Annotated in this window: 51 protein-coding genes (2 of these 51 only partly in view); 30 read left to right on the top strand and 21 right to left on the bottom strand. The window is 43.0% G+C overall.

What is annotated here, in order from left to right; genetic code table 11:
• From AK822_RS06210 to AK822_RS06180, 7 genes are all read left to right on the top strand, one after another.
• On the top strand, positions 1 to 42 hold the final stretch of the coding sequence (locus AK822_RS06210) for a nucleotide sugar dehydrogenase (protein ID WP_060490958.1). It extends 1,125 nt beyond the left edge of the window; the window shows 42 of its 1,167 coding nt (coding positions 1,126-1,167); its start codon lies off the left edge, out of view; its stop codon occupies positions 40 to 42.
• Positions 42 to 1,064, top strand: a complete 1,023-nt coding sequence (locus AK822_RS06205; RefSeq protein WP_060490957.1) for an NAD-dependent epimerase — start codon at positions 42 to 44, stop codon at positions 1,062 to 1,064. Before AK822_RS06210 ends, AK822_RS06205 begins: the two co-directional genes overlap by 1 nt.
• A gap of 45 nt (positions 1,065 to 1,109) precedes the next feature.
• A complete protein-coding gene (locus AK822_RS06200) occupies positions 1,110 to 1,874 on the top strand; it encodes a glycosyltransferase family 25 protein (RefSeq protein WP_060490956.1) in 765 nt (254 codons plus the stop codon).
• Positions 1,875 to 1,884: 10 nt separating this feature from the next.
• Positions 1,885 to 2,652 (top strand): glycosyltransferase family 25 protein, encoded by a 768-nt coding sequence (locus AK822_RS06195; RefSeq protein WP_060490955.1) that lies wholly within the window; start codon positions 1,885 to 1,887, stop codon positions 2,650 to 2,652.
• Positions 2,653 to 2,706: 54 nt separating this feature from the next.
• Positions 2,707 to 3,561, top strand: a complete 855-nt coding sequence (locus AK822_RS06190) for a glycosyltransferase family protein (RefSeq protein WP_060490954.1) — start codon at positions 2,707 to 2,709, stop codon at positions 3,559 to 3,561.
• Complete coding sequence (locus tag AK822_RS06185; protein WP_060490953.1) at positions 3,497 to 4,522, top strand: capsular polysaccharide synthesis protein; 1,026 nt, start codon at positions 3,497 to 3,499, stop codon at positions 4,520 to 4,522. Before AK822_RS06190 ends, AK822_RS06185 begins: the two co-directional genes overlap by 65 nt.
• A gap of 104 nt (positions 4,523 to 4,626) precedes the next feature.
• The gene (locus AK822_RS06180; RefSeq protein ID WP_087945577.1) at positions 4,627 to 5,259 is read left to right on the top strand and encodes a YrbL family protein; all 633 of its coding nucleotides are present in this window, start codon (positions 4,627 to 4,629) and stop codon (positions 5,257 to 5,259) included.
• 130 nt (positions 5,260 to 5,389) lie between these two features.
• Here AK822_RS06180 and AK822_RS06175 read toward each other — a convergent pair whose 3' ends face one another.
• Positions 5,390 to 6,319, bottom strand: a complete 930-nt coding sequence (locus AK822_RS06175; protein ID WP_055124135.1) for a branched-chain amino acid transaminase — start codon at positions 6,317 to 6,319, stop codon at positions 5,390 to 5,392.
• A gap of 283 nt (positions 6,320 to 6,602) precedes the next feature.
• On the bottom strand, positions 6,603 to 9,482 hold the full coding sequence (gene glnE / locus AK822_RS06170; protein WP_087945576.1) for a bifunctional [glutamate--ammonia ligase]-adenylyl-L-tyrosine phosphorylase/[glutamate--ammonia-ligase] adenylyltransferase: 2,880 nt from the start codon (positions 9,480 to 9,482) through the stop codon (positions 6,603 to 6,605).
• A gap of 216 nt (positions 9,483 to 9,698) precedes the next feature.
• Between glnE and tusD the strand changes: the two genes are divergently transcribed.
• The 4 genes from tusD (at position 9,699) to AK822_RS06150 (ending at position 11,382) form a co-directional block, all read left to right on the top strand.
• Complete coding sequence (gene tusD, locus AK822_RS06165) at positions 9,699 to 10,130, top strand: sulfurtransferase complex subunit TusD (protein WP_060490951.1); 432 nt, start codon at positions 9,699 to 9,701, stop codon at positions 10,128 to 10,130.
• Between the two features lie 71 nt (positions 10,131 to 10,201).
• Entirely contained in the window at positions 10,202 to 10,525 is a 324-nt protein-coding gene (locus tag AK822_RS06160; RefSeq protein ID WP_045454966.1) for a hypothetical protein, read from the top strand.
• Between the two features lie 114 nt (positions 10,526 to 10,639).
• Positions 10,640 to 11,029, top strand: a complete 390-nt coding sequence (locus tag AK822_RS06155) for a hypothetical protein (RefSeq protein WP_228139069.1) — start codon at positions 10,640 to 10,642, stop codon at positions 11,027 to 11,029.
• Positions 11,026 to 11,382 carry a TusE/DsrC/DsvC family sulfur relay protein gene (locus AK822_RS06150; protein WP_087945575.1) on the top strand — a complete coding sequence of 119 codons (357 nt, stop codon included), beginning with the start codon at positions 11,026 to 11,028 and terminating at the stop codon, positions 11,380 to 11,382. The genes AK822_RS06155 and AK822_RS06150 overlap by 4 nt, the downstream gene beginning before the upstream one ends.
• An 82-nt stretch (positions 11,383 to 11,464) precedes the next feature.
• Here the strand turns inward: AK822_RS06150 and AK822_RS06145 are convergent, their stop codons facing one another.
• A complete protein-coding gene (locus AK822_RS06145) occupies positions 11,465 to 12,037 on the bottom strand; it encodes a tRNA (cytidine(34)-2'-O)-methyltransferase (protein WP_060490950.1) in 573 nt (190 codons plus the stop codon).
• Between the two features lie 302 nt (positions 12,038 to 12,339).
• On the opposite strand from AK822_RS06145, the gene AK822_RS06140 reads away from it, so the two are divergent.
• Positions 12,340 to 12,480, top strand: a complete 141-nt coding sequence (locus AK822_RS06140) for an entericidin A/B family lipoprotein (RefSeq protein ID WP_045447789.1) — start codon at positions 12,340 to 12,342, stop codon at positions 12,478 to 12,480.
• A 115-nt stretch (positions 12,481 to 12,595) separates the two neighbouring features.
• Here the strand turns inward: AK822_RS06140 and hemW are convergent, their stop codons facing one another.
• A complete protein-coding gene (hemW, locus tag AK822_RS06135; RefSeq protein WP_087815242.1) occupies positions 12,596 to 13,894 on the bottom strand; it encodes a radical SAM family heme chaperone HemW in 1,299 nt (432 codons plus the stop codon).
• A gap of 261 nt (positions 13,895 to 14,155) precedes the next feature.
• On the opposite strand from hemW, the gene AK822_RS06130 reads away from it, so the two are divergent.
• The 5 genes from AK822_RS06130 (at position 14,156) to accC (ending at position 19,857) form a co-directional block, all read left to right on the top strand.
• Positions 14,156 to 14,650 (top strand): EVE domain-containing protein, encoded by a 495-nt coding sequence (locus AK822_RS06130; RefSeq protein ID WP_060490949.1) that lies wholly within the window; start codon positions 14,156 to 14,158, stop codon positions 14,648 to 14,650.
• Positions 14,651 to 14,798: 148 nt separating this feature from the next.
• Complete coding sequence (locus tag AK822_RS06125) at positions 14,799 to 15,839, top strand: hypothetical protein (protein ID WP_060490948.1); 1,041 nt, start codon at positions 14,799 to 14,801, stop codon at positions 15,837 to 15,839.
• Between the two features lie 455 nt (positions 15,840 to 16,294).
• Entirely contained in the window at positions 16,295 to 17,662 is a 1,368-nt protein-coding gene (locus AK822_RS06120; RefSeq protein ID WP_060490947.1) for an MATE family efflux transporter, read from the top strand.
• A gap of 250 nt (positions 17,663 to 17,912) precedes the next feature.
• Positions 17,913 to 18,341: an acetyl-CoA carboxylase biotin carboxyl carrier protein gene (gene accB / locus AK822_RS06115; protein ID WP_060490946.1), complete on the top strand. Its 429-nt coding sequence runs from the start codon at positions 17,913 to 17,915 to the stop codon at positions 18,339 to 18,341.
• A 154-nt stretch (positions 18,342 to 18,495) separates the two neighbouring features.
• Entirely contained in the window at positions 18,496 to 19,857 is a 1,362-nt protein-coding gene (gene accC, locus AK822_RS06110; RefSeq protein WP_060490945.1) for an acetyl-CoA carboxylase biotin carboxylase subunit, read from the top strand.
• Between the two features lie 115 nt (positions 19,858 to 19,972).
• Here accC and AK822_RS06105 read toward each other — a convergent pair whose 3' ends face one another.
• Entirely contained in the window at positions 19,973 to 20,593 is a 621-nt protein-coding gene (locus AK822_RS06105) for a hypothetical protein (protein ID WP_060490944.1), read from the bottom strand.
• A gap of 256 nt (positions 20,594 to 20,849) precedes the next feature.
• A complete protein-coding gene (gene leuA / locus AK822_RS06100; RefSeq protein ID WP_060490943.1) occupies positions 20,850 to 22,634 on the bottom strand; it encodes a 2-isopropylmalate synthase in 1,785 nt (594 codons plus the stop codon).
• Between the two features lie 218 nt (positions 22,635 to 22,852).
• Between leuA and AK822_RS06095 the strand changes: the two genes are divergently transcribed.
• Positions 22,853 to 23,341, top strand: a complete 489-nt coding sequence (locus AK822_RS06095) for an Lrp/AsnC family transcriptional regulator (protein ID WP_060490942.1) — start codon at positions 22,853 to 22,855, stop codon at positions 23,339 to 23,341.
• A 9-nt stretch (positions 23,342 to 23,350) separates the two neighbouring features.
• Here AK822_RS06095 and AK822_RS06090 read toward each other — a convergent pair whose 3' ends face one another.
• From AK822_RS06090 to AK822_RS06070, 5 genes are all read right to left on the bottom strand, one after another.
• The gene (locus AK822_RS06090; protein ID WP_060490941.1) at positions 23,351 to 24,607 is read right to left on the bottom strand and encodes a YbfB/YjiJ family MFS transporter; all 1,257 of its coding nucleotides are present in this window, start codon (positions 24,605 to 24,607) and stop codon (positions 23,351 to 23,353) included.
• A gap of 94 nt (positions 24,608 to 24,701) precedes the next feature.
• The gene (locus AK822_RS06085; protein ID WP_060490940.1) at positions 24,702 to 26,054 is read right to left on the bottom strand and encodes an ABC1 kinase family protein; all 1,353 of its coding nucleotides are present in this window, start codon (positions 26,052 to 26,054) and stop codon (positions 24,702 to 24,704) included.
• A gap of 86 nt (positions 26,055 to 26,140) precedes the next feature.
• On the bottom strand, positions 26,141 to 26,935 hold the full coding sequence (locus AK822_RS06080) for a HesA/MoeB/ThiF family protein (RefSeq protein WP_060490939.1): 795 nt from the start codon (positions 26,933 to 26,935) through the stop codon (positions 26,141 to 26,143).
• A gap of 35 nt (positions 26,936 to 26,970) precedes the next feature.
• On the bottom strand, positions 26,971 to 27,882 hold the full coding sequence (gene prmC / locus AK822_RS06075; protein ID WP_060490938.1) for a peptide chain release factor N(5)-glutamine methyltransferase: 912 nt from the start codon (positions 27,880 to 27,882) through the stop codon (positions 26,971 to 26,973).
• Between the two features lie 52 nt (positions 27,883 to 27,934).
• The gene (locus tag AK822_RS06070) at positions 27,935 to 29,836 is read right to left on the bottom strand and encodes an AmpG family muropeptide MFS transporter (protein WP_060490937.1); all 1,902 of its coding nucleotides are present in this window, start codon (positions 29,834 to 29,836) and stop codon (positions 27,935 to 27,937) included.
• A gap of 739 nt (positions 29,837 to 30,575) precedes the next feature.
• Here AK822_RS06070 and katG point away from each other — a divergent pair.
• The 5 genes from katG to AK822_RS14845 all read left to right on the top strand — a co-directional run bounded on the left by katG (position 30,576) and on the right by AK822_RS14845 (position 36,157).
• Positions 30,576 to 32,753 carry a catalase/peroxidase HPI gene (gene katG, locus AK822_RS06065; protein ID WP_060492189.1) on the top strand — a complete coding sequence of 726 codons (2,178 nt, stop codon included), beginning with the start codon at positions 30,576 to 30,578 and terminating at the stop codon, positions 32,751 to 32,753.
• Positions 32,754 to 32,893: 140 nt separating this feature from the next.
• Positions 32,894 to 33,478: an HAD family hydrolase gene (locus AK822_RS06060; RefSeq protein ID WP_060490936.1), complete on the top strand. Its 585-nt coding sequence runs from the start codon at positions 32,894 to 32,896 to the stop codon at positions 33,476 to 33,478.
• A gap of 182 nt (positions 33,479 to 33,660) precedes the next feature.
• Entirely contained in the window at positions 33,661 to 34,590 is a 930-nt protein-coding gene (locus tag AK822_RS06055; RefSeq protein WP_045446223.1) for a LysR substrate-binding domain-containing protein, read from the top strand.
• 346 nt (positions 34,591 to 34,936) lie between these two features.
• Positions 34,937 to 35,938 (top strand): LLM class flavin-dependent oxidoreductase, encoded by a 1,002-nt coding sequence (locus AK822_RS06050; protein WP_055124150.1) that lies wholly within the window; start codon positions 34,937 to 34,939, stop codon positions 35,936 to 35,938.
• A 48-nt stretch (positions 35,939 to 35,986) separates the two neighbouring features.
• On the top strand, positions 35,987 to 36,157 hold the full coding sequence (locus AK822_RS14845) for a hypothetical protein (RefSeq protein ID WP_157292364.1): 171 nt from the start codon (positions 35,987 to 35,989) through the stop codon (positions 36,155 to 36,157).
• 148 nt (positions 36,158 to 36,305) lie between these two features.
• On the opposite strand, the gene AK822_RS06045 is transcribed toward AK822_RS14845, so the two are convergent.
• From AK822_RS06045 to ispF, 6 genes are all read right to left on the bottom strand, one after another.
• Positions 36,306 to 37,337 carry an ornithine cyclodeaminase family protein gene (locus AK822_RS06045; RefSeq protein ID WP_087945573.1) on the bottom strand — a complete coding sequence of 344 codons (1,032 nt, stop codon included), beginning with the start codon at positions 37,335 to 37,337 and terminating at the stop codon, positions 36,306 to 36,308.
• Between the two features lie 60 nt (positions 37,338 to 37,397).
• A complete protein-coding gene (locus tag AK822_RS06040; protein WP_060490935.1) occupies positions 37,398 to 38,357 on the bottom strand; it encodes an AEC family transporter in 960 nt (319 codons plus the stop codon).
• Positions 38,358 to 38,573: 216 nt separating this feature from the next.
• Complete coding sequence (mnmG, locus tag AK822_RS06035; RefSeq protein ID WP_060490934.1) at positions 38,574 to 40,469, bottom strand: tRNA uridine-5-carboxymethylaminomethyl(34) synthesis enzyme MnmG; 1,896 nt, start codon at positions 40,467 to 40,469, stop codon at positions 38,574 to 38,576.
• A 264-nt stretch (positions 40,470 to 40,733) separates the two neighbouring features.
• Positions 40,734 to 41,264: a hypothetical protein gene (locus AK822_RS06030; RefSeq protein ID WP_060490933.1), complete on the bottom strand. Its 531-nt coding sequence runs from the start codon at positions 41,262 to 41,264 to the stop codon at positions 40,734 to 40,736.
• 217 nt (positions 41,265 to 41,481) lie between these two features.
• A complete protein-coding gene (gene grxD, locus AK822_RS06025) occupies positions 41,482 to 41,832 on the bottom strand; it encodes a Grx4 family monothiol glutaredoxin (RefSeq protein ID WP_045446215.1) in 351 nt (116 codons plus the stop codon).
• A gap of 199 nt (positions 41,833 to 42,031) precedes the next feature.
• Positions 42,032 to 42,535: a 2-C-methyl-D-erythritol 2,4-cyclodiphosphate synthase gene (gene ispF / locus AK822_RS06020; RefSeq protein WP_045446213.1), complete on the bottom strand. Its 504-nt coding sequence runs from the start codon at positions 42,533 to 42,535 to the stop codon at positions 42,032 to 42,034.
• A gap of 260 nt (positions 42,536 to 42,795) precedes the next feature.
• Here ispF and mnmA point away from each other — a divergent pair, with 260 nt between their 5' ends.
• The 3 genes from mnmA to purB all read left to right on the top strand — a co-directional run bounded on the left by mnmA (position 42,796) and on the right by purB (position 47,470).
• A complete protein-coding gene (gene mnmA / locus AK822_RS06015) occupies positions 42,796 to 44,022 on the top strand; it encodes a tRNA 2-thiouridine(34) synthase MnmA (RefSeq protein ID WP_060490932.1) in 1,227 nt (408 codons plus the stop codon).
• Between the two features lie 53 nt (positions 44,023 to 44,075).
• Positions 44,076 to 45,929 (top strand): hypothetical protein, encoded by a 1,854-nt coding sequence (locus AK822_RS06010; protein WP_060490931.1) that lies wholly within the window; start codon positions 44,076 to 44,078, stop codon positions 45,927 to 45,929.
• A gap of 149 nt (positions 45,930 to 46,078) precedes the next feature.
• Positions 46,079 to 47,470 (top strand): adenylosuccinate lyase, encoded by a 1,392-nt coding sequence (purB, locus tag AK822_RS06005; RefSeq protein WP_060490930.1) that lies wholly within the window; start codon positions 46,079 to 46,081, stop codon positions 47,468 to 47,470.
• 124 nt (positions 47,471 to 47,594) lie between these two features.
• Here the strand turns inward: purB and AK822_RS06000 are convergent, their stop codons facing one another.
• Positions 47,595 to 47,798: an NF038104 family lipoprotein gene (locus tag AK822_RS06000; RefSeq protein ID WP_060490929.1), complete on the bottom strand. Its 204-nt coding sequence runs from the start codon at positions 47,796 to 47,798 to the stop codon at positions 47,595 to 47,597.
• 156 nt (positions 47,799 to 47,954) lie between these two features.
• On the opposite strand from AK822_RS06000, the gene AK822_RS05995 reads away from it, so the two are divergent.
• Positions 47,955 to 49,127, top strand: coding sequence for a cupin domain-containing protein (locus tag AK822_RS05995; protein ID WP_060490928.1), 1,173 nt, complete (start codon positions 47,955 to 47,957; stop codon positions 49,125 to 49,127).
• 175 nt (positions 49,128 to 49,302) lie between these two features.
• Here the strand turns inward: AK822_RS05995 and AK822_RS05990 are convergent, their stop codons facing one another.
• The 3 genes from AK822_RS05990 to AK822_RS05980 all read right to left on the bottom strand — a co-directional run bounded on the left by AK822_RS05990 (position 49,303) and on the right by AK822_RS05980 (position 55,281).
• Positions 49,303 to 49,995 carry a 1-pyrroline-5-carboxylate dehydrogenase gene (locus AK822_RS05990; protein WP_045446201.1) on the bottom strand — a complete coding sequence of 231 codons (693 nt, stop codon included), beginning with the start codon at positions 49,993 to 49,995 and terminating at the stop codon, positions 49,303 to 49,305.
• Between the two features lie 11 nt (positions 49,996 to 50,006).
• Positions 50,007 to 53,261 carry a bifunctional proline dehydrogenase/L-glutamate gamma-semialdehyde dehydrogenase PutA gene (putA, locus tag AK822_RS05985; RefSeq protein ID WP_060490927.1) on the bottom strand — a complete coding sequence of 1,085 codons (3,255 nt, stop codon included), beginning with the start codon at positions 53,259 to 53,261 and terminating at the stop codon, positions 50,007 to 50,009.
• A gap of 724 nt (positions 53,262 to 53,985) precedes the next feature.
• Positions 53,986 to 55,281, bottom strand: a complete 1,296-nt coding sequence (locus AK822_RS05980; protein WP_055124161.1) for an NCS2 family permease — start codon at positions 55,279 to 55,281, stop codon at positions 53,986 to 53,988.
• Positions 55,282 to 55,726: 445 nt separating this feature from the next.
• Here AK822_RS05980 and tolQ point away from each other — a divergent pair, with 445 nt between their 5' ends.
• The 3 genes from tolQ to AK822_RS05965 all read left to right on the top strand — a co-directional run.
• Positions 55,727 to 56,467 (top strand): protein TolQ, encoded by a 741-nt coding sequence (gene tolQ, locus AK822_RS05975; RefSeq protein WP_060490926.1) that lies wholly within the window; start codon positions 55,727 to 55,729, stop codon positions 56,465 to 56,467.
• Positions 56,468 to 56,471: 4 nt separating this feature from the next.
• A complete protein-coding gene (gene tolR / locus AK822_RS05970; RefSeq protein ID WP_060490925.1) occupies positions 56,472 to 56,930 on the top strand; it encodes a protein TolR in 459 nt (152 codons plus the stop codon).
• 75 nt (positions 56,931 to 57,005) lie between these two features.
• Positions 57,006 to 57,671, top strand: the 5' portion of a protein-coding gene (locus AK822_RS05965; RefSeq protein WP_060490924.1) for a cell envelope integrity TolA family protein. 243 nt of this gene lie beyond the right edge of the window; only the first 666 of its 909 coding nucleotides appear in the window; it begins with the start codon at positions 57,006 to 57,008; the stop codon falls past the right edge of the window.

Below are 57,671 nucleotides of genomic sequence, written 5' to 3'. Positions count from 1 at the left end.
TCGCATAAAGTGTTTACTAGAGATTTATTTGGGAGCGATTAATGAAGATTTTAGTGACTGGTGCCGCAGGTTTTATTGGCTTTCATTTAATTAAAGCATTGCTGGGCAATGATTGCTTTATCGTTGGTATTGATAACCTAAACTCGTATTATGAGGTCGCGTTAAAAAAAGACCGTCTCAAAATTCTAAGCGAACAATCAAACGAAGATACTTTTAGATTTATCACCTTAGATCTGGCTGATCGTGAAGCCATGGCCAGTTTATTCGCTGAACATGGCTTTGATATCGTGATTAATCTCGGTGCACAAGCGGGCGTGCGCTATTCTATCGAAAAGCCACATGAATACATTGATTCCAATGTGGTTGGATTTCTGAACGTGCTTGAAGGTTGTCGACAGACTCAGGTAAAACATTTGGTATACGCCAGCTCTAGCTCTGTATACGGTATGAATATCAAGCAGCCTTTTAGCACTGGAGATCGTGTAGATTATCCCATTAGCTTATATGCTGCGACCAAAAAATCCAACGAATTAATGGCACATACTTATAGTCATTTATACAATATCCCCACGACAGGGTTACGCTTTTTTACGGTCTATGGCCCTTATGGTCGCCCTGATATGGCCTACTTTTCATTCACCAAAAAAATATTAGCAGGCGAGCAGATAGATGTCTATAACAATGGTGAGATGCAACGTGATTTCACCTACATTGATGATATTGTCGAAGGCATCACTCGTATTATTGATAAAATCCCAAAACCACAACAATCTTTTGCGACCACAGCGATAGCGCCTTACCAAATCTATAATATCGGTAATAACCAACCCGTAACGCTGCGCCGCTTTATTACCGCGATTGAAAGTGCATGTGGTAAAAAAGCCAAAGAAAACTTGTTGCCCATGCAGCCAGGTGACGTCCCAGCGACTTATGCCGACATAGACGAGCTAACAGCCGACATTGGCTTTAGACCCGAAACCAGTATCGAAGATGGCATCTTGAAATTTGTAAATTGGTACAGAGCCTATTATTTAGAAGAACCAAAAGAATCACAGCAAGCATAAAACTCGATAAGTCGTAGAATAGATATAGCAAGGAAGAGTCAACCTATGAAGACATTGACATATTTGATTAATTTAGATGGAAGCGATACGCGTCTAGAGAGCGCAACTCAGCAGTTAGAGCAAATAGAGTGGCCATTTGAAAGAATACCAGCCTATGATGGCCGCGGTAAAAATTTGTCTGATTTTGCAGATTATGATGACTCTCAAGCCAGAAAAAATCTAGGACGTGGCTTATTAAGCGCCGAAATCGGCTGCTATCTAAGTCATTACAACTGCGCTGAACAATTTTTGCAGACGGATGCTGATTTTTTGGTTGTACTAGAAGATGATATGACATTGTCTACCAGCTTCAAGACAATCGTCAATGAAACCCTAGCGTTTTTATATGCTCATCCAACGTTGGACTGGTACTTGATAAATCTTGCAGCAAAAAAGAAAAAGCTTGCTCGGGATATCGTGAGCTTTGATAAACATACATTATGGCACGCCTATTATTTCCCTATTCGTGGTCTTGGCCTCATTTGGTCACGTAAGGGTGCTGAAGCATTTATAGCAGCCGCCAAACCCATCTCTATGCCCGTCGATATATTTTTCCAACAATGGCTGAGTGACAATGGGAAAGGTTTGGGGGTTTGGCCTGCATTGGTACAGCCCTTGGGACTTGACAGTGATATCTTAGGAACCGAGGCTTCGCAAAACATAAAACGCAAAGACAAAGAAAATAGAGACTTGTCCTATAATATAAAAAAACAGAAAAGAATGTGGCAAAATAAAACCACGGCTGTTGCCAACTTATACCTAAACAAGTAGTTTATATTTTATGAAAAATATTGTAATAAGTTTAGAATCTGCGGTAGAGCGCAGAAAGCATATAAACGAAGAGTTTGGCAAACATAAAGTAGATTTTGAGTTCTTTGATGCGTTAACTCCAGATTTGGCTCATGCTTATGCTCAAAATTTGCCCATTAATTTAGAAAACATCGCTTTGACTGGTGGCGAATTGGCATGTTTTATGAGTCATGCTTCCGTTTGGCAACAAATGATTGATCAAAATATACCGTATTTAGCCATTTTTGAAGACGATATATATTTAGGTGAAGATGCAGAAGCGCTATTAACCACCACGAGTTGGATAAAACCTGACTGGCATATTATTAAAACAGAAGCTTTTTCCGAAAAAGTTTTTTTGTCCTCCAACTCCTCTGATATTGTCTCAAATAGGCGGCGTATTGCCCAATTAAAAGGGAAAAATTTAGGTACCGCCGGTTATATTTTGTCGTTACGTGGTGCGCAAGTATATTTGGACTATATCTCAAAAAACAAACTGCGACCGCTTGATGAGTTAATGTTTGACGATTTTATCAAACATGGCGCTGAACCCGTCTATCAAATGATCCCTACTATATGCATTCAAGAAATGCTGTTAAATAAAGGCAATCCCTCGCTCCCAAGCGCCCTAATTACAGATCGTCAAGGTCGTATGAAGTCAGAGAAAAAACCTGCTATGTTTAAAGCGAAGCGCGAAATTAACAGGATTGGGATGAAACTTAAGAAATCCATATTTGCGACAGAAGTAGTTTTTAAATAGCATTTTTTATCGTTAAATATTTTATTATGATAATAATTTTGGAATGGGAAAGTAATGACGGAAGATAATAAACCATCTGTAGCCATATTATATATTGCCACTGGTCGATATACCGTTTTTTGGGATTACTTCTATTGCTCTGCTGAAAAACACTTACTTCCCAATAGTAACAAACACTATGTTTTATTTACGGATGACCTAGCATTAATCAGCAGGCAGACTGACTATCCGAATGTCACAATGATAAAACAAGAGGCTTTAGGATGGCCTTATAGCACATTGATGCGCTTTAAATTCTTTTTAGGGGCAAAGTCTATTATTGAAAAGTATGACTTCATATTCTACTTTAATGCCAATACAGAGTTTCTTTCTGATATCACTGAAGATGAGTTGTTGCCTCTCGATCACCATGAGGAGCTGAGTCTCGGCGTCCAGCCTCATATGTTTCATCTCAATAAACGTGCCTACACTTATGATCGTAACCCTCAATCACAAGCATATATTCCCTATCATAAAGGAAGATATTATTTCACAGGTGCGTTGAATGGTGGGAAATCTCATGCATATTTACAGATGTGCGAAACTCTCAACCAAAACACAGAATTAGATTTAAAAAATAACGTTATTGCACTATGGCATGATGAAAGTCAATTGAACAAATTTGCATTAGATCGTACAGACATTAAAGTTCTACCACCCTATTTCACACGTGGAGAGCACGAATACTGGAAAAAAAGCTCAAAAATAATGTTTTCGGATAAAACACATTATCGATTTGGCGGACATGCTTATCTAAGAGCTGAAACAAATGACAAAATTACAAAATCTGACTGGGAACAGAAGAATGGCAAACGTCGAAGAAAGCTCAACACTCGATTCAAGCAATATATCGCCTCACTTTTTTTCTGATAGTGAGAGCCATAAACAGCTTAAAAAGAAAAAGAAAAAGCCTTATCGTTATCTATATAACTTAATCACCCCACACAGCAAACGCAAAGCGTTCGAAAAAGAGGCCAATCTTGAGCAACAAAACCAAGTAGCCACGTGTTGGGCATCTTTTATTGAGCTATATTACAGTGACAAGCTAGAATTTTTTTCATTACAGTCAAAAAGAGAATTTTATGATGAAAAAATAATTTGGCAGTATTGGGGTCAAGGCATTAATGAAAATCAATTGCCTGAATCAGTTAAATTATATTTCAAATCGATAGACAAACACTGTCCAGACTATAAAATAATTCGGCTAGATGACAGTAATATTAATGAATATCTGGATCTACCTAGATTTGTTTGGGATAAAAAAACACTCTCAGGATTTAAACCGGCATTTTTTGCAGATTTATTACGCCTAGCATTACTTGATGTTTATGGCGGCGTTTGGTTAGATGCAACTATCTATCTCACCGAACCTTTGCCTAATATGTTACAGGATAATGGTTTTTTTATGTACCAGCGCGCCACAGACGCACATAATAAACAACAATGGCATAAATTTAACAGCTACTATTTTAACTGGGATAGTAAGCACAAGGTAAACTTACTGAATAGCGTTATCTTTGCTCACAAAAAAAATCCGGTCATTCATACGTGTTTGGATTTAATGTTAAACTTTTGGAAAACGCAAGAATATATTCCTCATTATTTTTTCTTCCAAATCTTATTTGACACGCTAATTAAGGGCAAACTTGCACAGTATCAATGCCCTATCATCGATGATACTAAACCTCATTTATTAGTTGCTACTTTGCATAACCCTTATGCTGAAGCCGATTATCAAAACATAGTCTCACAAGCTGGCATCCATAAAATGTCTTATGTTAAACAAGTCAGACCTGATTCGTACTATGAATACTTATTAAAAAATACTTAAATACAGCTTTATTACTAATGCGGACTGTCACTATAATATAAATCACCTTTTTCTTTTGCTTAGACTATTCATTGAATTTTTTATATGACTAACTGAGATTTATTATGATTTTAATTCAAAATCTAAAAAGAATAGATGCAGGCACTCAGAAGTATATATATGAGCACCCATCTGATATTGATAAGATTATCAAAATAATGAAGCCTGAGCATGCGACATATAATGGTGGTAGAAAGGGGCAGCATTACTTGCGCGGTCATCATTCTCAGGGCATATACAAACAGTTTCGCAGAGAGATATTGCAATATCTACAGCTTTGTAAGAACAACTATGGTCAGCAACGATTTACGTTTCCAATGGAAACCGTATATGGCTTTATCGCAACGGATAAAGGGTTGGGCCTAGTGGCGGAAAAAGTCATAGACCCTAGCGGCTCAACCATGACACTTTATGAGCTTTCTAATACCAATATTTTTAATGACACACACGCAAAGGCGTTAGATAAATTTTTTGATGAGTGTTGTGAATTGCATGTAGTATTGGGTGAAGTTAATATTGCTGGCATTATGTATACCCAGCACAGACAAGGTATTCCTGAGTTTGTATTGGTTGATGGCATTGGTGAAAAATTATTCATTCCTTTTAGGGCAATAAGTAAAACGATTAATAGCCATAATGTTCGAAAGATTGAAAAAAAAATAAAATCCAAAATTAGCTATTATTCTACTCAGCATTAGAATTATAACCATGATAGTTATCAATGTGACCTTTATTTATTCGCAACCAATTTATAAATACAGCAAAAGACCCAAGACAACTACGTTGTTTTGGGTCTTTTATTAAATTCTACTACCTCATGAATTAGTCTTAATCAATAAAACTTAACCAATCCATATACTGCTCATTGCGACCATGAACCACATCAAAGTACAAGGTTTGTAGCTGCTCAGTCAAAGGTCCACGTCCACCATTACCGATAGTACGATCATCATATTCACGGATAGGCGTCACTTCAGCCGCCGTACCCGTCATGAATATCTCATCTGCCAAATAAAACTCATCACGAGTGATACGGCGCTCAACGACTTTGATACCTAGATCATCGGCAAATTGAATGATAGTACGACGAGTGATACCGTCAAGTGCACCGCCCGCTAGATCTGGCGTATGCAATACACCATCTTTTACTAAGAATAAGTTTTCGCCAGCGCCTTGGCAGACGTAACCCTGCGGATCCATCAAGATAGCTTCGTCATAACCATTACGAGTAACTTCTTGGTTTGCCATGATGGACACTGGATAGTTGCTCGAGGCTTTTGCCTTACACATGGTCACATTGGTCATATGATGAGTAAATGACGAGGTTTTTACACGGATACCGTTTTTGATACCCTCTTCACCCAGATAAGCGCCCCAATGCCAAGCAGCAACCATTGCATTGATACTGTTATCACGTGACGATAAACCAAGCTTTTCTGCACCAACCCAAATGAGCGGACGAATATAGGCTTCTGCCAAGTTGTTTTGCTTGACCACATCTTTGTGCGCCTGCTCCAGAGTCGCTGCATCAAACGGTACATTCATTTGAAAGATTTTCGCGGAACCTAACAGGCGCTCTGTGTGTTCTTTCAGACGAAAAATAGCGGTGCGATTATCAGCGGTTTGGTAAGCACGCACACCTTCAAACACTGCCATGCCATAATGCAAGCTATGTGTGAGCACATGGACTTTGGCATCTGGCTGTTCAATCATTGTGCCATTCATCCAAAGCTTACCATCTTGTGTTGCCATATTCATTTTATAATCCTTATGTTAGCACTAACGGCTATTTTTTTAGGTATAGTCGACGCACGTATAAATGCTTCGACTAGAGGTTTTGTTTAATCGTATTTATCAACATCATATGATAACACCGCAGCGTCAAATTTTATTGCTAAAATATAGTGTTATCCTTACTAAGAAACAACCAACAACTGACAGCTTTATCGTAATGTATCGCCGATTATATCACTGGCGGTGCTAGCAAATGAAATCTTTTAGTTTGAGTATCACAGGCTATTATTTATAAGCAAAAACCTTCTTAAGAATGAGGCGAATCGCTATCGGACAAATTAACACCCATCAAATGTTGCCATTGCGCTTGTACTAATGCTCGTGTTTCTTTCCACAGTGACTCATCCACCAATAGCGATTGCTCTGATAGTGCCAATTGATGAGTAGCAGCACGAATTCTGAGGTAAGCATCCGTTAAATCTTGGCAGACTTGCTCCTCCCAAATACCTAGTGATGCCACTTCTTCGAAAATACGAACGTTGTCGCTCCATTTGGTCAGGCTTGGATGCTCATGCGAATAAGCCAATACTGCAAATTGCGCTAAGAACTCAATGTCGATGATCCCGCCTGCATCTTGTTTAAGATGAAACTTACCTGCTTGTTGTTGCCATTGGCTGGTGCCCAGATGTTTTTGCATCTTAATACGCATACTGGTGACTTCTGTACGCACCTGCTCTATCGTGCGCGGTAATGATAATACGTCTCGGCGAATATCACAAAAGCGTGCTGTCACTCGCTTGTCACCGCAAATCGCTCGTGCCCGTACCAAGGCTTGATGCTCCCACGACCATGCCTTTTCTAGCTGATAGGTTTCAAAAGCATGACAAGACACCACCATCATGCCAGCATTACCTGAGGGGCGCAGACGCATATCAATCTCATAAGCGCGGCCATCTCGAGTTTGGGTATTGAGATAGTTCATCAGCTTTTGTACCAAACGGGCAGCAAACTTCATACCGCTGACTGATTTTTCACCCGTAGTCATGCCCTGCTCTTTTATCTTATGCAAAAACACCAGATCCAAATCTGAAGAATACGACAGCTCTAGCCCGCCAAGCTTGCCATAACCAATGATGGCAAAACCGCAGTCTGCCTCAGTCACTGGATCGCCATCTTGTCCAATAGGATAACCGTAGCGTTTGACAATTTCTGCAAAAGCCCGTTCTAATGCGGCTTCTAGTACCACCGCTGCGATATAAGTGAGAGAATCCGACACCTTCATAATCGGACGCTCAGCCAATACATCACTGGCGGCAACCGCCAACACTTGGTTCTTCTTAAATAATCTTAATACGCTGAGCAGCTCTTCTTCGTCATTAGGCTCTACGCGCAATAGCTGTTGACGCAAAATATCACGCAACTCTGGCTTGTCCGGCAAGTGGCGATAGCGCTGCTGTAAAAAAGTATCTAAGAGCACAGGATAATGTGCCAACTCTTTGGCAATCCAAGGACTGGCTGACAGCATAGGTATCAGCTCAATCGTTGCATTGGGGTTTTCTGCAATCATCACCAAATAGATAGAACGACGACAAATCGCTTCGAGCAATGTAATGAGACGCGGCAAAGCGGTATTGGCCAATTGCTGCTGCTCTTGATGAGCGAGTAACGCATGGATAATCACAGGATAAGCGTCATCCAACCGCTCGCGAGCCTCATCGCTTAAGTTAGCGACCATCTTTGACTGCCAAAAATCTTGTAATAGCACTCGGTTTTCTGCCGTTAACACATCATTCAATCGTGCAATCTGTTCATCAAGATGTTCGGGCTCAAGATCTGTGTCTTCATGATCCGGTACCTGACGTTCGGTCACCATACGCTCAAAGGGAACATTGACATTGTCTCGGTGGTGGTTAAGGGTATCTAACAGTGCGTTCCAATCGTCAAACCCAAGGGTAACTGCCAAGTTATACTGCCACTGCGGATCATGTGGCAGGCGCTGAGTCTGTTGATCATTAATCGCTTGAATGGCGTGTTCAAGCCGACGTAAAAAACGATACGCGGCTTGGAGCTCCTGATAAGTAGTCCTCTCTAGATACTCAAGCTTATGTAATACCTGCATTGCTTGTAAACAAGATTTCACCTGTAATTGAGGATGCCTGCCACCATAAATCAACTGAAAGGCCTGCACAATAAATTCAATGTCTCTGATACCACCAGCACCCAGCTTGATGTTATCCAAATCCTCCCGCTGAGCGACTTGGTTTTGAATAAGGGATTTCATCTCCCTGAGCGCTGAAAAAGCACTGTAATCCACATAATAACGGAAAACAAAGGGCTTGATGAGCGCTTGTATCTCATCATAAAACGGCTGTTCTAGCTGCCCGACTACTCGTGCTTTTAACCATGCAAAACGCTCCCATGCACGTCCATGTTGAGAGAAGTACTTCTGCAATGCGGATAAATGAATGGCCAAATCACTACCATCACCCCACGGTCGCAGACGCATATCGACCCGAAAGACAAAGCCATCAGCCGTCTTTTGATCCAATAATTTAATAATACCTTGACCAAGCCTTGTCATAAACCGCTTATTATCTATGCTGCGCGTGCCTTTTGATTTATCACCGCTGGTTACACCGCGAGCCTGATGAACAAAGATAAGGTCTATATCACTCGATAGGTTCAGCTCATGAGCGCCAAGCTTACCCATCGCCATAATCGCCATGTCATCAATTTGCACGTTACCTTTAGCATTGATAAAAGTCGGTTCGCCGTACTGTTTAATCAAATGCTGGTAGGTATAATCTTTGGCAAATGAGATGCAGCCATCTGCAAACTCAGACAGCTCGTCGGTCAATTGCTCAAGTGCTATCAGTTGTAAGGCATCTTGCCAAATCCAGCGCATCATCAGCAGTGTACGTAGATGACGCAGGCCACTCATCACCTTCACTTCATCAGCAAGTTGGTAATTATCATCTAACGTATAATCTTGAATCAAATCATCGATTTGCTGCCGAGTTAAGGTTCGATCTAACGGGTAGCTGCGTAAAAACGTTTGGCATGAAACCGTTCGACTCTCCCAAATCTGATAAGCGAATTCGCTTGCCGTCTGCAATATTTGCAGCTGTTCGGTTGTATACTGACAATCTGTACCATGGGTCGCACGTGAAGGCATAGCGGGTGACATAGGGAACATAACTCCTTGCATAGAGTAATAAGACTACGTGAACTTAGCGCATAAGTTTATCGTTTTTTCTTACGAAGCAGTCACAGCATCAACTAACGATACGCAATATGTCGGTATTTAATATAAAACTACGTTTAATGACAGTGACCCTATTTGCTTTTGAGCGCTTTATGGTAGCATAAACAACTTTAGCGCAGATGATTGAAAAGAGCTCTTATGACAACCATGACCCCATTGCTTCTGATTACTGCTGATCCTAGCCACCCACTTGCCCATTTAGCGCTACGTTATGCACGCGCTTATCTCAAAAATGCCGCCAATAATAAAGATACCAATGACAATGTCACCTTAGATAATATCACCTTAAACGTGTTTTTTTATGGCGATGCGGCGCATACGGCCAATGGTTTACGCTGGCAGTCGGCGGATCAAATTAATTTGACCAAAGAGTGGCAAACGCTCGCTGAGCAGTTCCAGTTAGCGCTGCCTGTCTGTGTCAGTACTGCACTCAGTCGCGGCATTAGCGACACAGATAACAGCAAACGCCATCAACTTAATGGTGACAACCTTGCCACTGGCTTTTCACTGGTCGGACTGAGTGAGCTTGCGATGATGATGCAAGGCGACTGTCGTTTGATGCAGTTTTGATGACTTGCCGTGCAGACAGATTATATTTTATGATAATAACTGTCAGCGACCAATTAGATTAGGAGTTAACCATGAAATTATTAATTCAGCTGCTCACGCCGACTGAAATGGCAAGTTATGAAGGCTGTGCGCTTGCATTAACGCTAGCGACCTTTGGTCATGAAGTACAGCTGTATTTGGATGCGCCTGTTTTTGGCTTGTTGATGCAGCCTGCGTCGCGTTTGCATGGCATGATTCAGTCGCTTGAGCTATATGACATGCCAGCCGCTTGGCTACCTGACGATGTCTTTAGCGGGTGGGTCACGGGTATGCTGCCTATTGATTTGGCTTCACAATTGACATTGATACCTGAAGTGGTGAACGCTTCAGACTTTGAGCAAATACTACGCTTTTAGCCTCGCAAGTTTATTTGTAATACTTTAAATACTAGGGCTTGTCCTCATTTTAAAAATAGAGATGAGAATGAGGATACGCCTTATCCTAAATCTAGCAACGAATCGGACACTGTTATGGCAACTTTATATCAAATACACAGCACAATGGATATGCTCAGGCGCAGTGTCGATGAGATGTCACGGACATGGCGCACCGGTGACAGTATTCTCTTGCTTGGTAGCACCGTGGCTTTTATCAGTTGGCTTGATGCCTATTTGAGTGACAGTGAAATACAAGGCATCGCAAATATTTATGCCTTAGCCGATGATGTGGCGCAGCTGAGTACCAATACCAGTGCGAAGCTCAATCTAGAGACCAAGTTGAGTGGGCTGTTAACCGATGAAGAATGGGTCAATCTAACTCAGAGTACCAATTTTAGTAATACCAATGCTAGTAATACCAGTGTTAGTAATACCGATGCTAATAATGCGGGGTTTGATAAAGTAGTGACCATCGCCCTATGAATAACGATAATACGATTAATCACGATATAACAGCGGCAATCAACGTTGAATTGGATCAAGACGGTCATTTATGTGACCATAATATCTGGACCCCTGATGTCGCTCAGCAATTGGCCGACACTCTAGAGGTGCATCTAGAAACTGAGCATTTACAAATTTTACAACAGGTACGGGCATTTTTTACTCAGTTTAATCACGCACCAGCCACGCGCCCACTGATTAAATGGTTACAGAAAACCTTGCCAGAGCATGATATTAGCAATCAGAAACTACAGCAGTTATTCAACACTGGCTTGGTTGCCCGCCATGTTAATCGCCTTGCCGGTCTGCCCAAACCACCCAACTGTTTGTAGGATATATGGCTTATAAGATATATGAATGGCGATGAATACCTGAATGTTGGATCATCGCCTGCAATCAGTAAAAAATGCACGGCTATTTTGGATCGTACACTGTCAACGTCTCATACCCGATACTACGACCTTCATCACCAGTGAAGCCTTGCTGACGCCAGACCTCATACAGACATATCGCCACACTATTCGATAAGTTCAAACTGCGTGAATCAGCCAGCATAGGCAATCGCAACCAGTGATCAGCGCCGATATCTTCACGTATATCATCTGCCAGACCTGCTGTTTCAGAGCCAAATACTAAGGCGACATTAGGTATCTGCTCAGGCATCAGAGCACTATCAGATTCGGCAGCCATCTGTTGCACACTAAAGTCATAGTCATAAAAAGGCTTGCTCAGTTTAGTGGTCAATGCTGTGACAATATGACAATCCGCTGCCTGTAGCGCCAGTTTTGCTGCTGCCCAATCATCATGTACTTGTAGGTGCGCGTATTCATGATAATCCAAACCTGCACGCCGCAGCTTTTTATCATCAAGCTCAAACCCTAATGGCCTGACCAAGTGTAGCTGCGCGCCCGTGTTGGCACATAAGCGGATAATATTGCCCGTGTTACTAGGCATTTTGGGCGCTACCAACACAACATGAGTGGTCATATCGACTCCTTAAGTCGTCAAATCTGCATATTATCGTCGATCCAAGATAACGTGGACAGACTCTACTAAAATGATGGTTATTTGAATTTCTGAGCAAAAGGTAATTAAAAGTTACAGTTTACTGCCAATAATTACATTTTGATACTTTGCACAGTTTTTAACTTTCACTATGATGTCTCTAACGGATATCGAGATAGTATTTATCAATTATTATCTTATCCAATAACCCCTCAGTGAGGCTCAAGCCTAATGCTTAGCATCACTGTTATTATTTATAACGACCCATTTTTGAGGATTCTATTATGAAAAAATTAATCATCGCATCTTTAACTGCTATGTTTGTTCTAACTGGTTGCAACACTTTTAAAGGTTTGGGCCAAGACGTATCAAGCGCTGGCGAAGCTGTTACTGGCGGCGCACAAGACGTACAAAATAAAATCTAAGTATTGATTTTTTTTGAGTATTTGAAAGGCTTATCATTTACGTGATAAGCCTTTTTTTATGACTTTATTTTTCGATCGTGAAGACTGACATCAAAGACGCCGTGAATATCTCCAATTATAAGAAAGCTCGCAATATCTGATTGAGATAACGTTGACCCAATAGCGTTGGCTGTAGTCGTTCAGTATTGTCTACTAGCAATCCCTGAGTAATCAATTGCGCCACTTGTACAGCAATATCATCATCACTAAGCCCTGTCCTTGCGGTAAACATCGACCAAGCGACGCCATCATGTAGACGTAGCGCATTCAGCATAAACTCACTCACCAACTCCTCACTATCAATTTCCTGCCAACCCACCATTTTTGGTGCGCTTTGTTTAATAGAAGAGTCAGGGATATCTTGATAATCCACATAATCTTTAGGCAATCGTGACTTACTAAAACGATAAATACCAGAATCTGCTAGCAAGTCATTCTTTGAGCCATTCTCTGTTAATGCTGATGCTTCATGAGCAATCGTTACTTTACCATGTGCGCCTGCACCAATCGCTAAGTAGTCACCAAATTGCCAGTAATTAACATTGTGACGGCATGCTTTATCTGACGCGCCTGCCCACGCGGATACTTCGTAATTGTGGTAGCCCAATTGCTGCAACAACGCTTGACCTGCCTGCTCAATATCTGCCAAGTTATCCTCATCTGGCAAAATCGGCTGGCTGCGGTAAAATACGGTGTTGGGCTCAATCGTTAATTGATACCAAGAGATATGCGTCGCCCCAGCATCATGTGCCATCTGGATATCGTCCAGCGCCTCATTCATCGTTTGCTGCGGCAGCCCATGCATCAAATCGACATTGACTCGCTCAAACCCAGCTGCGCGAGCCGCACGAATCGCTGACAATGCTTGTGCAGGGTCATGTATGCGACCAAGGGTTTTGAGCTTATCAGCCGCAAAACTTTGTACACCTATCGACAAACGATTGATACCCACCTCTAAATATTGAGCAAAAGGCGCATGCTCAAGCGTGCCCGGATTGGCTTCCATGGTCACTTCAATGCCATCAGCAAACTTAAAAATGTTACGTAAGCCAGTAAACAATCGCTGGTATTGCGCAATGGGTAGCAGTGAAGGCGTACCACCACCGATAAAAATCGAACTGATTTCACGCGCTTGGGTTAACGACTGCTGCATGGCGGCATCTGACAGCAGCGCATCCACATATTCGTCATACATAGATAGTTGCATATCCATCGGCAGCTCATGCGAATTAAAATCACAATAAGGGCATTTTTTGACACACCACGGGATATGAATATAAAGCGCCAGTGGAATGGCACTTACCTGTATCCCACTCACAGTATTATTAGAGATGCTGAGGTTATCAGAAAAATGAGCAAGTGTAATATTTGACATAAACGAAGGTATCTATAAAAAAGGTTACATAAATGGATGACTGCTATCACTCGCAGAAAGTAGCGCTAGGATAACGGCTAATGTGATTAAAAAAAAGGCTATCTTAAAGAAAAGCCGATCAATAACAAAACCAATCACAAACATGCATGTTAACCCTGTACTTTTATAGGCAAAATAGTGAAGAATGATGGCATAAAATGACATTGCATACAGTGATATTGCAAATAATGAATGGCTGATAATGATAAATAGGATAAAGATATGGCTTATTGGTTGATGAAATCCAACCCCAAGTTTTTTGGTATTGATGATTTGCAACGCCTAGAGACCGACAGTTGGGATGGTGTGCGCAATTACCGCGCTCGTAACTTCATGCGTGACGAGATGCAGGTCGGCGACAAGGTGTTCTTTTATCACTCTAGCGCTAAGCCGTCTGGCGTCGCTGGCATCATGACGGTAAGCAAAGCAGGCTACCCTGACCCTTGCCAGTTCAATCCTGAGCACCGTCATTACGATCCTATTGCCACCGAAGATGAGCCACGATGGTATATGGTAGACGTCACTTTTGAGCAAGCATTTATTGATATTCTACCACTATCAGCCCTTAAATTTTTACCCGCACTTGAGGATTCATTATTAATGAAAAAAGGCTGTGAGCAACTTACCGTGATTCCACTAGACGCCAAACACTGGTACGCCATTATGGATATGGCAGAAACGCTTAATCTGCTATCTGAGCAACCAGTGGTTAGATAGTAACGATTGAGTAAGGTTTTTAGTGTTATCAACGAACATTTATTGATGCGCTTGCTGCAAAAAATTTGCTATATTTGCGATTTATGCTCAACAATTCATTTCTCGACCTTCTTTATCACACCTTTATCCCCATTATCAGGACCCGCTTATGAGCGCACCCAAACTACTATTATCTGTATTAACCGTCAGTATATTCAGTCTGACCCTTAGCGCCTGTGGCAGTGACGGGGACAAGGTCAAAGAGGAATATGACCGAATAGAAGATCAGGTGAACAATGAATATGATCGTTTGGAAGACAAAGTCAAAGAGAAGTATAAAGAAGTCGAAGATAAGCTGAGCGATGATGAAAAATCCATGGCTGAGATTTTGGAGTCGGTATTTTTACCAGAAGAATCACTCGATAATTTCTTGGACAAAATAACCCCAGAAGGCGGTCGCGGCGGTTTATATGTCGGACACTTCATTGAGATTGAAGATGGTGACAACGACGATATCGATATCGGTGCTGTTTACTTTGACATCAGCAAAGATGGCGCTGGCAGCGTCGATGGTAGCGTTAGTTATCAGCAGCAAGCCTGCCAAGAAAATAACACTTTGGGTATCAACTCAGCCATTAAGGTTGACAACTATATCGCGGGTAAAATAACAGGCAGTCTCGATACGTTAGCGTTTTTAGACATTAAATATGTCAATGATTTGGGCGTAGAAACACCAAACTTATTAACCACCTTTGCGGGGAGCTTTGAGGAAAAAGAAGCAGGATCACCTTGGAGAGGTAGCTTTGAGTATCAGGATGGCCTCGGCGGTAAAAAGCTAACCAGTAGCGAAAAAAATTGCAACGTCACCTACACCATCAGCGATCGCTCTAATTTTAAGACGTACCCACTTGATTATAGTCTGGGCAAAATGACTCTTGATGTCATCGGTAATGGCAGTCAAAAGACCGTCACTTGGCAAAATCCTGCCAATACCAAGTATTTACTGGTCAGCCAAATTGATGTCAACAAAGCCGAGTCTGGTGCCAACGGCTATGTGCAGAATGTGATATTAAGTAATCTTGAAACACAGTTTGCCCCTGTCATTCCAGCCATGTCCACCAATTACGTGATTGTCGTGCAAGCATTTGATGCCAATAATACCTTGATTGGCTATCAAGCAGTGGTGCAAGATTTGCCTGAGTCGCTATAAATGCCTGCTGATGTGCCTATAAGTTAGAATGGTTATCGTCCAGTGCACACTCTATGGAATCGATTACCTTTCACAGTCAGTTTTTAAGATCGATACAACGCTTTTAAAGCGTTGACATCATAGCGTGGCTTCTTTACCATTCTATTTATTTATGACCTGTCAATCCACTGCTTGGATTGACGGGTTATTTTTATTTTTGTGCCTGCCTTTTTTTGCATACTCTGTCTATATGGGCTTGCTCATATTATTTATCGGAGTATTATCGTCGGCACGACTCCCCCTTTTACATCCAGCCAAAAAACTGGATTGGCTTGGTTAAACGTGCTTAGGGCGTGTCCTCATTTGCTTTTCTGCTCAAGTTTTTGGTCATGGTATGACCGTCTCGCTATTGTTTTGTTGATGGCAATATTTGCTCATCTATCATAATTACCGCAAAGAATAAAAAGTTGCTCACTATGGTTTTCCCATTATCTTTTAGAGATTTTAAAAGCTACAGCTTACGCTTAGGCGTGCTCGCGCTTCCTATTTTAATTACTCAGTTTTGCCAAGCAGCACTTGGTGTGGTCGATGCTATCATGGCAGGTCAAGTCTCCGCGCTTGATTTGGCTGCCGTCGCCGTTGGCTCTGGTATTTGGCTGCCGCTGTTTTTATTAGCCACTGGTATTTTAATCGCCACCACCCCTCTTATTGGTGAGGCGATTGGTCAAAATAAGCACCATCAAGTACCGCATATCACGCAGCAGTCTTTATGGACCGCCAGTGTCATTGGTATTATGGGCTTTATCATCGTTAATTTAGCACCCAATGTACTTGGGATCATGGGTGTGCCTGAAAACATCCAACCGATCGCAACGCAGTATTTGCATGGCGTGTCGTTTGGTTTTCCCGCACTGGCAGTCTATGCGGTACTACGCAGTTATTGCGAAGCACTTGGGCGGCCTGAGCCGGTGACAGTGATTAGTATTATCGGGCTACTTGCCGATATCCCCCTTAACTATATATTTATCCACGGTCTGTTCGGCATGCCCGAAATGGGCGGCGCAGGCTGCGGGGTCGCAACGGCAATTGTGTTATGGATAAATGTTTTATTACTGGCGGCTTATACCAGCTTTACTAAGCGACAGCAGTTTGCTAGCACGCGCTTCTTTTATGCCTTTGCCAGTCCTAATCGTGCACAGATTAAAAAGCTCCTTAAACTTGGTATTCCGATTGGTATCTCTATCTTTTTTGAAGCCAGTTTGTTCAGCTTGGGCGCTCTTGTTATCAGTCCATTAGGTGAGCTAGCAACCGCATCGCATCAGGTGGCATTAGCAGTGACCTCTCAGCTGTTTATGATTCCGATATCGGTCGCGATGGCACTGACAATCATGGTATCCAATCGTTTTGGCGAAAAAAACCTCATGGCGTTACGTCAAGTGCAAGCCACTGGTCTTATCTGGACAGTATTGATTGCACTCACGTGTATGCTTGGTATTTGGCTATTTAGGCCACAATTGGCAGCTGCATTCTCTGATAACCCAGCCGTTATCACGCAATCTATGCATTTACTTATTTTTGCCCTTGGTTATCAGCTGTTCGATGGCTGGCAAGTCAACGTCGCTGGTATATTGCGCGGCATGCAAGACACCACGATCCCAATGTGGGTCACGTTGTTTTGTTACTGGCTGGTGGCATTGCCACTCGGTGTTTATTTGGTGCGCTTCACCGATATAGGCGCACAAGGGTTTTGGATGGCATTAATCACAGGTTTATTCTTATCGTCTATTCTACTCACCCTACGCCTGCGCTATCAACAAAAGCGTCTGACGGCGATGTGGGGTTAATGCAGCAGCGATACTGATGTAAATGCAGTATCTACTAACCATGACTAGCGCTACATGGTCACATAGACTATGATAAATCATTAAGCATTTCTTACTCGTAAGAAATGCTTACGTCATAATATGTAAAAAAACTCAGTTAACAACTGTACATCGATTGCTCATTGCCATGAATATAGGTATCATTAGCAATTACCTACACAATATTTAGTTACACTATTTCTTGAAATTAGTAGAAGGCAAAATTAAAACTATGGATATTGAAAAAATACGCACCCTAATCGCCCTCATGGAAGAAAGTGAACTGGTTAATTTAGAAATCAGCTCAGATGATGAACACATCAGCTTAACTCGTCACTATGATGCGCCTGCACCGACCATGATGGCCGCACCTGCTGCTGGCATTACCCCTATCACTGCTGAAGCAAAGCCAGCGGTAAAAGCGGGTAGCGTTGAGACATCGCCGATGGTTGGTGTTTATTACTCAGCCCCTAGCCCTAATGATCCGCCATTCGTAAAGGTCGGACAAAAGGTGCAAGCTGGTGACACATTGGGCATCATCGAAGCCATGAAAATTATGAATCCTCTTGAGGCAACGCAAAGTGGTGTCGTTGACGAAATCTTAGTCAATAATTCCGAAGTGGTACAGTTTGGTCAACCCGTCATACGCTATAGAGCTTAACGACACTATTTACCAACCTTTACCTCATTATGATAGAGATTTCGTTATCATTTGGCATTTTAGCTTGAGTTATTTTATCTTTATCGTAGCTCGATTTAATGGTGCCTAAAATAACGACTCTATCAATGACCGCCGCTTCGACAAGGATGACCCCATGATAAAAAAACTGCTCATCGCCAATAGAGGTGAGATTGCCCTACGTATCGTTCGAGCCTGCAAAGCCCTTGGCATAGAGACCGTCGGTGTCTACTCCACAGCTGATGCAAACTTGATGCACCTGCGCTTTGTTGATGAGGCAATCTGTATTGGCAAACCCAATGCCAATCAAAGCTATCTTGATATCAATACTATTTTAACCGCAGCTGAAATCACTGGTGCCGACGCTATCCATCCGGGTTATGGTTTTTTGGCTGAAAATGCTGAATTCGCTGAACGCGTCGAAGAAGCAGGTCTCACTTTCGTTGGTCCTAATGCTGATCATATTCGATTAATGGGCAATAAAGTCTCTGCCATTAATGCGATGAAAAAAGCTGGCGTACCGACCGTCCCTGGTTCAGTGGGCGCGGTAACGTTGCATAATGCTGAAGAGCAAGCACGCCATATCGGCTTTCCGTTATTGATTAAAGCCGCTTCTGGCGGCGGCGGTCGCGGTATGCGCGTGGTTGAGCGCTTCGAAGAAGTCATTGGTCAAGTACAGGCTGCTAAGCAAGAAGCTGAGCTGTGGTTTGGCGATGATACTGTATATATGGAACGCTACCTACAAAATCCGCGCCACGTAGAGATACAAGTGCTTGGCGATGGTAATGGTAATGCCATTCACTTATACGATCGAGATTGTTCATTGCAACGTCGTCACCAAAAAGTATTAGAAGAAGCCCCTGCGCCTGATATCCCTGATGATGTACGTCAGCCTATCTTGGACGCTTGCGTCAAAGCATGTGAGTTGGTGAAATATCGCGGTGCGGGTACTTTTGAGTTTTTATTTGAAAATAATGAATACTTTTTTATTGAGATGAATACTCGTGTGCAAGTTGAGCATCCGGTAACTGAGATGATTACTGGCATCGACGTGGTCGTCGAGCAGCTAAAAATTGCAGCCGGCTACGGCTTGTCTTATCGTCAAAGCGAGATTGAGATTCAAGGTCATGCCATTGAATGTCGCATCAATGCTGAAGACCCAGCGACCTTTATGCCTTGTCCTGGTACAGTCACTCAGTTATTTGCCCCCAGTGGTGCTGGTGTACGCTTTGACTCGCACCTCTATCCGGGCTATGAGATTCCAAGCTATTATGACTCATTGATTGGCAAGCTTATCTGCCATGGTCAAACGCGCCAGCAAGCCGTCTCTAAGACGCTGCATGCACTCGATGAATTGGTGATTGAAGGTATTAAAACCAATATCCCGCTGCATCGCGATGTCATTTTGGCAGATGACAATTTTATTCACGAAGCACAAAATATTCATTACCTTGAAAGAGAGCTTCTAACTGGCAATAAAAAGAAGGCGGATGTATAACCTGCTTTGATTTATTGTTAAACACAAAAAAACCGCTACCTATTTAGATAGCGGTTTTTTTATGTTTCTATTTTAGAAAAAAACGGTCTTAAGTCTTATCATTAACGATAAAGTGCTATGGTAACACTCTATTAAAATTCATAAAGCATTCATTACCATCAGGATCCGCACACCACTGCATTTGGTTGCCATCGTGGTTTAAAAACGCAATCAACGCTTCGTCAGTTTGGTCGATTTGGTTACCTGAACAATCTACCTCATTGTTGTCATAGACTGTTTTTAGCGCAATAATGGGCAGCCCTTCTTCGCGGTGCGTGATTAGGTAACGACCATATGTCCACTCTTTGCCACTCACTGCCCACATCTCATTATCAGCCGCAAAATTATATAGCTCGCGGCACTGATTTGCTTTTTTGGCAGAGACCTTTAACTGGTTGTTGGTATTTGGCCTAATATTAAGGACGCGCTTTTCACTTTGCACAAGGACACCGCCTTCTGTGTCAGCAGTCACTTTTGGCTCATCACTTTTTGTCTGTTTCAGCTCTTTTGCTACAGCTTGTCTGGCTTTGGCTTCTTTGGTCATCGTGATACTACTGTCTAAGTCGATTTCCCATTGTCCTGCGATAGCTGGGCTGATATGAGTGGTAATAGTCGGTTTAGTGACCACTTCGCCATTCACTGGCAATGACGCCAAAATAGCAGCCAATGAAAATGAAGCAAGTGAGATAGGTTCCATAATTAACCTTTTGTTTATAATATAATAATATGAGTTATGTACATTAGCGTAAGTCTTAGACATCAAAAACACAAGTAACATTATGCTATTAGTCGCGATGCTTTAGCCAACTGCAAGATAGGCGATAGTCATAAATATCTATTTTCTGCATATAGACTGTCGTTTTTCATGCAAAAAATAACGCCATCGCTTTACTTGCCAAAGACAAGAAGCGACAGCGTTATAGCTACAAGTTATTAAAACGATCATAAAAATATTAAGCAGTAGCAGTACTAACTGCTTGAGCAAACGCTGATAATGCGCCTTTAAGCATCGCTGATACAGTACTGCTGCAAGTGCCAATGCCAGAATAAACTTCACCATCTACATTTAGTTGGATATAAGCCGCCGCATTCGCATTAGTTTTGTTGTCATTATTGGTATCATCATCGATGCCATTACCGCTATTATGCTGCGGATTAATCGCATGCTCAGCGTAGTTGATGACATGTATCGATTTACCAGTGTGCTGGGCAAGGCCGTCTATAAACGATGATAATGGACCATTACCAGTGCCATCAATATTAATGATGTCCCCATTCATTTGTACTTGACCAGTAAAGTAGACTTCACCGCCTTTATTATTGACCGTATAATCTAATAGCTCAAAACTGCCTTGCTGTAGATACGTGTCTTCAAAGGTCTGTAAAATTTCATCATTCTGCAATTCACGAGCAGCTGATTCAGCTTGCTTCTGTACCACGCCGCTGAAGTCAATTTGCATCCAGCGCGGCAAATTAAAGCCATAGTTGCGCTGCAAGATATAAGCCACACCGCCTTTACCAGACTGGCTATTGATACGTACCACATCCTGATAACTACGACCAATATGCGCCGGATCAATTGGCAAGTAAGCCACATCCCAAACGTTATCCGTCTCGTTTTGATGCTTTTCGTTATAATCGAGAGATTTTTTGATGGCATCTTGATGTGAGCCACTAAAGGCCGTAAAGACCAATTCGCCGACGTATGGATGACGCGGATGTAAGGGCAAATTGTTACATTCGCTGACCACTTGTACAATTTCGCTCATGTTACTAAAATCAAGCTCTGGATCGATACCTTGACTAAACAAGTTCATCGCCATGACCATGATATCCATATTACCCGTGCGCTCACCGTTACCCAATAGCGTACCTTCGATACGATCGGCACCCGCTAACACCCCAAGCTCTGCTGCTGCAACCGCACAGCCACGGTCATTATGTGTATGCAAGCTGATAATGACATGCTCACGCTGGGCAAGATGACGGCAGAAATACTCGACTTGGTCGGCAAAAACATTGGGCATAGACGCTTCAACCGTCGCTGGCAAGTTTAAAATTACTTCCTGCCCTTGTTGTGGTTGCCATACTTCACAGACCGCATCACAGACTTCTACGGCATATTCAGTTTCTGTTTGACTAAAGCTTTCTGGTGAATACTGGAACACCCACTCTGTTTCTGGGTATTTAGCCGCATATTCAACCAATAATTTAGCACCAGTAACAGCAATTTCTTTAATCTCAGCTTTGTCTTTACCGTAGACCTTTTCACGTTGGATACGGCACGTTGAATTATAAACATGGACAATCGCACGCTTCGCGCCTTTCAATGACTCAAACGTACGGGCGATCAAATGCTCACGAGCCTGTACCAATACCTGCAAAGTCACATCGTCTGGGACGTGATTTTCTTCGATAAGTTTACGAGCAAAATCAAACTCAACCTGCGCCGCTGATGGAAAGCCAATTTCAATCTCTTTAAAACCAACCTCAACCAACGTTTTAAAAAAACGCATTTTTTGTTCGATCGTCATCGGGTCAATCAGTGCTTGATTGCCATCACGCAGATCCACACTTGCCCAAATTGGTGACTTTTCAATCGTTTTGCTTGGCCAAGTACGATCTGACAGCGATGGCGCAAAAGCAAATGGACGATACTTTTTATAATCAAAAGCGGCATTTTTGGGTGTAATCTTTGCAGTCGTTGAGGCTACAGTGCGTTTGGCTTGGTCAGACATAATCAATCCTTAGATGATATGGGAATTTATGTTTTTAGCTGGACGGCTGGTGATTAGATCAATGTTTATCATACGAGATAACCAATGTTTATACCATAATAATATCAGAGTTTATGCAATAGAAATCAGCTTTCTTTGATAATATATGGCGCTATTTTAGTGAAAAAATACAATTTACTCAGTATAATTAGCTGAATTCACTAACAAAGCAACAGATTATGCCAAACAGTCATCTTGATAGTCCACATTTAACCGATATTGATGAGATCGATCGACAGCTCTTGCGCGTATTGCAAACTCAGGCACGCATGAGTATCACCGAGCTTGCCGAACGCGTCAACCTGTCAGCCACGCCTTGTGCACGCCGTATTAAACGCTTAGAAGATGCTGGTATTATCACGGGTTATCACACCAAAACGGATGCGCAGAAACTTGGCTACCCGCTCGCTGTCTTTATTGCGATTAGTATGGATCGCCATACGGCTGAGCGTTTTGAGCAATTTGAGCGTAAGATTCAGAGCTTTGATGAAGTCATTAGCTGTAGCATTGTCACGGGTCGTACGGAAGACTACCTTATAAAGGTAAGAGTACGCGATATGGCACATTATGAGGAGTTTTTATTACACAGGCTCAATCGTATCGAAGGTGTCGCTCAAGTGCATACCAGTTTTGAGCTGCGAGAAATATTTAATCGTAGTGTGGTTTAGTAGTGTCGTTTAAATGGTAGTCGGTGGCTGTCGACGAAACAATAGCAACAGCACCAATCCAACCATCAATCCAGCGGCGGCAACGAGTAGCCCTGCATTGAAATTGTCGTCCTGCCCTGCCAATGCTACCGTCACCAATGGCCCCAAGAATTGACCCAATGCATAAGCCAAAGTTGCCAATCCTATCAGCAAATTTGAGTAAGCAGGATTGATGTTTTTAATCAAAGTGAGCGTCATCGATACCATACCCACAAAGGTCAAACCTAAAATAGCAGCATTGCCGTACAAACCAATAGCGCCATCGAACCATATGGGCAGGCACATCCCAAATGCTTGTAATATCGTTAAGCCTATTAACGTTTTAATTTCACCAATTCGCTTGGCAAGTGCGCCCCACAGTGGATTTGATAACATCGCAAATACACCAACGACTAGCCAAATGAGCAATCCAGCATACGTCTGCGTCGTGAGGCGCTGTGCTGCCATGACTGGCAAAAATGTTGCAGAGGTAATATAACCAAAGCCTGCCAGTACATAGCTCGCTGACAGCAAAGCAATAGCCTTACGATGACCAGCAATGGCCTCATACAAAGCGCGCTTAAAGCTCAAATAGGTTTGATGCACTGACACGTGCTGTGTAGGATCAGTCTGCAGCGAGTCGGAACCCTGTGCTTGTCTTGGTTTTACCGCATAGAGTAGCCATAACAGAGGTAAACTTGTAAAGCCTGCTACCAACCAAATGACATTAAAATGATAGCCCAATATTAACAACCACCACGTCAGTATAGCAGAGGCACTGATGCCTACACCAATACCTGCGTAGTGTACTGCCGACAGTACAGAGCGGCGTTCAGGACTTAAGCTTTGAATGACAAACGATGAGCTTAAAATCATCGCTACCCCGCTTGCAATACCTGCGATTAGACGAATGAGATACCATAGAGTTAATGACATATCAGGTACGACAAGTAGCATCGTTGTGACGACACTTATCATTGCCCACAGTGTCAGCGCTTGCCACGTCGAACGCTGAGGCACAAACATGGCGATGAGGGCACCGATAAAATAACCGATGTAATTGATAGAGGCAAGCCAGCCTGCAATCGTCGTTGAAATCGACAGTTGCACCATAATATCGGGCAAGGTGGCAGTAAAGAGGAAGCGTCCATAGCCCATGACGACTGCCATGCAGTACATACCGATACAGGCAATGGCAGCTTCATTGGTAATATGAGGAAAAGCACGGCTTTTGAGAGCAGTCATCATGACAGAGCCATTTTTGCGGCAATTAGCACACAATCCTTTGTGTTAGAGCATTCAAGAGCAGCGGCAGATTAATAATCAAACATACAAGCGAAAACTACGATACGTTTACTGTTGGTGACATGGTCACATCTGTTTCTGTGTGCCCTAGCATTTGTACGCGTTGATCACTAAACATATCCATATCAGGTGCCAGCGTACGCATAAAGCGATCAAAATAGAGCATCTGCTTGGTCAATAAAGCAAAGTCACGTGGGAAATGTATGCCATGGCGCTTACCGACTTCTACAATCTCAAGCATCATTTTATTTAGCTCATCGGCTTGCTCTTTGCTATTAAAAGGCACACCACTGGTAAAGGATTTGTCCTCCGCCATAATAGTCTTCATCATACGCTGCAAATCATTACCCAATGCCACTACATCGACTTTATTGCCACCATGGGTCATTTCCATATCAATCATATGGCGCGCCATCGCTTGATAGTCACTGTCCTGCATGGCTTGCATCATACCCATGCACGCACGCCAACTCTCAGCTTTTAGCTTACCGACAATACCAAAATCTAAGAAGCCAATACGACCATCGGTTAATAGCATCAAATTGCCCGCATGCAGGTCAGCATGGAAACTGTTGCACAGCATGAGACTGGCAAACCACGTATTCAAGGTATCCGCCATGACTTGCGCAGGATCAGCACAATACTGACGCATGAGCGACTCATCGACCATAGATACGCCGTACAAGCGGCTCATGGTTAGTACACGCTTGGTCGTCAGCTCTTCATATACTTTGGGTGCTACCACGCGCGTATTACCTGATATGGCTAAGAACTGCTGAAAATCGCGGATGTTTTGTGCCTCAGCGATAAAGTCAGTCTCGGCAAGCATGCGCAGGCGAATCTCATCGATAATCGGTGCAATACTGGCAAACTTCATCGACGGCATCAGAATCTCAAGTAACTTAGTCACCCCATGCAATACGCCCAAATCCGTTTGCATAATGGTCTCGACGTCAGGCTTTTGTACCTTTAATACGACTTCATCGCCATTATGCAACTGTGCCGCATGCACTTGCGCAATAGAGGCTGATGCTAGTGGCTTTGAGTCGATATGGGCGAACTTATCAGCGAGCGTCATGCCATCAACGGCCAACTCTTCTTTCAATACCTGCTCGATATAAGCATAGGACAATGGCGTGGTTTGATCCAAACAGCTCTGAAAAGCTTTCACATATTCGCGTGGAAACAGTGACGGCGTACTGGCGATAAACTGACCAATCTTGATATAAGTCGTGCCCAACTGCTCAAACGTTTCTTTTAATAATGTGGCATCAGGCTTTTCACCTTTTGCCACTCTCAGCGCAGATAAACCTGCCACGCTGGCTGTTTGGCGAACACGGTTCATGACATTGAAGGTATGCTTTAATAAATGCGGGCGATGAATTTTCATAAAAAACAACTATGGTCATAAGGAAGGTTTTTGAGAATAAGCGATTATAAATAATGACAAGCTACACAGCTACTAATGAACAATCACTAATGACTGCTACAGACAGGACACTGCGCATCTTGGCGATAGCCCATTAGCCGCTGCTGCATATGGCTACCATCCCATATTAATAGCTTATTTGTCAGTGGATTTTTGGTTAATCCCAAATACTGCAGGGCAGCATTCGCTTGCAAATTACCCATGATAGCAGTGGTACTCGCTAGCACACCTGAGTTGGCACACGTACGCTCATCAGCCGCGGCATCAAGTACTACCGAACCAAACACGCAATGATAACAACCAGTGTTTAGTTGCGGCTCAAACAGCGCCAACTGACCTTGTATCCCAATCGCTGAGGCAGATAATAGCGGGATTTTATAGCGCACGCTAATACGATTGATGACATCACGCGTAGCAAAATTGTCGGTGCAATCTAAAAGCAAATCAGGCTTGCCTGTCGCCATATCGAGCAATTCATAAGCATTGTCTTCGCTTAGTCTTGCAACTGTACCGCGAGCGGTAATTAAAGGATTAATACGCTCTAACATGTGCGCCGCTGTTAGCGCCTTAGTTTTACCGATATCTTCAGGTAAAAACAGCGTTTGTCGCTGCAAGTTGCTGGCTTCAATGATGTCATCATCTATCAGATGAATTTGCCCAAGTCCTGCACGCACCAGCGTCTCAGAAGCAGGACAACCAAGCCCGCCTGCCCCTATCATGACCACACGAGCTGATTTTAAGCGTAGTTGAGCGTCAATATCCCAACCATCTAATAATATCTGCCTCGCATAACGCAGCAGCTCTTCATCCAACAACTGCCCTTTATCTGATGTGTGCGCCATATTTATTACCAATAACCTATTATTAAAGAAGTCTACTAACAAAAATCTAATGACTTAATTTGACCCAGCGTAACACGATCATTACCACCATAATCTTGTACTGTACGCACAGATTCAAAGTCACTGTCTACAAACAACTTGCGAACGGCATCACCTTGGTCAAAACCATGTTCGATAGCCAGTAGCCCACCGACACGCAAGTATTTCGGTGCCTGTCCTACGATATGCTCTATATCGGCAAGCCCATGATTGGGGGCACTTAAGGCACTAATAGGCTCGGCTACAAGGCGTGCCAAATGCTCATCTTCCTCATCGATATAAGGAGGATTGGACACAATCACATCAAATAATAGCTCGCCATGAATGGGCAGCTTGTCATACCAACTGCTTTGTATAAACTCAATATCAGCAACATCATTGATAGCTGCATTGTGCTGAGCAACCTTGAGCGCTTCTGGCGACATATCCACCGCAACGACTTGCCAGCTTTCGGCCTTACTGTCTGAATGCTGCGTATTTAACTCGTGAGCGAGACTAATCGCAATACAGCCTGAACCTGTCCCTAAATCCAGTAACCGTTTTGGGCTGCTGACACTGTTTGGCTGAGATTTTATCCTAGTTAATACTTGCTCAATCAGTATCTCAGTATCAGGTCGCGGAATTAAAGTGTGCTCATTAACAGTAAACGTCAGTGACCAGAACTCTTGCTGACCAGTCAAATACGCAAGTGGTATTCCTTGCTGCATCTTCGTTACACCTGCATTGAACTCCGAAAGCTCGCTGTCTGTTAGCTGGTAACCTTCATCCATCATTAAAAATATCGCAGGCTTATCGATGACATATAATAGCCAATCGGTGAGCCAAAATGGCGGTAGCTTGCTGTTCTCAGCCTCATTCGTCAATTGCTGAATGTGCTGCTTGATTTGACGAATGGTCGATGCTGTCATAAGTAACTCTTAAAAATATTATGCATTAATGAGAATAAGAACACTGCTTAGCCTACTCTGACGCGCGTGGTGGTTCTTTGGTGTCGGTCAGGTTTGGATTCGCCTTGGCCAACTTATCACTGCTTCCATCATTATTGTCATCGCTATAAATATCATCGTTATCACCAATGACGATATGTTTATCAACAAAGTAAATCAATGCCAAAATCGGAATCCCAATAGCGAAAGTAAAGATAAAGAAAAATGGATAGCCCATATTATCGACGATAGTACCTGAATAACCACCCATCACCTTGGGAATGAGCGTCATTAATGAAGAGAAAATCGCATACTGCACTGCTGTAAAACGAATAGACGTTAGAGCAGATAAGAAAGCAATAAACACGGCACTCGCCAGCCCTGCTGCCAAGTTATCAAATATGACCGCAACATACATAAACGGCAAACTGCCTGGGTTGTAAGTTAGTAGTACAAACAATAAATTGGTCGCACACGCAAGAATTGCCCCAATCATCATGGCATGCATCATACGGAAACGCTGTGCCAATAGCCCACCTAAGAACCCACCTGCAATCGCCATAATCACGCCGACGAGTTTCACTGCATTGGCAATATCTGTTTTACTAAAGCCCATGTCTTGATAAAAAACGTTGGAAATAACGCCCGCCACGATGTCTGAAATTCGATATAGCCCAATGAGCGCCAATAGTAATAACGCCTTTTTGCCATAGCGTCTAAAAAAGTCTAAAATCGGCTCGACCCAAGTTGCCATGGCTACTTCTTTTTTCACCAACCCTACTTGTACCAATGCATAACCTGCTACTATCGCTACACCCAAGCTTATCAGCAGATGCAATGTTTCAACAAAGAAGCTAGGAAATGCCCCTTCGAACTCTGGCAATACTTGTCCCATTAATATATAAGCAGCGATAAATGCGATCACTGAAAACACAAACAATGCCACCAATCTCACATAACCTTCGCGAGTTTCGGCAACCAATGGGGCTTTATTAATAATTTTTGGTTGATTGATGATGAAATACAACAGCAGCAACGGTGCGCAAGCGACCAGTGCCAAAAAGTAAAACTTAATCGCTGGCATGACCATTAACGGTATCATCGCCAATGTGCTATCGAACACTGTATTAATCAAAATATTGATCAGATAAATAATGCCAAAAATCAGACCTGGGATAAGTAGTAAAGCAGAATAAATAAGAAATACTTTTAAATTGCCCTTTTGCTTTTTACTTTGCAACGTTTCAGCCGTTGGCTCATAGCTGGCAAACGTGGTTAATACTCCTAAGGTCATGACACCTGCCATAATGTAGTAAGTATTTCGCCATGCCTCATAACTATAAAAAGTCTCATTCGAGCCAAAAAAATCTGCCAAATATAACGCGCCTGCCCCCGCAACGATCATGCCGATACGATAACCCGACACATAAATAGAGGATAGAATGGATTGCATCGATGGCGGCGCAAGCTCGATGCGGTAAGCATCAATCACGATATCTTGGGTGGCAGAAGAAAAGCCAAGCAAAACCGCAGCCCCTGCCATGTAGACTAAAACGTCTTCACTAACTGGATTAACATTTGCCATCAAAAAGATAGCCAATATGATAAGCAGCTGTGATACCACCATCCAACTGCGACGACGACCCAACCATTTGGTCAAAAATGGCACAGGAAGCGCATCTATTAATGGCGCCCAAATAAATTTAAACGAATAACCCAGTGCCGCCCAACTAAACATGGTCACAACACTACGATCAATGCCTGCCTCTCTAAGCCAAAGTGATAAACTTGAAAAAATAAGCAGTATAGGAATACCCGCTGAAAAGCCCAAAAACAACATGATAATGACACGAGAGTCTAAATAAGCCTTTGCAGCCTCTCCCCATGATTTTTTGACAGCTGATTGATTGGGTGGCACAGATTTGACAGCAGACATAATCGCTCACTAGCACTTAAGAAAAAGAACACAACCGCGCACAATTTTTATCAATCATTAGTATCATCTATCGGTAACTGACACTGATAAATAGCACTGATAAACGGGATCGATAAAAATTGCTTAACGTTGCACAAATACAGCCATTACAACAAAATTGAATTATGGTACTTGAGAACGCTGACCTTGACTAGACATTCTAACGATATTTTTGCATTAACCTTTCTTTCTACTGGTTAATAAAACCTAGCTTATAGATTAGGGTTTGCTTTCATATTAAGAATAGCTATAAAAATAAGGAAAATATCGTATTTTGCATCATAACCGTTTTATATAAACCCCTTTCTCTTGTGATTAGCCAATCATCATCCTGATAAGTTATTAATAATTAATGCTTTAATAACCAGAAATTCTTGCTACATTCTTACTTTTATATATTTATAAATTAAAATGTTATTTGACATACCATTTATTTTATAAAACAACGCGTTTGTATAAATTGCTTCCCTAAATCAATCATTATTCTATATGCTAGAGATGACAAATAATTTTTGCGAACAATAGTAGATAACACACTCGATTGCCATTTATCTGATTACTGCCTAGGAGCCACATGATGACTAACTCAAACTCAACATCAGATGCTGCAAGTAACACCACTTATGATAAAGGAGATGGACATGGACCAACCATTCATAGTGAAAATGTAGATACTTCGCACGAGCCACAACGTCCAAGCATGGGTGGCTGTCCTGTCATGCACCAAGCGCATACTACGAACGCCTCGGCAGCAACCGACTGGTGGCCTAATAGCTTAAATTTAGATATCTTGCATCAGCAGGATCACAAAACCAATCCAATGGATCCTGACTTTGATTATGCAGAAGCCTTTAAGCAATTAGATTTAGAAGGCGTCAAGCAAGATTTAAAAAATCTAATGACTGAGTCACAGGCATGGTGGCCAGCAGATTGGGGTCATTATGGTGGGTTGATGATTCGTATGGCTTGGCATTCTGCCGGTACTTATCGGCGCTCTGACGGCCGCGGTGGTTCTAACACTGGTAATCAACGCTTTGCGCCATTAAACAGTTGGCCGGACAATGTCAACTTGGACAAAGCACGTCGTCTATTATGGCCAATCAAGAAAAAATATGGTAACAAACTTTCTTGGGCAGATTTGATGATACTAGCGGGTAATATGGCTTATGAATCTATGGGCTTTAAGACGTTAGGTTTCGCTGGTGGACGTGCCGATATTTGGCATCCAGAAAAGGATATCTATTGGGGTTCTGAGCGTGAATGGCTGGCGGCTACCAAAAATCGTTATGAAAATGATAATCAGCGTGAATCACTAGAAAACCCTTTAGCAGCGGTACAGATGGGCTTGATTTATGTCAACCCTGAAGGCGTCGATGGCAACCCCGATCCTATTAAAACGGCACAAGATATTCGTACCACTTTTGCTCGTATGTCAATGAATGATGAAGAAACGGTCGCCTTGACGGCTGGTGGTCACACGGTTGGTAAATGTCATGGTAATGGTGACGCCACCTTATTAGAAGATGAGCCAGAAGCTGCTGACATCAAAGAGCAAGGTCTAGGTTGGCGCAACCCTAAAGGCACAGGCAATGCTGGCGACACCGTCTCAAGTGGTATCGAGGGCGCATGGACCACGCATCCAACCCAATGGGATTATGAATATTTTGAGTTATTGCTAAATCATGAGTGGGCACTGACTAAGAGTCCTGCTGGTGCTTGGCAATGGGAACCTATCGATATCAAGGAAGAGGATCGTCCTTTAGATGCACATGATCCAAGTGTACGCCGCAACCCTATCATGACCGACGCTGATATGGCAATGATTAAAGACCCTGCTTACCGTAAAATTTCAGAGAACTTTCATCAAAATCCAGAATATTTCGATGAGGTATTTGCAAAAGCTTGGTTTAAGCTTACCCATCGTGATTTGGGGCCAAAATCTCGCTATTTAGGAGCGGATGTGCCAAGCGAGGACTTCACTTGGCAGGATCCAATTCCACAAGGCAATATTGATCTGAGCGCTGATGATATTGCGATCTTAAAAGCACAGATACTAGGCAGTGGTATCGACCATCGCGAATTTATTATTACCGCTTGGGATAGCGCTCGTACATTCCGCGCCTCAGACTATCGCGGCGGCGCCAATGGTGCACGCATTCGTTTAGCCCCGCAAAAAGACTGGCTAGGTAATGAGCCTGAGCAATTGGCTCGCGTACTTGAGGCGCTCACTGCCATCCAGACGAACTTTGATAAAGACGTCAGCATCGCGGATTTAGTGGTACTCGCTGGTAACACCGCCATTGAAAAAGCAGCAGCTAATGCAGGTGTGCAAATTGAAGTGCCATTCGATGCGGGTCGTGGCGATGCGAGCGATGAGATGACTGAAACAGAGAGCTTCTCTGATTTAGAGCCACGACATGATGGCTACCGTAACTGGATCAAAGGCAGCTATGCCATATCACCTGAAGAGATGCTATTAGATCGTACTCAGCTGATGGGCTTGACTGCACCTGAAATGGTCGTTTTAATCGGTGGTATGCGTGTCTTGGATACCAACTACGCTCAGAGCCAACAAGGGGTCTTTACTGAGCGTGCTGGAACACTTAGCAATGACTTCTTTGTGAACTTGACAGACATGAGCTATTCTTGGCATCCCGTTAAGACAGACAATAATGGCGCCCCTGCCCTCTATGAAGTGCGTGAGCGTGCTACTGGCAATGTAAAATGGCAAGCCAGCCGCGTAGACCTAGTGTTTGGCTCAAACTCCATACTACGCGCTTACGCTGAGCTTTACGCACAAGACGATAACCTAGAAAAATTCGTTCATGACTTTGTAACTGCTTGGAATAAAGTGATGAATGCGGATCGTTTTCGCTAGAGGCAGCCGCAAATCGTATCATTATTGAAGTTGTAAGCTAAGACAGTCATCGAAAGATGGCTGTTTTTTTATGTTTGTATCACATCTAATTCAAAGTAAATATTATAATGAATACGCCCTATTTATTAGAGAATTAAATTATGAATATAGCCTTATTTGACTTTGACGGTACCATAACGAACACAGACACCTTTACCAAATTTATATTATTCGCAGCAAATAAAAGAAAAATTAATGTAGGTAAAATCATTTTATTACCAACTATCGTTAAATATAAGCTAGGTAGATTACACGGTAGCGAGATTCGAAAAAAAGTTTATAACTTCGCTTTTAAAGGGACAAATGAGGGACAGCTTAGAATAAAAGGTGAAGCATTTTCTGAGCTGATGATACCTAATTATATAAGAGCTAATGCTTTCGAAAAAATAAAATGGCATCAACAAAGAGGAGACATCGTCGTTATCGTCTCTGCATCTTTGGATTTATATCTCAATCCATGGTGTATAAAATATGGACTAGACTTGATATGTACTAAGGTAGATGTCGTTGATGGTATATTGACGGGTAACTATCTCAATGATGACTGTAGCGGAATAACGAAAAAGCAGTTGGTTGAACAAAAATATAATCTAAGTAATTTTGACACTATATATGCTTATGGAGACACATTAGAAGATGAAGAGTTGCTGAGTCTAGCAGATGAAAGATTCTATCAGTACTTCTGAGTACTCAAAAACAATTTCAATGTATACTTTTAATCACATATTCCAAATACGTATAAATAGATAACTATTAAGTATATACAAGAATAAACACTTTGTTTTACACTACCTGCTTACTGCATATTTGTACATTTTCACTTTTGTATACAGACAGGGTTTGTATATTTATACAATAGGATTTAGTTATGGCAATCGACGTAGTGGTCAATCAGCGGCATTTACAGATTCAGCTCAAGCAGTTGGAGACAGTATGGCATACGGTGATTAATGGCTATAACTTAAGTCAGGCGGCGACCGTACTGCACACCAGCCAATCTAGCCTATCAAAACATATTGCGGCACTTGAAAATCAGCTCAAAACGGAAGTATTCGTCCGTCAAGGCAAACGCCTAACGGGTCTTACGACCATGGGCACAGCACTAATGCCGCATATCGAATCTATCTTCGCCGAAATCCGTACGATTGAAAACCTAAGTCTCGATTTTAATAATCCGAATATTGGCACGCTGACGATTGCCACCACTCACACGCAAGCGCGATATGTATTGCCGCAAGTCGTCAAAGAGTTTAAAGAGCGTTTCCCCAAAGTCAACCTAATACTACAACAAGCGGATCCAGAGACCATCGCGCAGATGGTCATTCGCGGGCAGGCAGATATTGGCATTGCAACCGAGTCTTTACTTCATAACAATTATTTACGCTGCTATCGCTATTATGACTGGACGCATCGCGTCATTGTGCCAAGCGATCACGAACTGGCCAATCACGAGTCTGTGGATTTGCCGACCCTCGCCAGCTATCCGATTGTGACCTATCACGGTGGCTTTACGGGGCGCGGTGCGATTGACAAAACTTTTGAAGAAGCAGGATTGGAACCAGATATCGTACTAGCAGCACTCGATGCTGATGTAATCAGTACTTACGTAGGTCTGGGCTTGGGTATCGGTATTATCGCAGAGATGGCGTTTGAACCGAGTCACTATCAAAATTTAACGGCGATACCTGTAGATCACTTTGGGCGCTTTACCAGTTGGATGGCGGTACGTGATGATGCAGAAATTCGTCAGTATGGTCGAGCATTTATGGAACTATGTCAAAAACAATTTAGCCAGTAAAGAACCATTAATTCATATTTTCACTAAACGTCAATGGCATCGTTATCAACAGATAATGATGTCATTTTCTATTCTCATTTCTACTCAAAATCGACTGCCACGCATGTGATTATTATAACTCTACACCATTATTAAGATTTGTTATCGTCTTAACTTCTGACCTTTATATTCAATAGAACCGCCCCATTATATGAACTATTGAGCGACTAGTTACAGCAATATTGAATTAGCCCTAGATTCTTGAGGTGCTGGTTTATCATTGCTGTCGCTAGTCTCTTTTATAACTAGAATCAAATACCAATATAACCATGTCGTTGAAAGGCGGCATCATAAAAACAGGTGATTTATGAGTAACGCTATTCCCTTATCCTTTTTAGATCTAGCCCCCGTGCCTGAAGGTAAAACCATCGCTGAAGGCATTGCCCAAACAGTTGAGACAGCACAGCAAGCAGAAAAAGTCGGCTTAAACCGTTATTGGATGGCAGAGCACCATAATATGCCGGGCATCGCTAGTGCAGCGACGTCAGTACTACTAGCGCATATCGGTAGCCAAACCAAGCATATACGTATTGGTGCGGGTGGTGTGATGCTTCCGAACCATGCACCGCTCGTCATCGCTGAGCAATTCGGCACTTTGCAGGCATTATATGGTGATCGCGTAGATTTAGGGTTGGGTCGTGCGCCGGGTACTGATGGCGCAACCTTTCAGGCACTACGCCGTCAGATGCAAGATGCTGATCGCTTTCCGCAAGACGTCCAAGAATTGATGTACTTTTTAGGGAACGGTACAGATAATAGCCCAGTACAGGCATTTCCTGGGGCAAAGTCAAACGTTCCTATCTGGATATTAGGCTCTTCTCTTTTTGGGGCTACGTTAGCGGCGCATTTGGGACTTCCTTATGTGTTTGCCTCACACTTTGCACCGCAAATGCTTGGGCAAGCGATTACAGCTTATCGTGAACAGTTCAAACCATCAGCCTATTTAGATAAGCCTTATGTCATGCTGGCAGCCAATTTATTACTCGCCGATGACGATGCTACTGCACAGTATCATTTTACCTCTGCGCAGCAAAGTTTCGTACGCTTGCGCCGTGGTGAAACAGGTCAAATGCCGAAACCTACTCACGATATGGACAGTATCTGGAGCCCTGCTGAAAAAATGATGGTGGATAGCGCATTGTCAGTGTCATTCATCGGTTCTGTGGAAACTGTCAAACCGAGACTGGCGGCATTCCTTGCCCAGTATGAGCCAGACGAGCTGATTGTGACGGCTAACGTTTACGATCAGGCAGCGCGCATGCGTTCACTGGAACTTACACCTGAGTTAAATTTATTTACTTTACAATGAAATCAGACACTTGCATAATTATTGATAAACCTTAGCTGGATGTTTGACATGGACGCAACTCCTATTATCGGTGCCTCACTGCTTATCGGCTCATCAATATTTATGTACATTGTTGCCTTTCTTGCGGTGATGGCTGTCGGTGGTTATTTGACCTATCGCACCAGCCCAAAGCGTAAGCAGCGGCGCGAAGACCAACGTAATAAAGACAATTCAAATTAATAACCGCTCTAAAAATATGCTGGGACGTATTAATTTAACGTCTAAAGCAATATAAAAAACCCTCTTTTCTTATTTAGAAAGAGGGCTTTTTTTGGCTTGCTACATAATAAAAACACAGCAATCTTTACGTACTTTCACTTAGATGGCATTACCATTCAACTGACGAGCCAAGATTTTTTTGTGCGGCTTGTTGTGCGACATATAGAGCGACTGCTGCATCAAAACTGGCTGCACCAACCGATTTGAATAACGTAACACCATTATTAGACCTAGCGGTTTTTTCTTGTAGCGCCCCAGTGACTAGCGCTTGTAAGTCACCACTGAGGTCGTCCCATGTCCATGCACAATCGACACTATCGTGAGCTTGGATTAAATCGCCCGCTTCATGACGACTGCCAACCAAATCATCGACAACGACCATGCGACTGTTTGCAATGACATCATTGCTTATCTCTTTCATTGAAGGCTGATAGGCGCCGACTGCGTTGATGTGTGCATCAGATTTAATATGGTTGAGATCAAACAAACCTTCTGTTGCGCGGGTTGCGACATTGATAACATCTGCATCACGGATAGCATCATTGATATTTTCGCAAACCGTTATGGTAACGTCCCATTGTGGATAATCACGAGTAAATTTCACTTTGAAAATCTCACCGCCTTCCCTGCTTCTATTCCATAAATATACTGTTTTAATCTCAGGACGTACTGTCATTACCGCATGTAATTGCTCATAAGCCATGCCACCACAACCGACCACCGCCACACTTTGACAGTCAGCGCTTGCCATATATTTGGTCGCAATGCCTGACAATGCCGCCGTACGCACTTGGGTAATATAAACCCCATCCATAATTGCCAATATCTCACCAGTATCATTGTTTGACACGGTAATAATCGCCGTTGTGGTTGGTAAATTTCGGCTCGGATTATCAGGACAAATGGTGACCAATTTTACGGCTGTATACTCGTTTTTACCATCATAAATCGTCGCAGGCATTGATAAATGCGAACCTGAGCGATGAGTGTCATCTTCACTAAAAGTTTCAATGACCAAACGTTCAGGCGCTTTGATCCAATTGGGGTGCGCTGCCTGTTGATGTAACAATGCTTCTATCGCCCCAATGGCAGATTGCATATTGAGATGTTCGGTCACGATTGCTTTGCTTAGTAATTGCAATTTGAGTACTCCTATTTATAGATTTATTATTAGAACATGTTTTATCACGCCAAACGGCTACTACATTAATCCTAACCCGCGTAATATTGCCGCACCAATCGCCATTCCAAACATACCTACCACGGTGGTAAAAGCCAAAATATTAGCAGCTAACACATCATTGCCACCCATGGCTTTTGCCATTACATAGCTGGCGGCGGCTGTTGGCGAGGCTACCATCAAAAACAACACACCCATATGCACACCTGATAGACCAAATCCCAATCCAATAGCGATGGCAATCAATGGCGCAACAATAATACGTCCGATACTCGCCTGCATGGACAGCCCTGAAGGGTGCAACATCGACTTCAAATCAATACTGGCACCGGCGCAAATCAATGCTAAGGGCAATGCCACTGCGGCCAGTAAATCGCCAGTCGTATGAATCACACCTGTAATAGGCGGCAGCGGTGACGCCTTATAAGCAAATGCTGCTACCAATGCGATAATCAGTGGGTTGGTAAATAGTTTTTTGATAATCATGGTACTGCGACTGAGCCAAGTATCATCCACACTTTTGGACACACGGCTGAGAGTGATAACCGCTAAGATATTAAACAGTATTGTCACCACACCCATATAGACAGCGCCGATGCTTAAGCCACGTTCTCCGTAGGCATTAGCAACCGTTGCCAGTCCAATAATAGCCATATTACTCCGAAATATCCCTTGTACAAACACCCCTTGATCAGCCGGTTTGCTCACAAAATATTTGGCGTAAATCTCTGCACCTATAAACAAGATGAATGTCACCAGAATACCAGCCACTATCAGCGTGATTTGTTTGCTGTAATCGACATCACTATCAACGACGCTAAAAAAAAGCAAACAGGGTAAACAGTAATTAAAGACAAAGCTCGATGCTTGATCAATAAAAGTCTGGCTCGCCTCACCGCGTCTCTGCATAAAAAAACCCAACCACATTAAGGCAAGGTTGGGCAAGACAATGGTAATAGCAAAGACAATAGCATCAATCATAAATAGGCTCAGTTCGTTGACAAGCCCATCATGATATGGACATCAGCAAGATAAATTAACAAGTAATCATTAAGTTTTCTAGCCTAGTATAGAGACAAAATAGCAAGTAAGACAAGCGCCTGCTCTATTTTCTTTTAACAGCGGCTGTGTTTTTAACAAATAAAAGCCCATAACGATATATCATTATGGGCTTTTGTTATAGTACTTATACTACTATTATGAATCTAGCGCGGCCTTCGCTTTTTTCTGTTTCTTCACTGTCATGGCTAGCAATTGAATGGCCGCAGGCGTCACACCGCTCACACGCCCCGCTTGGGCGAGCGTCGCAGGACGTATTTGCGTCAATTTCTGTACAATCTCATTTGATAAGCCTGATACTACGCTATAATCAAAGTCCAGTGGCAACGCTGTATTTTCTAGGCGCTTCATCTGATCAATATCTTCTTGCTGACGGTCAATATAGCCTGCGTATTTGACAGAAATCTCTATCTGCTCGCCTACTTGGGCATCGACTTGCGAATCAGTGATGACAGCGATATCAGCAAAATGAATCTGCGGACGCTTGAGCAAATCAAAAGCAGTCGATTCTTTTGACAGCACCTCGCCCGTTTGCTCTGTGACTTTTTTGCCTAGCGCGTTAGCAGGGGTTGCCCACATATCTTTGAGACGTGAGGTCTCCGTTGTGATCGCTTCCATTTTTTCTTGATAAGCCTGCCAGCGCACATCATCTACTAGACCAAGCTTACGACCTGTTTCAGTCAAGCGTTGATCGGCATTGTCTTCACGTAATAGTAGACGATATTCTGCGCGGCTCGTAAACATACGATATGGCTCAGTCGTACCATGGGTAATCAAATCATCAACGAGCACGCCAAGATAGGCTTCATCACGGCGCGGTGTCCACGTTTCAAACTCACTATTATTAGTCGTAACCAATGCCGCATTAGTACCTGCTAGCAAACCCTGTACGCCAGCCTCTTCGTAGCCAGTTGTACCATTAATCTGTCCAGCGAAGTAAAGACGATCGATAGATTTGGTCTCAAGCGTTGGCTTTAGATTTTGCGGATCAAAATAATCATACTCAATGGCGTAGCCCGGACGGGTGATATGCGCGTTTTCTAAGCCTTTCATACTATGAATAAACTCTAACTGCACATCAAACGGCAGACTCGTTGAGATACCATTTGGATATAGCTCATGTGTCGTCAAACCTTCTGGCTCAATAAATATCTGATGGCTGTCTTTATCCGCAAAACGATGAATCTTGTCTTCAATTGACGGACAATAACGTGGACCCACACCTTCGATTTTGCCTGAGAACATTGGAGAACGGTCTAAGTTTTCACGGATGATGTCATGCGTGCGCGCATTAGTATGCGTGATGTAGCAATTGACCTGCTCAGGGTGCATCGACACGTCACCCATATAACTCATCACTGGTAGCGGCGTGTCGCCCGGCTGTACGGTCATCACACTAAAGTCAACGCTACGCGCATCAATCCGCGCGGGCGTACCTGTCTTTAGGCGACCGACTGGCAGCTTAAGCTCACGCAAACGATCTGCCAACTTGATAGAAGGTTGATCGCCTGCGCGACCACCTTTTGAGCTTTCGAGACCAATATGAATAACTCCGCCTAAAAACGTACCTGAGGTCAGTACCACCGTTTGCGTATTAAAGATAATACCCGTTGCAGTAACCACTGCCGTCGCACGACCATTTTCAACTAAGATATCATCAGCCGCTTGTTGAAATATATCAAGATTTGGCTGATTCTCAAGCGTATGACGAATGGCGGCTTTATATAAAATACGATCCGCTTGCGCACGCGTAGCTCGAACTGCCGCACCTTTACGGCTATTTAGTACGCGAAACTGAATACCTGATTTGTCCGTCGCTAGCGCCATCGCACCACCAAGTGCATCAATCTCACGCACCAGATGTGATTTACCGATACCACCAATTGCTGGATTACAGCTCATTTGCCCAAGCGTCTCAATATTATGTGTCAACAGCAAGGTCTGCGCGCCCATACGTGCGGCTGCCAAAGCAGCTTCTGTGCCAGCATGACCACCACCGATCACTACCACGTCGTAATTTTTTGGGTATTGCATATACGCCTCACTTGACTCATAACGCCGCTTTTAGCCAAAAACTATCATTACCAGAATTTTATGGCTAAATAGCATGGTCATCAGCAAATAAACGTCAATCGGATTTAAAAAGTTAACGACTTGGAAAAGCCGCTAGATATTGGATTGTTAACCCATCATTATAACAATTTTTTGATGCTTAAAAAACGCCGCAGTAGAAACTATTTACATTAAGTGTTAAGCATCATTTTTAAACTTAGTAACTAGTAACTTAATAACTAGCGCCTAGTTACCAGGGCTCAGCGGTACGATTTGATCTGATTGACCACTGCTCAGCATATGCTGACTGCCATAACCTTCTGGATTGATCTGCAAATAAGCATTCATCAAGCCAATGGCATCGCCATCATTACTGGCCAAAATTTGCTCTTTAATCATGTCCACTGGCGGTAGCAGCAAGTTTTTTAGCAATGCCAAACGCTGCTGGTTATCGCCTTTATTAACGACCATCTCGATAAGTTGACGCGCATCAATGGGTAAATCTGGCGTATTCTGTGCCAATAATGCCAAATGATAAGCGCCCGCAGAATCTTGATCCGCAACGATACGCTGCTCAATCGCAATATAAGTGGCTTCTGTTGCGCCGCCTGCCACGCTAAGCTGATGAATACATTTCAGGGCTGAATATGGCTCATTGCCAGCAATTTCAATGATGCGCGTGGATTCATTTTTTAAATGCTCACGGCGTTTTTCGATTACCGCTTGCTCAGCAGCTTCTTTTTGCACGTCCGGCTGTTCCGTTGCTTGACTATTCATAAAGCTCTCTCACTCGTATGATAATTATTATTTATATCGCTGATATCTTGCACACTATATGGGGGTAAATTCGATAAAAACAACGAAGCCTAAAGACACTAAAGCGTAAAGACAATAAAAAACCCAAATAGCCATTAACTGACCATTTGGGTTTACTGTGCTTTATCTTATCAAGTTTATTTGAATATCAAAGACATCCAAAGCATACTCTCAAGTATTAAGCAGCAGGGCTGTTTGCTTCAACCAATGGCTTAAGCTCGCCTGATTGATACATTTGCAAAATAATGTCTGATCCGCCCATCAATTCGCCGTCAATCCACAACTGTGGAAAAGTCGGCCAATTGGCGACTTTAGGTAACGTCGCACGGATTTCTGGGTTTTCTAAAATATTTACAAACGCAAATGGACGACCGATTTGAGTAAGCACTTCAATCGATTTAGCAGAAAAACCGCACTGCGGAAATTGCGGCGTGCCTTTCATATAAATAATAACTTTATTGTCACGGATTTGATCACGGATCAATTGTTCAACGTCGTTTGCAGCAGTATTTGGGGTTTGCTCACTCATAAAAGCTCCTATTGATAAAGCGGTTCATTGAAAACAGTGATTGATATTACAAAATGATTGAGAAAAGAGATGGCTGATACATGGGGCAAGCGCCACGGTATTACAAGTACAAATCTATAGACTATATATAGAATCTGCGCTCAACTGACCAAGTCAATATGACTCGGAGTTCTCAAGCAGCGATGACACCCGATCCAAGCTATCTAGATTCGACAACATTAGGGACTAATAATACCACGGCATTGGCCATAATGCCCTCTTGCCGACCGGTAAAGCCTAACTTTTCAGTGGTGGTGGCTTTAACGCTGATATTATTGACCGCCGTCTGCAAATCACTGGCAATATTATCACGCATGGCTTGGCTGTGCGGTGCCAGCTTTGGACGCTCACACATCACAGTGATATCAGCGTTGCCTAGACTATAACCAGCCTCTTGCACTTTACTGTAGACATAACGTAGCAGCACCCGCGAGTCCAACCCTGCATGGGCAGCATCTGTATCAGGGAAATGCTGACCGATATCGCCAAGCGCCAATGCACCAAGCAGTGCATCAGCAAGCGCATGCAGCACCACATCTCCATCAGAGTGTGCAAGCAAGCTGTGCGTGTGTTCAATAGGCACACCTGCTAGCACCACATATTGCTGCTGCTGACCATTATTATGAAACGCATGAACATCGATACCTTGACCAATTTTTATCATTATTATTCCAAGATGAGTGAAACGTGATTAAAATAATTCAAAACCACTATCTAAATTTCTAAAGCGATTTTACCAATGCCTAGACACCATCGGTCGCCACCAGTTTCAATTAACTGGTATAATATGACGTTTATTTTATCATAATACCAGATCCAAAAGATAAGCTGACGTCGTTCTGCTAAGACTACCTATTGTAGCAATGGCATGATATTTGGCGTCAATATCTATTTTGGAGAACGTACAAATAGTTGAGCCGCTTTATGTCACCCATACAAAATACCTCAAGCATAGCCGTTTCTGAGTCTTTTACAACTCATCGTCCATTAACACTTGCCGATATTGAAAATCCTAGTGCCAAACACGTGATTGTCGGTATGTCAGGTGGCGTTGATTCTTCTGTATCAGCCGTTTTACTTCAACAAGCAGGCTTTAAAGTCGAAGGTCTGTTTATGAAGAACTGGGAAGAAGATGACGGCACCGAATACTGTACGGCAATGGACGACCTAGCGGACGCACAAGCGGTATGTGACAAAATCGGTATGAAGCTACACACAGCCAATTTTGCCATGGAATATTGGGATCGGGTTTTTGAGCATTTTTTGGCCGAATACAAAGCGGGTCGTACGCCCAATCCAGATATTTTGTGCAACAAAGAAATCAAGTTCAAAGCATTTTTAGACTATGCTTTGACGTTGGGCGCAGATTATATCGCCACCGGTCACTACACGCGCCGTAGTATGAACTATACGAATGCTAATGGCACTGAGGTTGCGCAGCTATTACGCGGGCTTGATAACAATAAAGACCAAAGTTACTTTTTACATGCGGTTGGCGGCGATAAAATCGCTAAGACATTGTTCCCAGTGGGTGAGCTTGAAAAACCAGTGGTTCGTCAAATCGCTGAAGAACATGATCTTATTACCGCCAATAAAAAAGATTCAACGGGTATTTGCTTTATTGGTGAACGCCGCTTTAAAGACTTTTTACAACAGTACTTGCCCGCTCAAAAAGGCGATATCGTCACTGACGATGGTCACGTGATCGGCCAACATGACGGCCTGATGTACTACACCTTAGGACAGCGTGGCGGTATCGGTATCGGCGGTGTAAAAGATCGCCCAGAAGAGCCTTGGTTTGTATTGGCAAAAGACTTGGATAACAACCGTTTGATCGTTGGACAAGGTCATGAGCATCCCATGATGCTGAGTAATGAGCTGCAAGCTTATAAGCTCGATTGGGTCGATGGTTTACCGCCTGCAGATATATTTAGCGAAGACGGCTTACGTTGTATGGCAAAATCGCGCTACCGTCAGCCAGACCAAGCGTGCCGAGTGTTTGCTGTTGATGATAAAGGTTTAGAAGTACGAGTGATATTTGATACGCCGCAACGGGCAGTGACGCCAGGTCAATCAGCAGTATTTTATATCGATGAGGTTTGTTTGGGCGGCGGTGTCATTGCCTCTATTGACGCGCCTTGCGGGATTTGACATCTCATTTAACATTAATTAATACAATGATTTGTCTTTTTTTAGGATACTGAATGACCGCTCGCCTTTTCGCCTTGCTGAATATCTCATTTTCTTGTTCGATATGGCTGAAGCGAGGTCTTACGCTTACGCTTATTGCTGCGTCATTTAGTGCACAGTCAGCACCAACAGAGATGGGGAGTATTACGGTTACCAGCTCTAATGCTTCGACTGGTAGTGCTTCTGGCACCTATATCGCAGCAGGTTCTGGTGCTACAGGTCGCTTTACTTTGGTTCGCAATGAAAATATTGGTTATAACAGTAATGCTGAGATAACACCATCTAGTGGTACACGCACCAATGGTATTGAGATCAGGAATGATTCTAATACTAGTATTGATAGAGATAAATTTAAGTACACTTTTACTATTACGCCTAATGATAACGCCTCTATACATACCATAAAGATTGGTCAAGCCAGCTATTCAATGGGTGGTAACTCAGAAATTGCACGTCAAACGTTAAGTTTTACCCAAAATAGTCAAATTAGTCTACCTGCGCAAGCCACTATCAAAAACAACCCAGATGTCCCCTATTACTATAATGCAATGGGTGATTATTTTATGGGTACCAGACTTAATGCGACTCAATTGAATTCACAAAATGCTGTGTTTAACCCGCAGCTGCGTACCGATAGCTCAAATGTGAATGGTAGTGGTTTATATTATTATAATATTACTAATCTAGCGGGTGTGACTGGTAGCCAAAATCCATATAGTCCTACTCTAACTAACAATCGAGTCGCCCTTAGCTCAAATAACGGGGTTTTACCACCGACGCCAACTTTTGAAAATATTATTAAAAGTATCAATAATGGCAGCACGTATTCTGCACTCTCACCTAATACCGCTATTTCCAATGGTGGTACTTATGTCAGTTATGGCATTGAAAACAGTCAAAGCAATTACGTTGTCGCGATAAGAAACGCGAACGCTGTGACTTTGACCTATGAAGGTATTATGAATGGTAATATCGGCATTGCGCGTAACGTAGTCGGTGAAACTTTTAATGAATGGATCAGCTTTGGGGTAGAAAGTGAACCGTTGAATTACGTCTTTTCAGGCACTGTATTCAATGATAATGGCGGTATAAACGATAGCGACATCAATGTCAAAAAAGATAACGCTACGATAGACAGCGGTATATATAACAATATCAACTTCTTCAATGGTACTTTTGACTCTGCTGAAAGTGGTATTGCAGGTAGCACAGTCAAACTGGTTGACTGTACTACTAATACTCCTCTTGAAACTATCAATATTCCTACTAATATTGTCGGTAGATATGAGATTAAAATACCTATCGCTTCTCTATCTGGCAAAAGTACTGTCTGCCTGATTGAAGAAAATAGTGCTAGCACTTACCCCATTCGTACTACTAATGAAAAAACGGTTATTTCCTTGACTACCAACAAGTATAACTATGAAAATAATAACTTTGGCAGAGTGATTGATAAAAATGCAGCTTTAGTCCTTGAAAAAGAACAAGCACTTAACGATTGCAAAATCGCCTCATTGTTACCAAATCTAGAAAACAAGCTTGCCTATAGTAAAGCCGCCTTATCTGAAGTAACTCCAGGACAATGTATTGCCTACAAAATTACTGCGACCAATCGAGCCAACCTTAGTATCAATAACTTTGTTCTACAAGATGTCTTGCAAGAAAAAAATGTAAATGGCGCGATAGTGACGTCAAAACTTGCGAATCCAATCCACCAAGCAAGCGAATATGCCGCAGACAGTGTCGCTATCGGCAATAACGGTACTGTCAAAACGGTAACCTCAATTTTAGATCCAAGGACAAAACGTAGTTTTTACTTTAATACTAAGTATGGCTCGACACACTCTAATACACCCGATACCCCTTAATAATCGCGTTATATGCATATTTTGATTTTATCAACGGCTACATTTGCTACACTACCCGTATTTTTTTGACCACAGTCTTATATGATGTGTTCATTTGTGGGATTTCACAGTTTTCATCACTTTTACTTTTTTAATTTAAAGGCATTATTATGAACTTACTTACCGCACTCTCCCCAATCGATGGTCGTTACGCCTCCAAAGCTGACAGCTTGCGTCCTTATTTATCAGAATTTGGTCTCATTAAAGCCCGCGTCACTGTCGAGATTCGCTGGTTACAGTCATTGGCAGATAACAGCGCTGTTGGTGAATTGGCAGCATTTGATACCGATACCAATGCCTTTTTAAACAGTATCGTTGATGACTTTAGTGAAGCAGATGCCCAAGCCATCAAAGACATCGAAGCGACGACCAATCATGATGTAAAAGCAGTCGAGTACTTTATCAAAGACAAGTTCCGTGGTCAGGCAGCACTTGAAGATTCATTAGAATTTATTCATTTTGCGTGTACTAGTGAAGATATTAACAACTTATCATATGCATTAATGCTAAAAGACAGCCGCGAGATTGTGGTTGCGAAAATGCAGCAATTGACTGATAGCATCGTTGATTTGGCGATTGCTCATGCTGATCAACCCATGTTATCACGCACCCATGGTCAAACCGCTAGCCCAACGACGCTAGGTAAAGAGATGGCAAACGTCGCTTATCGCCTAGCCCGTCAAATCAAACAAGTCGGTCAAGTAGAGCTATTAGGTAAAATCAATGGCGCGGTTGGTAACTATAACGCTCATTACGCCTCATACCCTGACGTTGATTGGCAAGCACATGCAGAACGTTTCATCGATGAAAGCCTTGAGCTGACTTTTAACCCTTATACCACGCAAATTGAGCCGCATGATTATATCGCCGAGCTATTTGATGCAGTTAAACGTTTTAATACCATCCTAATCGATTTTAACCGTGATATTTGGCAATACATTAGCTTAGGCTATTTTAAACAGCGCCTAAAAGATGGTGAAGTTGGTTCTTCTACCATGCCGCATAAAGTGAACCCGATTGATTTTGAAAACTCAGAAGGCAACTTGGGCGTTGCTAATGCCATGCTGGCGCATTTGGGTGAAAAACTGCCAATTTCGCGTATGCAGCGTGATTTATCAGACTCTACCGTACTTCGTAATATCGGTGTTGGTCTGGCGCAAAGTATGATTGCTTATGATGCTTGTTTAAAAGGCGTGAGCAAACTTGAATTGAATGCCCAGCGTTTGAATGATGACTTAGATAATGCACAAGAAGTATTGGCAGAGCCGATTCAAACGGTTATGCGTCGCTATCGTGTTGAGAACCCATACGAGAAGCTTAAAGCGCTGACTCGTGGTAATGCCATGACTCGCGAAGCCATGCTGACATTCGTTGAAAGTGATGAGCTATCTGCGGTGAGCGATGCGGATAAAGCGCGCCTACGTGAGATGACACCAGCCACTTATATCGGTAATGCGGCGGAGCAAGCGCGCACGATTAAAGAGTGGATTGCTAAGATTTAACTGGTAACAAGCTTATCTTTATAAAATGTAAAAAAGATATAAACGAGCATTCATTTATATCTTTTAAAAAAACCTTACTCGAAACACTATGATTTTTTTAAATACATAGTTAATGGGTGAGGTTTTATTCTTTATCCTCTTTATCCTCTTCATCTTTTTTATCACTGCTATCACCCGGTATGATCGCTTTGGTAACAGCAACAGTACCTTTGACGACGCCTTTAGTGGTTTTGTAGGCGACTTTTACAGGTACAGTGACGATTTTATGCACACAAGCTTGCAGCATAAACATACTGGCGATGATGACGATAAACTGTAATTTTTTCATAAATTTCCTACGGATAATGAGAGGCACTGATGGCTATATTTTGACCATCAGCTAGACGCTAATCATAAACCAATACACGTCAGCTATAAAGCACTGTTCTAGTTTTATATTCTGTCTACCTTGATATCCTTTCTACTTAAACACACGGATCTACCCATGACTTCTATACCGCTTTGTTTACCCGACTCTATCACGCCTGAGCAATTTTTAAGCGAATACTGGCAAAAAAAGCCACTCTTAATTAAACAAGGCTTACCACAGCTAATTGGCATGTTTGAACCTGACGACATGCTCGGTCTAGCCCTAGAAGAAGATGCCGCAGCGCGCTTACTAACTCAAGCAGCAAGTAAAAAAGAAGGTCAGGCGCAGTGGCAACTTAAAAAAAGCCCATTGACTGAAACTGATTTCGATAACTTACCTGAGCAATGGACCGTACTGGTGCAGAATATGGAACAGTGGTCACCTGAGCTTGGTCAATTGTGGCAAGCCTTTGACTTTATTCCACAATGGCAACGTGATGACATCATGGTTTCTTATGCGCCAAAAGGTGGTTCAGTCGGCAAACACTATGATGATTATGATGTGTTTTTAGCACAAGGCTACGGCACTAGACGTTGGCAACTGGGCAAATTCTGTGATAAAGATACTGAGTTCGTCGCCGATGAGCCGATTCGCCTCTTTGATGACATGGGTGAGATTATTTTTGATGAAATATTAGAAGCCGGTGACGTGCTTTACGTACCGCCGAAGCTGTCGCATTTTGGTGTGGCACAAGACGATTGCTTAACCTTTTCATTTGGCTGCCGTCGTCCTAACTTGATGCAAATCATCGACAGCTTGGCTGATATCGCCACCAACGATAGCGATTTATTTATCCCAATGCTGTTACCACAAGCGCTGCAAGCGTCAGGTGAATTGCAAGCGAGCAGCATCAATGCGATCAAAGATCAGCTATTACAAATGCTACAGTCTGAGCGTGGTGATGATATCATTCGTCAAGCAGTTTCAGAAGTCGTCAGCAAACGCCAGTATGATGCGCTGATGCCAGAGGATACATTGGATACGGATGAGCTTATGCAAGCTCTAGCAGAAGGTGCCACCTTGCAAGCGGATTATAGCAATCGTTTGCTCTATAGCCAGACTAATGATGGCATTGTGCTATATGCCAATGGTCAGCGCATTGACGGGCTTGACGAGACCGCAGTAGCGGTATTGGTGCGTTTGGCTAATGGCGAACACCTAAATAGTCAAGATGTTACCGATGTTGATGCAGATGATTTGAGCGAATGGCTAGAGAACGGTTGGGTATGGATTGATATTGCTGAATAACATCTATTAATCAGACATTAATCAAATAACGCAAATAAAAAAAACCGCTATCTGACAATTACTCAGATAGCGGTTTTTTCTTATAAATCGTATTCGGTATTTATAGCTATACCAAACACTGCTTAGCACTTATCAAAATGGATATAAGAGCGAAGCGGGTTTGTAATCAATACGGTTATTCTGTACCAAGTTCAAGCAAGCTAGCATTACCACCGATCGCTGTGGTATTGATTGTTTTGACGCGCTCAGTGACAAAACGATGCAAATAATCAGGCGTTAGCATCTCTGACAAGCCTTCCATATCGGTGACACTAATGACTTGCGTTAAGATACCGTCTGTATTGGCAAGCTCTTGACTGATAGTCTGCACTTCGCTTCGATTGCCAGAGACTGCAACCTGTGCCAGACGATCGATATATAAAAGCGTGACGGTTTGCGAGTCATTCGCCACACTCAATACATCTTCGCTGATACCTGTATCATATAGTATCTTGGCAGCTTCATTGCACATCTCATCTTGGCTTGGGCAATGCAGGATGACTTCATTACCTGTCAATAGTGCGGCTACCAGCTGTCCTAATACTGCCATGGCTCTAGCAGATTCACCACCAATAACCATGGTCTTACCACGACCAGTGACATATAGATCGTTGGACTCACCAGTTGCACCAGTCATGCGATGCACCTCATCCAAGCTAGGCGCGGCGCTCAATAGATGATTGAACAAACGCTTTGCTTTATTGGCGTCACCAGTCAGCAGCGCCAACTTTGGAATAGCCGCTTGTAGATATGTTGCGCGATTCACTGCGCCAAGTAATCGCCAAGATTCACAAACCTGGGCATGATTTTTTTTGAATTCAGTCGCCATGTTGCTACTCCTTATGCGAGTTCTGTTTGAGTGGTGGTTTGGGTAGTGGTATTAGCAGTTGTTTGGTTACTGCTATTTGACTCTGAGCTAAGCTGCATCAAACGTGCGACATAATGCGGGCCACCAGCTTTAGGACCCGTACCAGACAGACCACAACCACCGAATGGTTGTACGTTTACGACGGCACCGATTTGGTTGCGGTTGATATAAGTATTGCCTACAAACGCACGGCGCTCGATGTGCTCAACGGTATTTTCGATACGGCTATGAATACCCAAGGTCAAGCCAAAGCCTGTCGCGTTGATGGCATCAATCAACTTATTCAGATCACGTGCTTGATAACGCAGTACGTGCAAAATTGGGCCAAAATGCTCACCACCGATCACGTCGATACTTTTCACTTCGATCGCTGTTGGCAATACAAAGGTAGACTGTTCTTGACTGACAACTGAGCTTGAACTCATTGGCGTCTGTGCCAAGATAGTCGCCGTTGGCTCAGCGTCCATACGCTCGATATGCGCTTCAAGACTACGTTTGGCATCCGCATCAATCACTGGACCCACATCTGTAGCAGCATATAAAGGATTGCCGACCGACAGCTCAGCCATATTACCTTGTAATAGCTCAATTAAATTATCAGCCATTTCTTCTTGCACGCACAATATACGACAAGCTGAGCAACGCTGACCTGCTGAACCAAATGCAGATAAAACAGCGTCTCTAACCACTTGTTCTGGCAATGCCGTTGAATCGACAATCATAGCATTCTGACCACCAGTTTCGGCGATAAAGACAGGTAGCTCACCACTGGCTTGGGCATGATCATTTAGGCTTTGGTTAATACGTTGAGCCGTTTGGGTTGAACCCGTAAATATCACACCTGCTATATTGTCAGCCGCTGTCAATGCACCACCAACATCGCCAGCACCGATCACTAACTGTAAGGCTTGTGTTGGTACGCCTGCTTGGTACATTAGCTGAGCACCAAAATGGGCAATCAAGCTGGTTTGTTCGGCAGGTTTCGCCACCACAGTATTACCTGCTGCTAGCGCCGCTACGATTTGACCCGTATAGATAGCCAATGGGAAGTTCCATGGGCTAATACAGACAAAGGTGCCACGTGCTTTATAAACTTGACGAGATTGCTTGCCAGCCAAATCAGTAAATTCATGCACGACGTCGTCTAAACGCTCTGCTTCATCGGCATAAAAACGGCAGAAATCAACCGCTTCTTTAATTTCATCAATACCGTCTTGAAGGGTTTTGCCCGCTTCGATTTGGCATAGCGCCATTAGCTCAGCGTAGTTTTCTTCATAGAGATCCGCTATCTTACGCAATATTTCAGCACGCTTAGCAGCTGATACTGCTTGCCAGACACTTTGCCCTGCCACTGCCGCATCGATTGCTTGACCAGCTATTTCAGCATTGGCATAAGTGACTTCACCAGCACTTACTTCGTGGTTCCAAGGTGCACGTACGGTTTGAGTCTCAAGCTTATGCGTTACGCCCTCTACTTCATATTCATCAACTGCTTTGCCATTGACGATGGACGTCGCTGACCAAGTTTTATGCAAATGGCTATCAATAGCAGATTTAAAGGGCAGCCATTGTGACTCTACGAATATATTAGGGCCAAAACTGGCACGACGCGCACCATAAATCTCTAACGGCAACGGAATCTCTGGATTGTGCAATGTCGCATTGGCCAGTAGCTTGTCATAAGGATGTACTGTTAGCTTCTCAATCGGATAAGACTTGTCTAGCAGCTGATGGACAAACGAGCTGTTGGCACCGTTTTCGAGCAAGCGACGTACCAAGTACGGCAGCAAGTCTTTATGCGCGCCAACTGGGGCATAAATACGTACCGGAATTTTATACGCTTGTAAGATATGATCATAAAGCGCATCACCCATACCGTGCAAACGCTGAAACTCAAACTCTCTATGCTTACTCATGGTCATAATTGACGCTAGGGTGTGCGCATTGTGTGTCGCAAACTGTGGCCAAATCAAGCCGCGCAGATGATCTGATAACAAGAAACGCGCACAGGCAAGATAAGCCGTATCCGTGCCTTCTTTGCGTGTCCAGACAGGATAGCCTGACAGACCTTTTTGCTGGGCAAGCTTGATCTCAGTATCCCAGTAGGCGCCCTTTACCAGACGTACTGGAATACGATCTCCCACCTCAGTCGATAGCCGTGCCAACCACACTAAAATAGCGATGGCGCGCTTAGAGTAACCTTGCACGACCAAGCCAAGACCATCCCAGTCAGCCGTCAAATTGTCACGGTACAAAGACTCAAACAGTTTTAAAGAAATTTCAAGGCGGTCGGCTTCTTCGGCATCGATACTAAGATCCACATTGACTTCACGTGCCGCTTCAATGAGCAGCAAACAGCGTTGACGTAATAAACCCATGACTTGGGCTTCTTGCGTGGCTTCATAGCGAGGATGCAGTGCTGATAGCTTGATAGACACTGATGGCTTAGGCATGCCTTCTTTGACTTTGATACTGGCAGTGGCTCTGATCGCATGCAGGTAGTCATTGAAGTATTTTTCAGCATCTTTATGCGCAATAGCCGCTTCACCGAGCATATCAAACGAATAGGTATAGCCTTTATTACGATAAGGCTGGCTGTTTTTATTGGCGTCCTCGATGGTCTCGCCCAATACAAACTGATGACCCATAATACGCATGGCTTTTTGCATGGCACTACGAATAACAGGTTCGCCCATCTTTTTGGTCATGCGATCCAAAAAGCCTGATGCTGTGGTGCTACTATCAATACTGACGACACGACCTGTCATCATCATGCCCCATGTCGAGGCATTAACCATAAAACCGTTGTCATTTTTGATGTGCTTTTTCCAATCAGCCACACTCATTTTGTCATGAATCAAGGCATCAGCAGTATAGTTGTCTGGCACTCGGATCAAGGCTTCTGCCAAGCTCATTAGCAAGATACCTTCTTGGGTATCAAGACTATACTCAAGCAGTAACGAGTCGACCATCTTGACCGCTTTGCCATCATTACGTACATGTTCAACCAGCTGGCGCGTTTGCTCAGCAGCGGCGTCACGTTCTTCTGTGCTGGGTTTAGCAAGTGGCAATAATTTGGACAACCAACGCTCTTCATCAACGCTATACAACGGCGAAATACGGGCGTGCAGAGTTTCTGCCGACTGGTCAATATAATCTGGCGATAGCAAATCGACAGGATTAAACAAAATCGGCTCTTGCGGGGTAAACTGGTCTACTGGGTTCATAACAACTCCATAACTATCGTTTAAAAACCATCATAAATAGTGCTTTAGGAAGTCTGATCGTCTGGTATAACTAGCCATCACCATCATTCATTTAGATGATGGCTATCGATAGATACTTATAACAATAATCAAAAGTCCAAACGGCGCCATCACAAAACGAGAAAATCCAGCGTAGGCTGGAAGCGGTTAAGTAGGTCGTTCGACTGTTAAACGGGCTACGTTAACAATACAAAGGCAACAACGAACAGCTAAGCGGCATTAGTGCCTTCTTCTTGTTTGTAGTGAAAGGAGTGTGATGATCAGATATCGCTACATTAAAACGAAAAAATCGCTTTAGCAAAAAAATCTGCCATCTGGGGTGCTGCTAATTCACTGTAAGAAAAACCTCTACGGCGTTGATTGAGGTGATGCGCTTAACTCGGCTATAATATCATGAAAAAAATTTTCAAACTAACGATATTGCTTATTTTCACAAATTAATATATTTCTAAAAAACAATCAGTTAACAGCACTTTATCCCTTATGACGCACTGGTTATACTTTTCTATTTACTATTGGCGATTAATTGTTTTATTAAATCAAACACTTGAATAAATTTAGGAAAATTTGAGCCATTTTAAATCAAAAAAAACCCCTTTATCGTTTCCGAATAAAGAGGAATTTAACGTAACAAAACTCAAAAGCAGTAAAGTAATATCGAACGCTCAGCGCATTCTAGTAAAACTTATAAAACCACCAACTTGGTCAGCAAAATAACGGTCAATACCCAAACTGGGATCGTAATTTCAGAGAATTTACCGGTCATCAGTTTTACCGCAGTAAAGGTGATAAAACCAAGCGCAATACCATCAGCGATAGAGTACGTCAGCGGGGTCAATAACAGAACAACCGCGACAGGAGCCGCTTCTGTCAAATCTTCCCAGTTGATTTCTTTCAGGGTAAATAACATCAGTACCGACACATAGAAAATCGCGCCAGCTGTGGCGTAAGCAGGAATCATACCAGCCAATGGTGCAAAGAAAATACTCAGTACAAACAATACGCCAACCGTCACTGCCATCAGACCTGTACGACCACCTGATGCTACTCCAGAAGCACTCTCAATATAACTGGTGGTCGATGACGTACCCAACATTGCACCAGCGACCGTAGCAGTAGAATCCGCTAGTAGCGCTTTGTCCATATTAGGAATATTGCCGTCTTTATCAATCAAACCTGCTTTATTGGCAATACCAACCAAACTACCTGTCGTATCAAATAAATCGACGAATAAGAAGGCAAAAATAACGCTGATCATACCAACGTCAAACGCACCGGCAATATCAAGCTCCATCAATGTTGGTGTTATAGATGGCGGCGCAGACATGATGCCAGCAAACTGTGTATGGCCTGTCAACAAGCTAATCACGGTGATAACCAAGATACCAATCGTCACGGCACCTGGGACTTTCTTATAGACCAAACCAATAATAATAAAGAAACCCAAAGCAGCCATCATAGGTGCAAATGAGGTCATGTCACCTAGCATTACCAATGTCGCATCACGACCGACAATGATACCTGAGCTCTGTAGCGCAATAAATGCTAAGAAAGCACCAATACCTGCCACAATACCTTGCTTAAGGCTGTTTGGAATGGCATTGATAACCCATTCGCGAATCTTAAATAAACTCAAAATGATAAACAAGCAACCCGATAAGAAAACAGCACCTAGCGCAGTTTGCCAAGCGTAGCCCATACCCAATACAACGCCGTAAGTAAAAAAGGCGTTCAAACCCATACCTGGTGCGAGTGCCACCGGCAGTCTGGCATAGATACCCATAATAAAGCAGCCTATTGCCGCTGCTAAACATGTAGCAACAAATACCGCCCCTTTATCCATACCAGCTTCCGCCAATACGTTGGGGTTGACAAAGATGATATAAGCCATGGTCAAAAAGGTGGTTATACCGGCAAGGATTTCCGTTTTGACTGTGGTGTTTTCACCATTAATCCCAAAATAGCGTTCAATTGCATTCATAAGTGTCGCGCCCAGCTTGCTAGTGAAAGAACAAATTTATTGATGCCTAAAATAAATATGACGTCAGCCAATAGATGGCGACGTCATTATCAAAAGACAGCGGTAACAAGGTGCAACATTTTAGAGAAGTTGCGGTACAAATTCAATCATTACCAGTGCCTTATGGGTACAAACCCACCTTTTCAGTCAATTGAGACATAACAGCCAGACAATATTTCAGACATCCGCATATAAATTAACCTTATACTATGAATTGTACAAACAGCTGTTAATTATTTGGTATTTAACACTTTAACAAATGACCTTTTCGACATTTAGCAGTACACTAGGCGGCTGATAGCAATATGCATCATGACTGTCCTGTTATATTTTCATTATTAAAGATCCTATCTGGTCTGCGTGTCGCGCCATGCCAGCTATTATTAATTACCCATGAGTCCCATACATGCCTGAATCATTAAATATTATCGACCTTATTACCCAAGCCAGTCTCTTGGTGCAGATTGTGATGGCATTATTGTTGTTGGCGTCTTTACTCAGCTGGGTAATTATCTTTCGTATGAGCGCGAGGCTTGGTACGGCCAAAAATTTCGATCAACAGTTTGAAACTTGGTTTTGGTCAGGTGAAGACTTAGCCAAGCTTTACCAAGGCGTACAAGGCTCACCTGAACGCCAAGGACTTGAACAAATATTTTATGTGGGATTTTCTGAATACTTAAGAATGCATAAAAAGCGCCAACCCAAAGATGACATCATCGATGGTGTTGAGCGCAAGCTACGAGTCGGTTTAGGGCGTCAGCAGCAACTATTAGAATCAGGACTTACTACGCTAGCGAGCATTGGCTCAGTCGCGCCTTATGTTGGATTGTTCGGTACAGTTTGGGGAATCATGAACGCCTTTTTAGGGTTGTCACAAACGGAGCAAGCGACCCTAGCCTCTGTCGCACCTGGTATTGCCGAAGCACTAATCGCAACCGCTATGGGCTTGTTTGCAGCGATTCCTGCCGTACTGGCGTATAACCACTTTACCGCCAAATCTAGTCGCTTGTACGATTCACGTGCTTTATTTTGTGATGAAATGACAGGCATGCTCCAGCGCGAGACCAGTGCAGAAAGCACTGTTGGTAGAGACAGTATTGCTACGAGAGAAACGACATCTACGGCCAATCAGGCACAAGGACTATGAAATCATGAAACAGAGTCCCTATCGCCGTGAAAAAAAAGCGCTCAATGCGGAGATGAATGTCGTTCCTTATATCGATGTGATGTTGGTGCTGCTCGTCATATTTATGGTCACAGCGCCCATGCTGATTACGGGCGTCGATGTTGACTTGCCAAAAGAGCAAACCAATACCATGAGCCAAAGCCAACTACCCGTCATTGTGTCCTTGACCGATAGTGGCGATATTTTTATCAGTTATGAAGACAATGTCGACCTGCCGATTAGTGAAACAGAGCTGATTGATACCCTGTCTAACTTACAAAATCAAAGTAGCGACGCTGGGGCGCAGCCTTTACAAGTCATGATTAATGCTGATCAAAACAATCAATATGGCGCTATCATGACACTCATGGCCACCTTACAACAAGCAGGCATTCAAAAGGTGGGATTATTAACAGGCGCACCCTTGCCCACACCATCATTGTAATAAATCCTATTCCTCGCTCAGCTTGCTATAATAAAGTAGATAATTTGATGAACCTCGTCCTTGAGTATCTTTACCATGCATAATGCTCCTGTCGTTTATGTACCGACCCAACCTGAAGGCAATGGGCTAACATTGCCTACGCTACTTAGCGTGCTGGCACATGGTCTCGTGATTGGGATACTCGTTTATACTTATCAACATACTAAAACCGACACTGTGGAAAGTATTGAGACGGTCATGGTTTCCCCTGAGCAATTGGCTGAAATACAAGGTCAAATCCTTGCCAATCGTGCAGCGGCAGCTAGCGCGATGCAAGCTGCAACTAGCACAAGCAGTGCATCGAGCACCTCATCATCAGAAAGTTTTAGCGATAGTGCCAGTCAGCCAATGCTGATGAGCGAGGAACAAAATCAGCGTCTGCTTGAGCAAAATCAAGAATACGAGCGCAATATGGCTGAGTTTGCAGCACAATTGGATGAGTCGGTGACAGAAGAGCATAGTCAGGTGGAGCAAAACAAAAATGAAAAGCTGATAGAAGAACAAAATCAGCTGGGCGATTTCCGTAATAAACAAAATAACCCGCCAAAGATTACACGCCCGACTGCGACTGATAAAAATTTAAAGATTAATACAGGTGATTCTGGTAGCGCAGGTCAGAGATATGACCTAGAAGCAGACGGCAACTCAACAACATCTAATGGTGGTAGTGGCAGTACCTCTCGTTCTACTGGTGAGTTCAAA

It is taken from the genome of Psychrobacter sp. P11F6 (assembly GCF_001435295.1).
Taxonomy (GTDB): Bacteria; Pseudomonadota; Gammaproteobacteria; order Pseudomonadales; family Moraxellaceae; genus Psychrobacter.
This window is presented reverse-complemented; position numbering and strand designations above follow the sequence as displayed.

What these genes read in the sequence shown, in the direction of transcription:
- AK822_RS05990 (WP_045446201.1), bottom strand. Translation starts at nt 49,995, where the DNA reads ATGGCGACTGAATTCAAAAAAAATCATGCCCAGGTTTGTGAATCTTGG.
- ispF (WP_045446213.1), bottom strand. Translation starts at nt 42,535, where the DNA reads ATGATAAAAATTGGTCAAGGTATCGATGTTCATGCGTTTCATAATAAT.
- tusD (WP_060490951.1), top strand. Translation starts at nt 9,699, where the DNA reads ATGACAACCATGACCCCATTGCTTCTGATTACTGCTGATCCTAGCCAC.
- AK822_RS06130 (WP_060490949.1), top strand. Translation starts at nt 14,156, where the DNA reads ATGGCTTATTGGTTGATGAAATCCAACCCCAAGTTTTTTGGTATTGAT.
- mnmA (WP_060490932.1), top strand. Translation starts at nt 42,796, where the DNA reads ATGTCACCCATACAAAATACCTCAAGCATAGCCGTTTCTGAGTCTTTT.
- AK822_RS06000 (WP_060490929.1), bottom strand. Translation starts at nt 47,798, where the DNA reads ATGAAAAAATTACAGTTTATCGTCATCATCGCCAGTATGTTTATGCTG.
- AK822_RS06080 (WP_060490939.1), bottom strand. Translation starts at nt 26,935, where the DNA reads ATGGCGCACACATCAGATAAAGGGCAGTTGTTGGATGAAGAGCTGCTG.
- AK822_RS06155 (WP_228139069.1), top strand. Translation starts at nt 10,640, where the DNA reads ATGGCAACTTTATATCAAATACACAGCACAATGGATATGCTCAGGCGC.
- prmC (WP_060490938.1), bottom strand. Translation starts at nt 27,882, where the DNA reads ATGACAGCATCGACCATTCGTCAAATCAAGCAGCACATTCAGCAATTG.
- AK822_RS06070 (WP_060490937.1), bottom strand. Translation starts at nt 29,836, where the DNA reads ATGTCTGCTGTCAAATCTGTGCCACCCAATCAATCAGCTGTCAAAAAA.
- AK822_RS06150 (WP_087945575.1), top strand. Translation starts at nt 11,026, where the DNA reads ATGAATAACGATAATACGATTAATCACGATATAACAGCGGCAATCAAC.
- AK822_RS06095 (WP_060490942.1), top strand. Translation starts at nt 22,853, where the DNA reads ATGCCAAACAGTCATCTTGATAGTCCACATTTAACCGATATTGATGAG.
- AK822_RS06055 (WP_045446223.1), top strand. Translation starts at nt 33,661, where the DNA reads ATGGCAATCGACGTAGTGGTCAATCAGCGGCATTTACAGATTCAGCTC.
- glnE (WP_087945576.1), bottom strand. Translation starts at nt 9,482, where the DNA reads ATGTCACCCGCTATGCCTTCACGTGCGACCCATGGTACAGATTGTCAG.
- AK822_RS06205 (WP_060490957.1), top strand. Translation starts at nt 42, where the DNA reads ATGAAGATTTTAGTGACTGGTGCCGCAGGTTTTATTGGCTTTCATTTA.
- AK822_RS06175 (WP_055124135.1), bottom strand. Translation starts at nt 6,319, where the DNA reads ATGAATATGGCAACACAAGATGGTAAGCTTTGGATGAATGGCACAATG.
- AK822_RS06105 (WP_060490944.1), bottom strand. Translation starts at nt 20,593, where the DNA reads ATGGAACCTATCTCACTTGCTTCATTTTCATTGGCTGCTATTTTGGCG.
- AK822_RS06200 (WP_060490956.1), top strand. Translation starts at nt 1,110, where the DNA reads ATGAAGACATTGACATATTTGATTAATTTAGATGGAAGCGATACGCGT.
- AK822_RS05980 (WP_055124161.1), bottom strand. Translation starts at nt 55,281, where the DNA reads ATGAATGCAATTGAACGCTATTTTGGGATTAATGGTGAAAACACCACA.
- accB (WP_060490946.1), top strand. Translation starts at nt 17,913, where the DNA reads ATGGATATTGAAAAAATACGCACCCTAATCGCCCTCATGGAAGAAAGT.
- AK822_RS06030 (WP_060490933.1), bottom strand. Translation starts at nt 41,264, where the DNA reads ATGAATAGTCAAGCAACGGAACAGCCGGACGTGCAAAAAGAAGCTGCT.
- AK822_RS06085 (WP_060490940.1), bottom strand. Translation starts at nt 26,054, where the DNA reads ATGAAAATTCATCGCCCGCATTTATTAAAGCATACCTTCAATGTCATG.
- AK822_RS06120 (WP_060490947.1), top strand. Translation starts at nt 16,295, where the DNA reads ATGGTTTTCCCATTATCTTTTAGAGATTTTAAAAGCTACAGCTTACGC.
- hemW (WP_087815242.1), bottom strand. Translation starts at nt 13,894, where the DNA reads ATGTCAAATATTACACTTGCTCATTTTTCTGATAACCTCAGCATCTCT.
- AK822_RS06010 (WP_060490931.1), top strand. Translation starts at nt 44,076, where the DNA reads ATGACCGCTCGCCTTTTCGCCTTGCTGAATATCTCATTTTCTTGTTCG.
- mnmG (WP_060490934.1), bottom strand. Translation starts at nt 40,469, where the DNA reads ATGCAATACCCAAAAAATTACGACGTGGTAGTGATCGGTGGTGGTCAT.
- katG (WP_060492189.1), top strand. Translation starts at nt 30,576, where the DNA reads ATGGGTGGCTGTCCTGTCATGCACCAAGCGCATACTACGAACGCCTCG.
- AK822_RS14845 (WP_157292364.1), top strand. Translation starts at nt 35,987, where the DNA reads ATGGACGCAACTCCTATTATCGGTGCCTCACTGCTTATCGGCTCATCA.
- AK822_RS06140 (WP_045447789.1), top strand. Translation starts at nt 12,340, where the DNA reads ATGAAAAAATTAATCATCGCATCTTTAACTGCTATGTTTGTTCTAACT.
- tolQ (WP_060490926.1), top strand. Translation starts at nt 55,727, where the DNA reads ATGCCTGAATCATTAAATATTATCGACCTTATTACCCAAGCCAGTCTC.
- putA (WP_060490927.1), bottom strand. Translation starts at nt 53,261, where the DNA reads ATGAACCCAGTAGACCAGTTTACCCCGCAAGAGCCGATTTTGTTTAAT.
- AK822_RS06190 (WP_060490954.1), top strand. Translation starts at nt 2,707, where the DNA reads ATGACGGAAGATAATAAACCATCTGTAGCCATATTATATATTGCCACT.
- AK822_RS06090 (WP_060490941.1), bottom strand. Translation starts at nt 24,607, where the DNA reads ATGATGACTGCTCTCAAAAGCCGTGCTTTTCCTCATATTACCAATGAA.
- grxD (WP_045446215.1), bottom strand. Translation starts at nt 41,832, where the DNA reads ATGAGTGAGCAAACCCCAAATACTGCTGCAAACGACGTTGAACAATTG.
- AK822_RS06125 (WP_060490948.1), top strand. Translation starts at nt 14,799, where the DNA reads ATGAGCGCACCCAAACTACTATTATCTGTATTAACCGTCAGTATATTC.
- accC (WP_060490945.1), top strand. Translation starts at nt 18,496, where the DNA reads ATGATAAAAAAACTGCTCATCGCCAATAGAGGTGAGATTGCCCTACGT.
- AK822_RS06050 (WP_055124150.1), top strand. Translation starts at nt 34,937, where the DNA reads ATGAGTAACGCTATTCCCTTATCCTTTTTAGATCTAGCCCCCGTGCCT.
- AK822_RS06185 (WP_060490953.1), top strand. Translation starts at nt 3,497, where the DNA reads ATGGCAAACGTCGAAGAAAGCTCAACACTCGATTCAAGCAATATATCG.
- AK822_RS06160 (WP_045454966.1), top strand. Translation starts at nt 10,202, where the DNA reads ATGAAATTATTAATTCAGCTGCTCACGCCGACTGAAATGGCAAGTTAT.
- AK822_RS06060 (WP_060490936.1), top strand. Translation starts at nt 32,894, where the DNA reads ATGAATATAGCCTTATTTGACTTTGACGGTACCATAACGAACACAGAC.
- AK822_RS06180 (WP_087945577.1), top strand. Translation starts at nt 4,627, where the DNA reads ATGATTTTAATTCAAAATCTAAAAAGAATAGATGCAGGCACTCAGAAG.
- tolR (WP_060490925.1), top strand. Translation starts at nt 56,472, where the DNA reads ATGAAACAGAGTCCCTATCGCCGTGAAAAAAAAGCGCTCAATGCGGAG.
- AK822_RS06145 (WP_060490950.1), bottom strand. Translation starts at nt 12,037, where the DNA reads ATGACCACTCATGTTGTGTTGGTAGCGCCCAAAATGCCTAGTAACACG.
- AK822_RS06040 (WP_060490935.1), bottom strand. Translation starts at nt 38,357, where the DNA reads ATGATTGATGCTATTGTCTTTGCTATTACCATTGTCTTGCCCAACCTT.
- AK822_RS05995 (WP_060490928.1), top strand. Translation starts at nt 47,955, where the DNA reads ATGACTTCTATACCGCTTTGTTTACCCGACTCTATCACGCCTGAGCAA.
- purB (WP_060490930.1), top strand. Translation starts at nt 46,079, where the DNA reads ATGAACTTACTTACCGCACTCTCCCCAATCGATGGTCGTTACGCCTCC.
- AK822_RS06195 (WP_060490955.1), top strand. Translation starts at nt 1,885, where the DNA reads ATGAAAAATATTGTAATAAGTTTAGAATCTGCGGTAGAGCGCAGAAAG.
- leuA (WP_060490943.1), bottom strand. Translation starts at nt 22,634, where the DNA reads ATGTCTGACCAAGCCAAACGCACTGTAGCCTCAACGACTGCAAAGATT.